Here is a 57,671-nt window from a genome sequence, read left to right as displayed (position 1 = left end):
ATGGGCGGATGAAAGCGGTGAACTGGGGCCGGTTTACGGCTATCAGTGGCGCAACTGGCCTACCCCTGACGGGCGGCATATTGACCAAATTGCCCAAATTATCCAGCAATTGAAAACCAACCCCGATTCGCGCCGCATTATCGTCAGCGCGTGGAATGTGGCGGATGTGGATAATATGGCGCTACCGCCGTGCCATGCCTTTTTCCAGTTTTATGTGGCGGAAGGCAAGCTGTCTTGTCAGTTGTACCAGCGCAGTGCGGATATTTTCCTTGGTGTGCCGTTCAATATTGCCTCCTACGCATTATTGACCATGATGGTGGCGCAGGTCACGGGGTTGCAACCCGGCGAATTTATTCACACGCTGGGGGATGCACACTTGTATTCCAACCATTTGGAGCAAGTGGAACTGCAATTGAGTCGCGAACCGTACCCATTACCGCAGATGAAATTGAACCCCGCAGTGACCGATTTGTTCGCTTTTACCTACGACGACTTTGAATTGGTCGGTTACGAACACCATCCGCTGATTAAAGCACCAATAGCGGTTTGACTAGCGCCGCCCACTCACGCAAACTATTGGCATAATAATAGTGTGGATACGCTCAAGTTCCACACCTAGCCCACCGTTAATGGCAACCCATTCCACTCTTATCGAAGGTAGTTCCATGACCCGCTCAATCAAGAAACTTCTGGTCGCCAACCGTGGCGAAATTGCGATCCGTATCCTGCGTGCAGCAGCCGAACTCAAGCTGTGTACGGTTTCCATCTACACCTACGAAGACCGTTTCTCACCGCACCGCTACAAGGCTGACGAAGCCTATCAGATCGGCAAAGACGACGAACCGCTCAAACCCTACCTCGATATTGAAGCCATTATTGAAACTGCCAAGCGTCACCATGTTGACGCGATTCACCCCGGTTACGGCTTCTTGTCTGAAAACGTGCAATTTGCCAAGCGTTGTCGCGAAGCAGGCATTATTTTTGTGGGGCCTACCCCTGAAGCGATGCAGCGTTTAGGGGACAAAGTTGCCGCGAAAGAAAACGCCATCACTGCCGGTTTGCCCGTCATTGAAGACAGCCGCGAACCACTGGATACCGTGGACATCGCACGTCGTGAAGCCGACCGCATTGGCTATCCATTAATGCTGAAAGCCGCAGCAGGCGGTGGTGGGCGGGGAATGCGCGTCTTGCGTGACCCGTCGCAATTGGAAGGTGCGTACCACGATGCGCGTAACGAAGCCCTGAAAGCGTTCGGCGACAATACCGTTTTCCTCGAAAAGTACATCGACTCACCCAAGCACATCGAAATCCAGATTTTGGGTGATACGCACGGTAATCTGGTGCATTTGTACGAGCGTGATTGCTCGGTGCAACGCCGCTTCCAGAAAGTGGTGGAAGTTGCGCCCAGCACCAGTTTGAAAGATGAAACCCGCGAAAATCTGTATAAATACGCGCTGGCAATTACCCGCCACGTGGATTATTCCTGCGCGGGCACCGTTGAATTCCTGGTCGACAAAGACGAGCGCATTTACTTCATCGAAGTGAACCCGCGTGTGCAGGTGGAACACACCATCACCGAAGAAATTACCGGCATCGACATTGTGCGTAGCCAGATTTTGATCGCAGGCGGAGCACGACTGGATGACCCCGAAATCGGTATTCCTTCACAAGAGTCAGTCGAATGCAACGGTTACGCAGTACAGTGCCGCATCACCACGGAAGATCCTGAAAACGGTTTCAAACCGGATTACGGTACGATTATTGCGTACCGCAGCAGTGGCGGTTTCGGCGTGCGTCTGGATGCGGGTGCGGCTTATCCCGGTGCAAAAGTATCGCCGTTCTTCGACTCCATGCTGGTCAAAGTGACGACCTGGGGACGCACGCTGGAAGGTGCCGCTAACCGTAACTTACGTGCTTTGCAGGAATTCCGTATCCGTGGGGTGAAAACCAACATCGGTTTCCTCGAAAACGTGTTGCAACATGAGGTGTTTACCACGGGCAAGTGTGCGGTCACGTTCATCGACAACCACCCGGAACTGTTCCACACCGCGTTGCGCTTTGACCGTGGCACAAAAACGCTGAAATTCATCGGCAATGTCACCGTCAACGGTAACCCAGACGTGAAATACGTCGACCCTAACAAGCATTTCCGCAAGCCGATCATTCCCGCTTTCGACAAGCTAGGCGCATACCCGAAGGGCAGCAAAAACTTGCTGGATGAGATGGGCGCAGAAAAATTCTGCCAATGGGTGAAAGACCAGCCTAATATTTTCTATACCGATACCACCTTACGTGATGCGCACCAGTCCTTGCTGGCAACCCGTGTGCGTACCGACGATATGATGAAAATCGCTGAAGGTTTTGCCAAGAATCACCCGCAATTGTTCTCGTTGGAATTGTGGGGTGGAGCGACGTTTGATGTGGCGATGCGCTTTTTGCACGAATGCCCTTGGGATCGTCTCAAGCAATTGCGTGAAGCGATTCCTAACATCTTGTTCCAAATGTTGTTCCGTGGCTCGAATGCGGTGGGTTATACCGCCTACCCCGACAATGTGGTGGAAGCTTTCATTGAAAAGTCATGGGAAAACGGTATCGACGTGTTCCGTATTTTTGATTCGTTGAACTGGATTGAAGGGATGCGCAAATCCATTCAGTGCGTGCGCGAACGTACTGGCGGGATTGCGGAAGGCACGATTTGCTATACCGGCGATGTGCTGAACAAAGACCCAGTAAATAAGTTCAACCTGCAATATTACCTGGATTTGGCGAAGCAGTTGGAAGATGCCGGTGCGCACATGCTGGCGGTCAAGGATATGGCCGGTGTGTTGAAGCCGTATGCGGCGACGACGTTGATTACCGCGTTGAAAGAAACGGTTGGTATTCCGATTCATTTGCACACGCATGACACCGCCTCGATTCAATCCGCTACCTTGCTGAAAGCGATTGAGGCGGGTGTGGATATTGTGGATGGTTGCATGAGTTCCATGTCGGGTCTGACTTCGCAGGTCAACCTGAATTCGTTGATTGCGGCGATGGAAGGTCAGCCGCGTGAACAGCCGTACAACCTCAAGTCGTTGAATGCTTACGCCAATTATTGGGAAGATGTACGCGAAATGTACTACCCGTTTGAGTCTGGTTTGAAAGCAGGCACGGCGGAAGTGTACAACCACGAAATTCCGGGTGGTCAATATTCCAACCTGCGTCCGCAAGCAATTGCGCTGGGCTTGGAACACAAGTTTGAGGAAGTGAAGGAAAACTACGCTGTTGTCAACCGCATGTTTGGTGACATTGTGAAAGTTACCCCGTCGTCCAAAGTCGTCGGCGATATGGCGATTTACATGACTTCCAACGGTTTGACCGAGCAGGATGTGATGGAACGTGGGCGCACCTTGGCGTTTCCTGATTCCGTGATCGACTTGTTCAAAGGCGGATTGGGGCAAGTGCCCGGCGGTTTCCCTAAGACGTTGAGCGACATTATCCTCAAAGGCGAGAAGCCGTACACGGGTCGCCCGAATGATCACTTGAAGCCGGTGGATTTGGATGCGGCATTTGAGGCATTTAAGCAAGAGTTTGACCCTGAGCAAACGTTCCTCGATTTCCTGTCGTTCACCATGTATCCGGCGGTATTCCGCGACTTTTACAAGCATCAGCAGGAATACGGCGAAATTAGCCATTTGCCGACTTCGCTATTCTTCTACGGTCTCAAGCTGAACGAGGAAGTGCTGGTTGATTTGGGGCGCGGTAAGGTACTGATTATCCGCTTGTTGTATCGTTCACCGACGGATGAGAACGGTATGTGTGGCGTGACGTTTGACTTCAACGGGCAAATCCGGGCGGTGCAAATCCGTGATTTGTCGGTGAAGCCGACTCGTGCTACCAATCGGAAAGCGGTTGACCCGAATGAAGTCGGTACGTCGTTGCAGGGTAAGCTCTCTGCCATCATGGTCAAGGCGGGCGATGAAGTGGAGCAGAATGCACCGCTGTTTGTCATTGAGGCGATGAAGATGGAAACGACGATTACTGCGCCAGAAGCGGGTAAGGTGAAGAAGGTTCACTTGCAGGCGGGTGAGTTAGTCGAGCAGGGTGATTTGGTCGTCGAATTCGAATAAATTTTAGGTTTTTTCGTTTCTTTACCCTCTCCATCTCTGGCAGAAGGAGGGGGATTTCTTGGTGAATTTGCTGATAATATATGCAAATAAATTATTATAATGTTATATTAGTTTCAAAATCATTGTTGGCAACAAACAATGGCTATATCGCTTAAACCCCAAGTAATAATCCATTCTTACGAGGAGTATGGAGAATGAAGTCTATATTTAACCATGATTCTCCTATTCGTTGGCTGGTTACACGAATCACCGTATTCTTTTTTATGCTCGTTGCATTGCAAAGTGTAGCGCTGGCCGCACCACCAAGCATCACACCCTATATTAAGTATGATCAATTCGGCTATTTGCCCAACATGCGCAAGGTGGCGACTGTTGTTGACCCACACGTTGGGTCCAATGCTTCAGAATCTTTTGTACCGGGTACTGGTGCGAACCAATACGAGGTGCGTAGTTGGTCTAACAATAGTGTTGTGTACAAAGGGACATTGACCAGTTGGCGTAACGGTACAATTCATGCGCAGTCAGGCGATAAGGGCTGGTATTTCGATTTTTCCAGCGTTACTTCACCGGGTTCTTACTACATTTTTGACACGCGCAATAAGGTGGGGTCAGGTCGCTTTGAAATAGGCAAGGGTGTCTACAACAACGTCCTGAAACATGCAGTACGCACATTTTTTTACCAACGTTTGAACATGGCTAAAGTTGCTCCCTATGCTGATGCCAAATGGACTGATGCAGCAGCCTATGAGCGTGCGGGTCAGGATCGTTCTGCTACTAGCCGCTGGTCTAAGGGTAATGTTGCTTCCGCCCGCAATTTATCGGGTGGTTGGATGGATGCTGGGGATACCAACAAATACACCACGTTTGCCCAAAATGCAGTGTTGCATTTACTGGATGCTTATCGGGCTAACCCCACTGCTTTTGGTGATAATTTTGGTATTCCAGAATCTGGCAATGGGCTAAGTGACTTGCTTGATGAAATAAAATGGGAGCTGGAATTTCTGAAGCGGATGCAAAATGCTACTGGTAATGGAGGATTATTTCTGAAGGTTGGGGTAGACAATCATAACGACGTATCACCACCTAGCATTGACACACGTCCACGTTACTATCTGCCGGAATGCACTTCCGCGACATTGGCTGGCAGTGCGATGTTCGCAGCAGCCAGCCGGGTATATGTGGGTATCGCCTCGCAAGTCAGTTATGCAAACGACCTCCTGTTACGCGCGGAGTCTGCTTGGGTACGCGCACGCACTACGACTTCCAATTTCAGTAAGTTTGAAATTGCCTGCGACGATGGCGATATAAAATCTGGTGATGCCGATGTGGGTCAGGCGGGTCAACTCCAAAGTGCCTTGATTGCTGCCATTTATCTCTACCAAGCGACTGGCAAAGCTGAATACCGAACCTTTATCGAAAGTCGTTATAGTAGCATGGAACCCATGAGCACTGGTTGGTGGGGGCCTTACACCCAGCCGTTGCAAGCTGCACTGCTGCGTTACGCTGGCATGAGTGGTGTAACGTCAAGCGTAGCCAGCGCTATCCGTACCCAAAAGAGTGGTCAAAACGGCGTCATGTCTCTTGCCGACTACCGCAGTGGTACGGACTTATACCGTGCCTACTTACCGGATGCCCAATACCATTGGGGACATAATATGGTCAGAGCCAATGTCGGTAACATCAACCATGATTTTGCCAATTTCAACCTCAATACTGCTGATGCGAACACGTACAAGGAGTTAGCTGCGCAACATCTGCATTGGCTGCATGGTAACAACCCACTGGGTTTAGCGATGCTAAGTAATATGCGACTCTATGGGGCAGAGAAATCAGCAAACGAGATTTATCACACTTGGTTTAGCGACAATACCATTTGGGATAATGCCCTGACTTCTCCGAATGGCCCAGCACCGGGCTATCTGGTGGGAGGACCTAACCGGTCTTACAGTGGTTCTGTGCTTAATATCAGCAATCAGCCATCCCAAAAAGCCTACCGGGACTGGAACACAGGTTATCCAGAAAATTCTTGGGAACTGAGTGAACCGGGTATTTATTACCAAGCAGCTTATGTGCAACTGCTGGCGAGACTGATGTCACTGACGGCAACAGATACGCAGTTGCCTACGGCTCCAAAAAATCTAATAAGCACTAGCACACCTAGTACCACAGGAGTCTCGTTGAGCTGGAATCCATCGACTGACAATGTAGGGGTGGTAGCTTATGATCTTTACAATGGAGAAACCTTGCTTGCTACAGGTCTGACGGGGACTAAAACAACATTGAACAAATTAACGTGCGGGACTAATTACACCTTCAGCGTAAGAGCCCGTGATGTTGCGGGGAATACCTCTGCGGCAAGTAATAAGCTCAGCATACGTACAGCAGCATGTCTGCCAGCCACCATCACACTGTACAATGATGTTATCGGTAGCAACTGGGCAGACTGGTCGTGGAGTGCAACGCGCAATTTCGCCAATACTACCCCGGTTAAAGTTGGCAGTCGTTCTATCCGTGCTGATCTTCTTGGTTGGGGGGCGTTATCATTGCGTCACGCCAGCGGTATTACCACAAACAGCAACACCAAATTAACGTTCTGGGTGTATGCGCCTGCTGCGACAACGTTACGTGTGAGCATCCAAACTCAAGACAACGGTACAGAAATGGGCAATGCCACCATTAAACTTCCTGCCAATAAATGGACTTCGGTGAGCTTGACTCGAGCACAACTGGGTAACCCAGCTTTGCTCAAACGAGTCAACTTACAACTTGGCGAGGCTAACGCGAGAACCGTCTATTTTGATCAGATCGTTATCAGCCAGTAACGTTTATCCAGCTTGATAGGCAGTGGATACTTGTCGATAGAGTTCGTCGGAAATTCTGAAGCCGTTACGGATAGCCTGATCCAATAATGATCGGGCTATCTCAGGTTGTTTAAAGCTAGGGTGATGGCCTTTCTAGTATCACTGACAATAACCTTCATGCTGCCAGCATCTTCTCAATCGCTGCCAAATCTTCGGCAAAATCATAATCTGCTACCGGAACGCCCAGCAGCTCTAACAATTTGATGGTTTCGTGCTGGTTTTTACCGAGTGCCTTGCTGAGTTGCCCCAAGCTTAAATCCCCGCTTTGGAAGCCTTTGATGGCAAACCACGGCAACAAACCTTGTTCCATGATGCCTTCAGCAAAGGGTAGCGCAAGACCTAGTGGCTGACCGTGTTTGGTGATCAACAGGTAGTCGTTATCCTGAAAAGCTTTGGTCAGCTTGCCGGGGTTGGTTTGGAGTTCTTTGATACCGATGACTTGCATGAAGTTATACTGTGTTTAGGGTGTATATTTTGCATGATGGTGTCATTCAAGGGCATTCACAAGAACCTTTGACGACATTCAGTTTGTTTAGGGCATGGTATACTCAACTCTCAGTACCATAGGATACCTATTTATGAACACTGTCGCGCACGAATTCAAATTTAAAACTCCACCGCATTTTGAGGATGCTGTTCATTTGACTCCGCGTGAAATGGAACAGCAAATCTTGCTGATGGCTGCATTGAAAATGTTCGAGCTGGGAAAAGTTTCCTCTGGCAAGGCAGCGGAATTGGCTGGTATGTCACGGGTAGATTTCCTGATGACTTGTGGTAGATACAAAGTCAGTATCTTCAACTACGATGCTGATGAAGTGTTACAGGAGTTGCAGTCGGATTTGGCAACGTTGGAGAAGATTGGCTTATGATCGTTATCAGCAACACAGGGCCATTGATTGCGTTGGCGAAGCTCAATCGACTCGATTTACTGCAAAAACTCGTACCGGATGGTGTATTCATCCCTCCAGTTATTCAGCGGGAATTATGGGCAAAGACGGGTTTTGAATCGGCTGCACTGGAAGCGGCACTGGAGAGCTTTATTCAGATACGTAAACCGGAAAATGTTCCCTTTGCCGTTGATCTGGTCACAATGTATCTGGATGAAGGTGAAAAGCAAGTTGTACGCCTCGCTGCCTCACTCAGCGAACCGCTATTTGTGTTGCTGGATGACAATGCCGGACGCAAAGCCGCAAAACGGTTGGGGTTACCTGTGACGGGTACGGCAGGTTTGTTGGTCAGTGCGAAGAAGCAGGGATTGATCCCGGCGGTTGTACCGATGTTGGAAGATTTGCGGGAGCAAGGATACTGGTTGTCAGATGAGCTGGTGATGCATGTTCGAGACATTGTTGGAGAACATTAACAGGAATCTCTGATGACTAATTCGTGCTATGCTTTGTCAATATTGTTTAGGATTTGCGCGTGACTAAAACTGTATTACCTACTTTTGATCAACTAATGAACCCACTTCTTAATGCACTACGCTCATTAGGTGGCTCTGGATCAATTGAGGAAATTTACGCCAAAACAGTTGAGATTGCAGGTCTTTCTGAGGATGTACTTTCTCAGCTTCATGATGCCGAAAAAGGTAGCCAGACAGAAGTCGGTTACAGATTGGCGTGGGCGAGAACTTACCTTAAAAAGTCTGATTTGCTAGAAAACTCCAGTCGTGGCGTTTGGTCACTTACGGAAAAAGCCAAAAGTCTTGACGTTATTGATTCTAATGAAATTGTTAAATTTGTTCGCAGTTTAGATAAATCTGAAAAACCTGATTTGTCTAAAAAACGTTTGCTGCATGAAACACCTCGCGAATTACCGGAGGGTGAGCAGTGGCGTGAAAAATTATCTATGACATTAATGCAAAAGTTAGACCCTGCTGCTTTTGAACGTCTAACGCAACGCATTTTACGTGAATCGGGGTTTATTCACGTTGAAGTCACAGGTCGAACAGGTGATGGTGGTATTGATGGCAAGGGAATAGCACGTATCAATGGATTTATGAGCTTCCATGTCTTGTTCCAATGCAAACGTTACAAGGGATCAGTATCTTCCAGTGAAATTCGTGATTTTCGTGGTGCAATGGTGGGGCGGGCTGATAAAGGGCTATTTATCACAACTGGATCATTTACCCCGGCTGCTGTAAAAGAAGCAACTCGTGATGGTGCTCCTCCCATTGATTTGGTCGATGGTGAGGAACTGGCTGACAAGCTCAAAGAATTAGGTTTAGGTGTTAAAACAGTGTTGGTCGAACAAGTCAGTATTGATGAGAGCTGGTTCGAGACAGTGTGATACTGTTCTCAATGCAGATAGTTGTGGGTCGGGCTTTTTACCCGACACCACATTAAACGGTTTGAAAATTACGCCTCATACCCCAGCACCGGAGCTAACCACCGCTCCGCTTCCGCCAACGTCATCCCCTTACGCTTGGCATAATCCTCTACCTGATCCCGCGCAATCCGCCCAATCCCGAAATACCGCGAATCCGGGTGGCTGAAATACCAGCCTGACACTGAAGCCGCCGGATACATCGCAAACGATTCGGTAATGATCATGCCCGTATTCGCCTCCACATCCAGCAACGTCCACAACGTGCCTTTTTCGGTGTGGTCAGGGCAAGCCGGGTAGCCGGGGGCAGGGCGAATCCCCTGATATTTCTCGGCAATCATCGCGTCATTATCCAGCGTTTCATCCGCAGCATAACCCCAGAATTCCTTGCGCACCCGCTCGTGCATCCGCTCTGCCAAGGCTTCCGCCAGACGATCACACAAAGCTTCCAGCATAATCGCGCTGTAATCGTCGTGCTTTTCGCGGAAGGCTTTCAAATGCGGCTCAATCCCAAAGCCCGTACTCACCGCAAACACACCCATCCAGTCCGCCTTGCCGGATTCCACAGGTGCAACGAAATCGCCCAGACAGAAATTAGGCTGTTGCCCGTTACGCTCCATCTGCATCCGCAAATTGTGCAACACGCTCAAGGTCTGGGTGCGGCTCTCGTCGGTATAAAGCACCACGTCATCGCCTTGCGCATTCGCAGGGAAGAACCCAACTACCGCTTTAGCTTGCACCCACTTTTCCGTCACCATCTGCTGCAACATCGCCTGCGCATCCGCATACAACTTGGTGCATTCCTCGCCAACGACTTCATCCGTCAGAATCGCCGGGAATTTACCTGCCAATTCCCAACTACGGAAAAACGGTGTCCAATCAATCCGCTCCACCAATTCCGCCAACGGATAATCGTTGAACACAAGCGGAGTAGGGGTGTTGGGTTTTGGCGGTGTGTAATTCGCCCAATCCACCTGAAACTTATTCGCCCGCGCCGCCGCAATGCTCACCAACTTGCGCTCAGTCTGGTTCGCCGCACGTTTCACGCGCACTTGCTCGTATTCCGCCCGAATGCTCGCCACGTAATCCGGTTTTTGCTCTTTGGACAGCAGTGCACTTGCCACACCCACCGCCCGCGACGCATCTGGCACATATACCACGATGTCGTTCTTAAACTGCGGCTCGATCTTCACCGCCGTATGAATTTTGGACGTAGTAGCCCCGCCAATCAGCAACGGCACATGGAAATCCTGCCGCTGCATTTCCTTGGCAACATGCACCATTTCATCCAGCGACGGCGTGATCAAACCAGACAGCCCGATAATGTCCACCTGCTCATCCCGCGCCACTTGCAGGATTTTTTCAGCGGAAACCATCACGCCAAGGTCGATGACTTCGTAGCTGTTGCACTGCAACACCACGCCGACGATGTTCTTGCCGATGTCATGCACGTCACCTTTCACCGTCGCCATGAGGATTTTGCCGTTGGCTTGCACCTCGCAACCGGCCTTTTCCAGTTCCATGAACGGGTCGAGGTATGCCACCGATTTTTTCATCACGCGGGCTGATTTGACCACTTGCGGCAGGAACATTTTGCCTGCCCCAAACAAATCACCGACCACGTTCATGCCGTCCATTAACGGGCCTTCGATCACCAGCAGCGGGCGACCGAATTTCACCCGTGCCTCTTCAGTGTCTTCGTTGACGAAGGCGTCAATGCCTTTCACCAGTGCGTGTTCGAGGCGTTTTTCGACCGGCCATGAACGCCATTCGAGGTCTTCCTTCTTAACTTCGGTCGAGCCATCGCCTTTATATTTTGCAGCAATATCCAGCAAGCGTTCGGTCGCACCTGCATCCTTGTTCTGGATCACGTCTTCGACCGCATCGCGCAATTCGGTAGGAATATCGTCGTAAATCGCCATTTGCCCCGCATTCACAATCCCCATATCCATGCCCGCTTTAATGGCATGGTAAAGGAACACGCTGTGGATGGCTTCGCGCACCGGATTATTGCCCCGGAACGAGAATGACACATTGGAAACCCCGCCAGAAATGTGCGCGTGCGGCAGGTTTTGGCGAATCCAGCGCGTGGCTTCGATAAAGTCCACCGCGTAATTATTGTGTTCGTCGATACCCGTCGCGACCGCGAAGATGTTCGGGTCAAAAATAATGTCTTCGGGTGGGAAGCCGACTTGTTCGGTAAGAATCTTGTAAGCGCGTGAACAGATTTCAATTTTCCGTGCTTGCGTATCCGCTTGCCCCTGTTCATCAAACGCCATCACGATTACTGCCGCCCCGTAGCGGCGTACCAGCTTGGCTTGGGCGATGAATTTCGCTTCACCTTCTTTCATCGAAATCGAGTTAACAATGCCCTTGCCTTGGATGCATTTCAAACCCGCTTCGATGACCTCCCACTTAGAAGAGTCGACCATGACCGGCACACGCGCAATGTCCGGCTCAGACGCGATCAAATTGAGGAAGCGCGTCATTTCCTTTTCGGCATCCAACAAGCCTTCGTCCATGTTCACGTCGATAATTTGTGCGCCACTTTCGACTTGTTCGAGGGCGACTTCGAGGGCTTCGGTGTAATTGCCTTCTTTGATCAACCGCTTAAATTTGAGTGAGCCGGTGACGTTGGTGCGTTCGCCCACGTTCACAAACAAGCTGTTTGCGCCGATATTGAACGGTTCAAGACCGGAAAGGCGGCATTCTTTGGCAAGCGTTGGCAGTTGGCGCGGCGCAATCCCTGCCACAGCATCGGCAATGGCTTTGATGTGTGCAGGCGAGGTGCCGCAGCAGCCGCCGACGATATTCAGGAAACCGCTTTGCGCCCATTCACGGATGTGCACAGCCATTTCTGCGCCATCCATGTCGTATTCGCCCATTTCATTCGGCAAACCCGCATTCGGGTGCGCGGAAACGTGGGAAGCGCACACGCGGGACATTTCTTCGACATATTGACGCAGCAAGTCAGGGCCGAGAGCGCAGTTCAAGCCAAACGAAATTGCATCAGCATGTGCCAGCGCATTGTAGAACGCTTCGGTGGTTTGCCCAGAAAGGGTACGCCCAGACGCATCGGTAATCGTGCCGGAAATCATGATGGGCAGTTCGATCCCGTCTTCCTCAAACACTTGCTTGACCGCAAACACGGCTGCCTTGGCATTGAGCGTGTCGAAAATGGTTTCGATCAGGATAATATCCGCGCCGCCCTCAATCAGACCACGGGTGGATTCCATGTAGGCTGTGACCAGCGCATCGAAGGTGACGTTGCGGAAACCGGGGTCGTTCACATCCGGGGAAATGCTACAGGTACGGCTAGTTGGCCCCAATACGCCTGCGACGAAGCGCGGTTTGTCGGGTGTGCTGTATTCGTCGGCGACTGAACGCGCCAGTTTTGCCGCTGCCACATTGATTTCATACGACAAGTCTTGCATGTCGTAATCGTGCATCGAAATCGTGGTGGCATTGAAGGTGCAGGTTTCGAGGATGTCCGCCCCGACCTCCATATATTGCGCGTGGATGCCCCGAATCACTTCCGGCTTGGTCAACACCAGCAAGTCGTTATTGCCTTTGACATCTTTGTGCCAAGTGGCAAAACGGGTGCCGCGATAATCGGCTTCTTCCAGTTTGTGGCGTTGGATCATCGTGCCCATCGCGCCGTCAAGGATGAGGATGCGCTCGGCAAGGGCTTGCTGGAGTTGGGTTGTACGGTTCATGGTGACATCATCAGCAGTTTAAATAAGGTGGGTATCGTACCAGAATCTTGCTGAGAGAACATAAACTGTCTCAAATAGAAATGTTGGTGAGACTGATTCTTCTGAAATGATGAGCCGAGTAACATTAAATCTGCTTGAATAGTGTCAATGCCAACGTTCTACTTGCTTTCAAATCTACCAAGGGCAAAGGATATTCGCGTAAATCATCGCCCCTCTCACGAGGCAGATGCACTTGTTTATTATCCCGATTTTGTAACTCTGGAACCCAGCGGCGAATGTATTTCCCTTCGGGGTCAAACTTCTGGCTTTGTAAAATCGGGTTAAAAATGCGGAAATAGGGCGCTGCATCAGCCCCGCAGCCCGCTGTCCACTGCCAACCAAACACATTGCTGGCCAGATCAGCATCTACCAAGGTATCGCGAAACCACTGTTCACCCGCTTGCCAGGGAACCAGTAAGTTCTTGGTCAATAAAGAGGCGACAATCATGCGCACGCGGTTATGCATCCAGCCGGTTTGCCATAACTCACGCATCCCCGCATCAATAATTGGAAAACCGGTTTTCCCATGCTGCCATCGTTCTAGTACTGCCGCGTGATCTTCCGCCCAGGGGAAAGCGTCGAAACGTGCATCCAGTGCGCGTTCCAGAGTATGCGGAAAGTGATACAGTAAATGGTATGAAAACTCCCGCCAGCCAATTTCTTGCATAAAATGCCGCCAGCCGCTTTCTGCCTCGGGGTGTGACTGCAAATAGTGTTTGGCGTGATACACGGTTTGACGTGGGCTGATTTCTCCAAAGTGCAAATGTGGCGAAAGTCGGGTTGTACCAGTTTGTGCAGGCAGATTGCGTGCTTCTTTGTAATTCGCCCCTTTTGGCAGAAATGCCAGCAATTTGCGCATCGCAGCCACTTCGCCGACCTGCCAATGTGCCATCATGCCAATATCCCAGCGGATAGTGGGCAATAACGCCAAAGCATTCAACGGCAAACTATCCGGCAAATAAGCAGGAGCAGGGATACGTTCTGGAGTGGGTAATGGCAGGTGTTGAATGCCGTATTTCAACATTGCTTTCCAGAACGGTGTAAATACTTTGTAAGGCGTGCCATCAGGTTTTAACACTTCCCATGGCTCATTGAGCAGGCTGGCATTAAAGCTGTGAACCTTACACGTTTGTTTGAGGGTTTCCTTGATGTGCTTATCGCGGGCAAGACTTGCGGGGTCATACACGCGGTTCCAATACACATGGGTTGCGCCGGTGGTTGCGAGCAATTGTTGTAAGACAGGTAAGGCAGCCCCTTGGCGCAAGATCAGGCGATTCCCCAGTGCCTGCAAATGTTCGTCGAATGCTTGCAAGCTATGATGTAACCACACGCGGCTGGCAGCCCCTAACTGACTGATAGAGGTTGGCAGTGGATCATCAATGAAGGCGAGGATAACGTGTTCACAGGTGCGACAAGCATGGTACAACGCTGGGTTATCTGCTAAGCGCAGGTCTTGACGTAACCAAACCAGTGCAGTTGTCATGCTGAAGCGAGCAGGATTGGTGTGTGAGTAGCTTCTTTCACGAGCACTTGATCAAGGGCTTGACAAATCTCGCTTAATTCATCGGGGAGCCAGTGGATATTGTTGCGTAACATCTGGTTATCAGCCGTTTCTTCATGTATGTCTGAGGTGTGCTGACCACTAAGAAAAACAGGAATTTGCGTCATGGTGCTCAGGGCTTGCAAGCTGGCAGATAAACCAGTCTTGGGAAGTAACAGCGCGTCAAAAGAGGCACGCTCAATGATTAACGGTAAATGATCCAATCTGGTTTCTACGCCTAGCAAACTGACTTGATAACCGTGTTGACTGGTAATGTTCGCCAGTAAAAGCACTTCCAATTGCACGGCATGAGTTTGGGTATTCACTAGCAAGATACGTTTGCCATTCGCACGGCTGTTATGGTGTAAATAACGCGAGCCGAGTTTCACGCATAGAAACTCATGCAGGAAAGCGTAGTCAGCGCGGGTAGAGGGAAGCATGGCTTGCTGTTGCCAAAGCCGTTGATACAGCGGCATAATCAGCTTTTTTGCAACCAATTCCAAGGAATATAGCGACACAGCTTCATTGAGTGTGTGTTCCAGCGAACGAACATCAAGCTTATGGATGCAGCGTTGAAATAAGGTGTGATAGTGCCCCCAAGGGTCATCAGTTTGCACGTCTTGTGCAGCCCGTAATAACATTGATGGATTCTCACTGCTATCGAGTACAGTGCGTACTCGTCCAACGGGGATACCTTGCTCCAACAAGACTAAAACTTGTTTGACACGATCGACATCTTGGTAGCTGTAAAGACGATGTCCTTTGGGAGTGCGTCGGGGTTTGATTAAACCATAACGGCGTTCCCATGCCCGTAATGTAACGGTGTTTACCCCCGTCTGTTCGGATACTGTGCCAATAGGGAAAAGTGCCGTTATGTCAGAGGTGTTGTGATCAGTCACGAAAGTCATAAGATTTGTAACAGCCTTGTACAATAATCTGCTAACTATAGGTGAGATTCTGGTAATAGAATAGTATTCCCATGAAAATTACGGTTTAGTAAAACCTTGATAGCGGGCGATGAACTGTTCAATACCATGGGTACGAAAGAACTCCTCATCCCAAGTATTGACAGTTGCAATGTGTTGATAGGCTGGTTTGAGAATATAGGTTTCTGCAGGGTAGATAACCCCTTTTATTGTTATGACTGGTGTAGGGAGCCGTGTGTAGTAGTCACCTTCGAATTTATCCAGTCGGGCAATATCATCAGGACTAATATTTAAATATAGCATACCAGTGATAGTTGCGGTGGGTTCGGCGACAGCAACCGGGTATTCTTCGTCTTTGACAGCAAGGCGTTGATACCCATGTAGGGTAGCGGGTATCGCGGTGTAGTGACCGTTTACAAGACGTGACCATACACGATCAAACATCAATGATCCGTAAGTAAAAACATTATGCATACGTGAATTTCAGTGCTAGAAAATAAAAAGCCGCCTTACTAGGGCGGCTTTCAGACTTTAATGGTCGGTCAGATTGCTTAACGCCCGAACAACTTGCTTGCCAGACCGATAGCGCCGGACACGCCACCAACGGAATCTAACAGGCTACCCATATCCAATGAACCGTTAGGGGAAGCTTTATCCACGACTTCTGGAACAGCCGCTTGCAGACCTTTCATTGCTTGATCTGGGGTAAGACCTAATTGCTGGGCAAATGCTGCAATTTTATCTTGACCAAACATTTGAGTCAGCTGGCTACCAGAAGGCTGTACATTTTGACCATTGCCTAACCATGAAGCCGCCAGTGATGCCAAACCAGAGTCACCGCCGCCTTGCATACCGGAAATCATGGAGGCTAAGCCACCCAAACCGCCTGCTTGTGCTTGATTGCCGCTATTGCCCATGAGTTTCATCATGGCTGACGCAATTTCAGTGATCTCTAATTGACCATCACGGTCAGTATCCAATTGGCTTTTGAATACTTGGGTAACAATTTGCATTATGTCCATGTGTGCCTGTACCTTTACTTAAATACTTTTCGGGATGCGAATTTTTTGACCTGGGAAGATTTTGTCTGCGTCTTTAATGACTTCACGGTTAACTTCGACGATACGGGTGTATTTTGAACCATTGCCGTATGCTTTCTCAGCGATTTCCCACAGGGTGTCGCCTTTTTCAATCACGTAGAATTCGTCATCACCACCGACTTGGCTGCCGTCCGCAATGGTCATGCCATCCGCTTTCACGGATTCAATGCCCATGGCATTGCCCGCCATCAATACGGCTTTTTCCAGTGCTTCAGCCGATTGCGCTTGACCAGTCAACGTAGCCACGCCGTCTTTGACTTCCACTTGCAAGCCGTCAACGCCAGGGTTGTCTTCATTGATGTGTTGAGTCAGAGCAGCAGGTGCTTCTTCTTCCTTGCCGAAGATTTTCTTGCCAATGTTACGGGCGAAATCAAACAATCCCATCTTATTTTCTCCTTGGTTTACGTATGAATTAATCTCCATCCGTAGTATAGACGTTATTCAGCCAAAATTAACAACTGGCCTGACGGTCAGTCGGCAAATCTTGTTGAAAGGTTCACGGATGGAAGGTTTTTAAGCGAGAAAAGCGCCAAATTTAACCAAACGTTGTTGCCAATAGGTTTTACTCAAGTTGTCGATACTCACTTTGCTGCCACCGGATGCGGCATGAATGAAATCCCCACGCCCAATATAAATACCCACATGGTTGACTTTGCTGCCACTGGTGCGGAAGAAAATTAAGTCGCCGGGGCGCATCTGTTCAAAGCTAACGGTGCGACTGGCGGTACTTTGTTCGGCGGCGGTGCGCGGTAGGGTAATGCCTTGGGCATTTTTGTAGACGTATTGAGTCAGGCCGCTGCAATCAAAGCCTTCGCGTGGGGTTTCACCCCCAAACGTGTAGCGCACGCCTAGGGCTTGATGCGCTTGTGCCAATAAGGCGCGTCTGGCGGGTGCGTCATAAGGTTCGGCTTGTTGCGAAAACGGTTGGTACTGTTGTGAAAATGCCGGTTGCGACATCGAGGGTTGATTATAACTGGTGAAATACGGTCGTGCTTGGTTTTGGTAAACCCCTGGAACGGTGTGATTCCAGTAAGGGTATTGCGCGGTTTGCGGGTATGAACCCATTGGTGCGCATCCGCCGAGTACAGTAGTGACTGCGCCCACTAGCAGTGCTGCTTTAATATTGCCCATTATGATCTGCCCTGTTTTTTGTTATGCATTTAGAATGTAAGGGCATTCTATAAGTTCAATCCTGAATACAAACAAAAAACCCAATCGCCTGAAGCGATTGGGTTGGGTTTTATTCGCCGTTAAGTGTTTTTACCAGTTGGTACCGAAACTGTTATCGGTTTCATTGCCTAGTTTGGGTAATTCGGCAATGTCGTGGATGGTGCTGAGTGGGCCATCGGGGAAGAGTTGATACAGGTATTTACGCCCGCCTTGGGGCAGAAATTCTTCTTGCAGCATATCCGCCAGCATTCGCGCATTCTGGCAGTCATCGCAATGTTCGTAGAAGTCGAGTATGAAATTGATCACTGCCATGTGTTCTGCGGTCAGTGTCATACCGCGTTCAGCGGCATTGTTGCGGATTAATTGGTAAACCTTATCGGTTTTAAGGGTAGGTAACGGTGCTCGCATGACCGCGTGGGCACGTGGGAACATCTCATCCAAAGAAACATCGCTAAACATCATAACTCAATCCTCCTGAGTGTTTTCTGTGGTGATGACAAACCCGACTATCTCTAGTGGTGTGGTTTGATACCTTGTTTGTATCCTGAAAGTAGTATTTCCGAGCGCATAAGTCAAGTTATGTCTTCGATTGATCCGCGTGGTATGCTAAGCGGCTGTTATTTCACTGCATAGTCGAGTGTTCATGAACGCTACTACCCCCACGTTGACGACGTTAACCTTAGCGGCTTATGGCTGGTCGCCTGCTAATTGGGCAAGTGTCTTTTACCCGGATGATTTACCAGCCGCTTGGCAGGCTTTATATTACGCTAATGAATTCAGTCGCTTACTGATTCCAGCGAGTGAGTGGGTAGCACCCGTAGAGCAAGCTAAAGCGTGGTCGGTGGAAGTCGGGCAAGATTTCGGTTTCTATGTGGAATTAACGCCAGAACTGTTGCAAGCGGCGCATTGGCAAGCAGTACGGGCTGCTATCGAACAGGAATTATCAGTCCAAGTGCTGGGAATTGTGGCAGATGCTGGGGTAATCCCTTGGCTACCGGAGGCGTGGTTGGAGCGTTTCGCCGTGCATGTGTTGCCAGAAGGCGAGTGGTTTGCTGCAATGCCGCAAGGTGCAGAGGCGCAAATTGGCTTGATACGTTCCAGCGAAACGCTCTCGCCAAAAGCGTTACGCGCTTTGTTCGAGCATTTGCAACAACATACCGCTCACCGTGATGTTGTGCTGTTTTTGGATGCGCCTTGGGCCGTATTGGAGCAACTGCGTTTGATGCAGCAATTGTACGGTGTATAAATCCGGCGCTAATACCTCGGCGCACGATAAGGGTCGTAACGGTACGGGTCAGGTAAACGGCGGGGTGTTTGGTATTGCTGGTATTGGTAATAATTGCCGCCCTGTTGCAAGGCTTGTTCAAACACTCCGGCTTTTTCCATGACATACCCCAAACCGCCCAGCAAGCTCAGCCCCAATAATGCGGCAAACACAATTTTCACCACACTGTAAGGGCGTTCGCCTTGGGTTTTGCCGTTACGCCCGTTAATGACAAAGCGAAAGGTTTCGCCGTTATAACGAAAGGCTGCTGACCAAACCGGCAGCAAAACGTGTTTAAACGTGGTGGCTGAATGTTGGGTTTGCAGGCTATGAACACGTTGTTGATCGCCGCCGATGTCGCTGATAATGGCATTGTAAATGCGGCTATCCATAATGCCACGGGCTTGCTCAAAGCCTTCGTCCAAATCCACCTGATAAATTTCACTCTGGAAACCGCTCAAGTAGCTTTCGTTGTAAGGCACGAGATTGGGTAAATCCCACGGTTCGAGACGGTCAAGAATCGCACGGGGCAGGGTGTGGGTAGCGCCTACTAATACATCGTCAAAAAATAAGCGCACCCGTCCGCTAACAGGTGTCCAGCGCACACGTGGTACATTTTGCACTTGTTGGCGTGGTTGCCCATTCACCATCACCGTCACCATGCGACGTTCGTAATAAACCACCCCGCGTTCACCCCGGTAATAGCTGTCGGTATGGCTGTCATACGTCCAGTATGGGATGTAAATGCCCAGCAATTTTTCATCGCGTTTGGCTTTGTTTTTCAGGGCAGAAGGCGCAAACCATAAGCCACCAATCCACTTATCAAACGCGCTACGGGCATCTTTTTCGGTGATCAAAAACGGCAACAACGATTTGGGTTGGAACAGCCGTGCCTGTTCTGTTCCCGTCACTACCGGTGTGCCACAAAATGGGCAGTCTCCGGCGTGGGTGTTTGGCTTCAGCTCAAATGTGGCGGCACAATTAGGGCATTTAATGACCTGAGTATTATCTATCGGGCGCAACTTGCCCTGTTGGATAGCCCGCAATGCCTGCTCGAAACTGTATTCACGAATCTCTTGCTGGTTAGGGCGGATCAGGTTTTGATGCCCACAATAGTTACACTGGAGCGCTTCTGTCCCCGGTTGGTAGAGCAAATCAGCGCCGCATTGTTCGCACGGAAAATGCTGTTGTTTGGTGTTGTTATTATCCGCCATTTAAGCCTGCACTGTTATTCGCTACTGTGAGGGGGCGCTGACGGTGGAATCGGCGGTGGGGTTACTTGCCCAGCAAACAAACCCCGCAGTGCTGCCGTTTCCCCCGCTGCTTGCCAGTTTGCCATGCCCGCTTGCCACACCAGCGTTGTGGCGGTGAGTTGCCCATTTTGCGCCATTTGTTGCAATTGTGGCATTCCAATCGGGCCACTGGATTCCTGCCCGCTGGCAACATGCCAGCCGGTATCCGGTAACGGTGGTGGTGTTGCTGCTGCCGGTTTGTTCAGCACTTCTGCCATTTTATTAGCAACCGCAAAACCCATGCCCATATCCAACGCACTGTTGGAACCGCCCTCACCAATGCCTTGCGCGGTTTGGTATTGCAGGTATTTGTCGAGGTTGCCGATCATGCCCATGCTGGTACGCTTGTCGAGCGCTTCTTCGACTTCAGTGGGCAGGGAGATATTTTCCACCAGAATATTGGTGAGCTTCAGGCCATAAGCAGCAAATTCCGGGACAATTTTCTGGGTGACGAATTGCCCCAATTGTTCGTAGTTGGCTGCCATATCCAGCACCGGAATATTCGCACTGGCAACGATACTGCTAAAGCGTGTCACAATCAGATTGCGCAACTGGTCGCTGATTTCATCGACGGTGAAGTTTCCATCCGTCCCCATGATTTCTTGCATGAATTTGCGCGAATCGTCAATGCGCATTCCATACGTACCGAAGGCGCGAATGCGCACCCCGCCGAATTCGCTGTCACGAATCATCACCGGGTTGCGCGTTCCCCATTTCAGATTGGTGAACTGCTTGGTGTTGAAAAAATAGACTTCAGCTTTGAACGGGCTGCTGAAACCGTGATCCCAATGTTGCAGGGTGGACAGTAGCGGCAGGTTTTGGGTTTCCAGCACGTACATGCCGGGGGTGAGTACGTCGGCTACCTGACCTTCGTTGACGAAAATCGCCACTTGCGACTCACGCACGGTGAGTTTCGCGCCGTATTTGATTTCGTTGCCGTGGCGCTCGAAACGGTAAACCATGGTGTCGCTGCTGCTGTCAGTCCATTCGATGACATCAACAAACTCACCCATCAATTTGTCCCATAATCCCATGATTTATACTCCTTGGCGGGGGCTGTCTGCCTTGGCTTTGGCGGAAGTCAGCGCATGGCGCAGTTCGCTTTCCATGACCTTGATTTCTTCCTCGGCTTTAGCACGCATGACCTTGCCTTCGTCGGCAATGCGCAGCGAGTCGTTGATGGTGTCGATCAGGCTTTGGTTGGCTTTTTTCACCGATGCAATGTCGAACACGCCGCGTTCCATTTGTTTGCGGGTTTCGGCATTGCCCATGCGCAGGGTTTCGGCATTTTTTTCCAGCAATTCATTGGTGAGATCCGATGCTTTTTTGACGACTTCGGCGGCATCGCTCATGCGGAAAATGGTAACAGCTTGCGCTAATTGGTTTTTCCACAACGGCACGGTGTTGATCAATGTGGAATTGATCTTATTGATCAAGGTTTTGTCGTTTTCTTGCACCAAACGGATGCTGGGCAAACTTTGCATCGCGACTTGGCGGGTCAGGCGTAAATCGTGTACGCGGCGTTCCAGATCGTCACGCGAACTGCGCAAGTCACGTAAGTTTTGCGCCAAAATCATGTCGGCGGTATTGGCTTCGACTTTGGCAACCAGTGCAGGGATTTCATTGGTTTCCAAGCGACGCAGTTTTTCTTCACCAGCGGCGATATAGGCTTCGAGGTTGTGGAAAAAGTCGAGGTTGGCTTCATAGAGCTTGTCGAGTGTGACTACATCCGTCAGCAACTGGGTTTTGTGACCTTCCATCTCGTCGGTAATGGTGTCGATTTGCTTGCGGACTTCTTCGTATTTGTTGAGGAATTCGACGACAGGTTTGGCTTTGCCGATGAGTTTTTCCCACCAACTGGGTTCGTCATTGGGGTTGAGGGAATCAATGTCGAAGCCTTTAATGGCAACGACCATATTGGTCAGGGATTTGCCTGCGGAGCCGATGTCTTTGTTTTTGACACCGTTGAGCATTTTTTCAGAAATGGCGGTCATTTGCTCTTGGGTTTTGGTGCCGAAGAACATAATGCTGCTGCGGTCGTTCATATCGATTTCCGCGATGATATTTTCGAGTTTACTTTTATTGGTATCATCGGCTTGGGCGTAAGCGACCAGTTCGGTGGTCATTTCTGGCAGGGGAGCGAGTTCAGTGCCGGGAACGATGGCAGGCGCGGTTTGGGTTACGGTGGCGGTGGTTGTTTGAGTTTCATTCATGGGGGTCTTCTCCTTGAGTTTATCGCTTAATTAGAGAACGCCTTCGCGTTTGAGTTGGGTTTCGAGGACTTCGATTTGCACGTCCAGATCAAAATGGTTGTCTTCCAATAATTTTGCTTGTTGTTCGGCAAAGGTCTGCTCTATCGAATCCAGCACACGACTGAAATTGGTTTCCAGAGCAACTGCCTTTTCTCCCTGATGCGTGCGTGCATAGCCTTCGGTCACACGTTGTGTGCCGTCTAAATAGACCTTGAGGAATTTGCGGGCGCGTGACAGGCGGGTTGGGTCATCTTCGATACTGGTGAGCACTTCGCGGGCTTTGCTGGTGATGCGTTGCAGGCGGGCATTGAATTCAGGGTTGGGAATTTGGCGGCGTGCTTGTTCGATGGCGTCGATTTTTATATTGGCGGCATCGAGTGCGTCCAAGACTTCTTCAATCGTGACGCCGATGGAAATATTGCCTGCTTTGTCTTTACGCGGGTCTAACCCGTAATACAACGCAAATCCAAGGAAAGTCACTGCGCTAATCAACCCCGCAGGCAAAATACCGCTCATGGCATAGTCGGAACTCCACCAGTCTAAAATACCCGTGGCAATACTGATAATAAGCGCGGCAACGGTTTTGAAAGGAGTCGATGGTGCGCGGGCAATTTTACGCCGCTCATATTCACCTTCCAGCCGGAAACCGTGGCGAGCCACACTCGCGCCCACCATGAACGCGGCGAATACCCCACCCGTTACCAACGTAGCCATGACGTCACCGCGCATCAGTGAACCGATAGCCGTAATCAGGGCAGGTAGCGGCAATAAATAAAGCAGAATGCCTTTGATGCCATAACGGACATTGTGAATGGTAGGCTCATAACGTTTGGCAGCCGATTTGACGGTCGTGGTCATGGTGTCTCCCATTAGAACAGCGGTGGAAATAAGTTGAAGATGGATAGCACACTAACGCCACCAACTGTGACCACTAAAAGAATAAAACCAACCGTCTTGCGTAAGGCATAAGCCATGACATGTCCTCCTTTTTATAATCTGTTGCTAAGTGTAGCGTGTCTGGCGAGTGATAACCTATTCTATTCCGGTATTGGACGCACAAAAAGATTTTATTTATGAACGAAAGCTGTATAATGGTGTTAATGTCTATGTCAGAACGGCAAAAAAAAAGCGAGCCATGAAAAGACTCGCTTTTTGCGAAGGTAACTCAAGAACACCGTAGCAAATTGCTGCGGTAATGAATGCAAGTAAACCCCCTGTTTACGAATGTACATTCACTGCTCAATCCTCACCATTCAACCAGCTCCCCAATAAAATGGCCGGTTGTAAGGGTAGGGGTTGAGATTGTAACTTCAGCGTGCCGTCATCCCGAATCTCTTATGCCATTGAGTGTCAGAACGGCGGAACAAGCTTATTTTTTATTTCAGATACTTCTGACGACGAAATCGTTACCACAAACCCCAAGTTCGCGATTCCTGCTGAAGTTGGGACTATACTAGTCTTGAATCCATGAATCTAACCTGAACCCTCGGCTTATTTTTTGTTCGATAGAAATAATGCTGGGTCGACAGCTTCACCATTCAAATACACAGACCAATGCAGATGTGGGCCGGTTGCTCTACCAGTGCTGCCTACCTTGCCGATAATATCCCCTTGCTGAACAATATCACCGGTTTCTACCTGAATTTCACTTAGGTGCGCATACATACTAATCACGCCTGCACCGTGATCAAGGTAGACAGTATTGCCACTGAAAAAGAAATCGTCGGTGTGTATAACTTTGCCAGCGGTGGTTGCCTTAACCGGTGTGCCAGTTGCTGCCGCTATATCCATGCCACTGTGCGGATTGCGTGGTTGATTATTGATGAAACGTTTCAGGCCGAAGCGTCCTGTATCGCGTCCCGGCACGGGCTTGATAAAGTCTAATTGTGCTTCACCTACGCTGAAACGCGTTTTGAGTTGTTGCTGTAGCATTTGTTCACGAAGGATGCGTTGAGTGGATTCATCATCCGGTTCTACTTTGTTTTTATCTTTGATGGTAATACGCTGAGTTTTGTATTGCTTGGGTTGGATGGGAAAGGCAATAGGCTCTTGCCCTTGTACGTTGACGTTTTGCGTGTCACCTTCCGTATCGAGAGGAATGCCGATGATAGCCAGCCATTGCGAATCCTGCGGGACAACCGTTACCCGATTACCAGCGTATTGTACAATGGGTGCTGGGTCAGAAAGTGGTGCAATAGGGATGTGTACAATTCCACCCGGTACGGGGTTTTCACGTGGCAAAGCCAGCACATTAGCAGAATAGAGCGCCATGCTTAACAGTAACCATTTTTTCATTTTTATTGACCTGATCAAGTTGGTACAAAATATACGATGAAGCATAGCATAGCCGCTGAACGAATGCGGGACATCCAATCATTCCATGTGATGGCCTTATTGGCAGAAGCGCGGCAGCGTGAAGCTGCGGGGCAAGACATCATCCATATGGAAGTGGGGGAGCCTGATTTCCCAACACCGCCACCGATTGTGGAAGCGGGAGTAAAAGCGTTGCAAGCAGGGAAAACGAAATACACGGCAGCCTGTGGATTGCCTGCTTTGCGGGAAGCTATTGCAGATTATTATGCCCGTCGTTTTGGGGTAAATATTTCACCGCAGCGCATTATGATTACACCGGGTGCTTCCGGCGCATTGCAATTGGTGCTAGGTGCACTGTTGAATCCGGGTGATGAGGTGTTGATGACTGATCCCGGCTACCCCTGCAATCGCCATTTTGTGCGTTTGTTTGAAGGTATTGCCACCGGGCTACCCGTGGGCGCGGAAACGGCCTATCAATTAACGCCTGAACACATTCAGCACTATTGGAGGAAAAGCACCCGTGCCGTGATGTTGGCAACACCTGCTAATCCCACCGGAACAGTATTGAGTGTGGCGCAATTAGCAGCGCTTTATGCGGAAGTGCAGCCACGTGGTGGACAATTCATTGTTGATGAAATTTATCAGGGGCTGACCTACGGCATACCTGATGTAACGGCCTTGGCGGTGGATGCGGATAATATTTGGGTGATTAACAGTTTCTCTAAATACTTTGGTATGACGGGTTGGCGTTTGGGTTGGGTGGTTGCGCCAGAATGGGCAGTTGCAACGCTGGATCGTTTGGCACAAAACATTTTTCTAGCAGCATCAACGCCCGCGCAATACGCGGCATTGGCTGCCTTCACGCCTGAAGCCTTGGCAGTGATGGAAACGCAACGGCAGGCGTTGCAACGGCGGCGGGATTTTTTATTGCCTGCGTTACGAACGTTAGGTTTTTCAGTGCGAGCAGAACCTCAAGGTGCATTTTATATCTATGCTGGATCAGAGCGCTTTGGTGATGATGCGCAACGTTTGTGTGCGGCTATGTTGGATAAAACGGGAGTGGTGTTCACACCGGGGATTGATTTTGGTAGCAATCAAGCAACGACCCATGTGCGTTTCGCCTATACGACCAGTGTAGCGCGGCTAGAGCAGGCGGTAGAGCGCCTTGCCCACAGCTTGCCAAGCTAATTAACTGCCAAAAGTATTGCAGCTTTTTAAATCACCGGATTTTAGCCCTCGCTGAAACCATTCCATGCGCTGTGTTGAGGAGCCATGCGTGAAGGAATCAGGATTGATGCGCCGCCCTGACATGCGTTGCAGGCGGTCATCACCGATAGAACCCGCCGCGTTAATGGCTTCTTCAATATCACCGGACTCCAGAATATTGAACTGTTGGTGGGCATGATGTGCCCATACACCCGCATAACAGTCTGCTTGTAGTTCTAAAGCGACTGACAAAGCATTGCCGTCGGTTTTACTCATGCTGTTTTGTAAGCGGGTTACTTCGTCTGTTGTACCCATGAGATTCTGGACGTGATGCCCGATTTCATGCCCCAGTACATAGGCTTGGGCAAAATCACCTGATGCACCTAAGTTTTGGAGTTCACGGAAAAAGCCGAGGTCGATGTAGACTTTTTGGTCGCCTGGGCAATAGAAAGGGCCTGTTGCTGCTGTAGAGTAACCACATACGGAGTCAGTGCTATCGGTGAATAACACCAGTTTTGGTTCCACATAGCGCCCACCTAATTGTCGGAAGACGGGATTCCACACGTCTTCAGTCGATGCTAAGACAACGGAAGCGAATCGCCCTGCATCGTCTTGTGGTACGCCGGTTGTAACTTCTTGACTGCTGCTGCCACCGCCAAACCCGCCTAAGATGGTATTAGCGCCCCCAACTAGCCCTAATAGTTGGATAGGGTTTGCACCCATGTACCAGCCAATCAGCACAATGGCGATTGTTCCGAGTAAGCCGATTTTCATGCCCCCTTTGCCGCGACTGCTGCCTTGTCCACGCCGGTCTTCCACATTGTTGCTTTGTCGTCCTGTTCTCCAGCGCATCTTGATTTCTCCATAAAAATATTTGCAGGAATTATTTCGTGTTGTGAAGAACTAAAGCTAATTAAGTGGAATCTGTCAACTTATAAATGACTACAGCGTTAATCTACTGGAGTCCCCGGTTATGGACAGGGGAACGAGGGGCACTCAAAGGAATATGATGAGAATGGCGGCATTGATAACTGCTCATAATGAGGAGTTGGAGAGAGATTCGCACAAAGATGAGAGTTTGGATAATACAACACGCCTGAATCATTTCCTGATGGATATGAGTCGGCGTGCCTTCATCATTGCACGTCTGGCAACTCAGGATGAAGAGGAGGCACTGGATATTGTACAAGATGCCTTATTCAAACTGGTGCAGAAGTATTCAGGACATCCGTACAACGAATGGGGTGCGTTATTTCATACCATTCTGCACAGCCGAATTAACGATTGGCATCGGCGTCAGAAAGTACGTAATCGCTGGCGAGTATTTTTTTTCAAAAACCCGGAAGAAGAGGATGTCGATGTAGAAGATCAGGTTGTACAGACTCAGTTTTTGGAGCCAGAAAGTCAGTTATTGCAGAACGAAATGAGTGTGCTAATGCAGACTGCAATAGGGCAATTACCGCTGCGTCAGCAGCAAGCGCTGTTATTAAGGGGATGGGAAGGTTACGACATTGCTGAAACAGCAAAAATTATGAAGTGCTCTGAAGGGAGCGTAAAAACACATTACTCAAGGGCCGTCCACAGTTTGCGGAAAAAACTGGGAGATTATCAATGACAAAGATGAGACACGAAATTACTGAGCAGTTATTAGTAAGTGCCGTGAGACAGGGGATGGATCAGGCTGTTATAGGACTGGATTGGCAGACTCAGGCAAAGTTGACCCAGTTACGTTTACAAGCGTTGGAATTGGAACCAAAGCGCCATTGGTCGGCGTGTTTTAATTCTTCATCGCTTTCACGGGGATTTGCTGTTGCAACGGCTGTCACATTAGCAGTGACTCTATGGGTGCTGCCGGATGTTGTCAAATTGCATCCAGATGAACCGGTTGCCTCTGGCGATAATTTTACGGATGCAAAAGCAGTTGATGAGGATGTGAACGTCATGGAGATTCTAACCGCCAGTGAGGATATGGAGTTGCTAGAGAATCTGGATATGTATGAGTGGTTGGAGGCCGAATACGGTTAACCACGTAACTTAAGTTAGTTAAGGAGAACACAATGCGAAGGAAAGGAATCCTATTGATGTGTGGCACATTGCTGGTGGTGTTGAGTGGTATAGGTTCGGTCTCTGCCGCAGAAACGGCAGATGAGATTGCGACAATGCTCACGTGGTGGGATGAGGTGGGGAGTGATTGGGAGAAAGCTGGGGAATTTATCGAGTTTGCCGGTGTTGATCAGGAGTACCTGCTAGCAGATAACACTGTGGAGAAAAACGATGAACAACAGCAGCAATAAACGTCATTTTATTGGTTTTTTAATGGCGCTCCTAATGGCGATAATGTCGTTTATGGGGGGGAACTCAATGGCAGGTACGGTAACGTGGGAGATGCTGAGTGATAATGAAAAGTCGATATTAAAGTCTTTTCAAAGCGAGTGGGAGTCTTTATCGGATAAGACCCAAGATAATTTACGTCGTTGGGCTGCAAAATCAGCGGCAGAGCGTACTCGAATCAAGCAACGTTTTGGTGAGTGGAAGCAGCTTTCCACTGATCAACAGAAGAAAATTGCTAAACAGCTCAAACGTTACAAATTAATGTCACCAGCACAGAAGGCCAAGATTAAGCAATGGCATGAGTGGGTAAAAAAGTTGCCAGAGGCAGAGCGTAAGCAATTACGTGAACAATGGCGCAATATGAATGATGCTGAGCGTAAGGCTTATATGAAAGACTTGCAGCAGAAATATGGGGCATACTAGTTTTTTGAAAAATAGATTGATTTCTTGATGACGTTCTGAATTATTTTTTCTGTGTTCAGGCGCTGTTCAGGATAACTTTTAATCACTTTTATTTATTAGAAAATAATTTTCTTTGAAATTAAATGGTTATGTGTTTCGTTAAGTTTGCGTTAATGTCTTCTCGTTGATGTCGATTTGTGCTAATGTGTAAAAATAATAATATTGAAAGCATGTTATGCCTGCTGGGGTTAATGTGATTTGTGTCAGCTCAGTAATACAAATCCGATTGTTTTATGCTGAAAATACCAAACAAGGCAACAATGCCTTTACACAAAGGAGTCTCAGGAATGTCACGACCACAGACCCATATAGATAGTAAAAAAGTGGTAGCTTTCGTGTCATCGGAAGCCGTCGATGTTATAGAACTGGACGATGACCTTGAGGATGACAATATCAATGATGATGTCTTAGATGAAGATGCATCCCTTAATCTGACCGAACAAGTTCCTGTGTCAGTCTCCACAGGTGAAATTGATGCTACTCAGTTGTATTTGCGTGAAATTGAATTTTCTCCGCTGTTAACCTCTGAAGAAGAAGTTTTTTATGGTCGTCTCGCCCGTGATGGTGATGAATTTGGTCGCAAAAAAATGATTACCTGTAATTTGCGCTTGGTAGTGAAAATTGCCCGCCGTTACATGGGACGTGGTTTGCCTTTGCCTGACTTAATTGAAGAAGGCAATTTGGGGTTGATTCATGCAGTTGAAAAGTTTGACCCAGAGCGTGGTTTCCGTTTTTCAACATATGCCACTTGGTGGATTCGTCAAAATATTGAACGTGCCTTGATGAATCAAACACGCACCATTCGCTTGCCTATTCATGTGAATAAAGAGCTGAATGCTTATCTACGCAAAGTGCGGGAAATGACCCAAAAGTTGGGGTATGAACCCTCTTTGCCGGAGGTGGCGGAAGCGTTAGACAAACCGATTGAAGTCTTACGCAAATTGTTGGATTTCAACGAACGCATTACGTCGTTGGATGTGACCGTCGGCAAAGACAGTGATAGTCCTTTGGTCGATTTCGTCAGCGCGGAAACCAGTGATGAGCCGGACAGTCGCTTAGAAGATGAAGATATTACTCAGTCAGTTGATAGTTGGTTAGGTCAGTTGGAGTTCAAGCAAAAAGAAGTAATTGTACGCCGTTTTGGTTTACACGGTCACGAACGCGCTACGCTCGAACAAGTGGGTGAAGCCTTGGGTTTAACCCGCGAACGGGTTCGTCAAATTCAGATGGATGCGCTGAAACGGTTACGCCGTATTTTGGAAAACAAAGGTTTGTCAGGTGAAAATCTGTTAGGTATTGGCTAATTTAAGAAAAACGCTGCCGCTACACGTCTTGCCTCGGACAACAATACATTATAAGTGCGGCAAGCAGCAGCAGTCGTCATCACTTCAAAACCCACACCGTGTTGTACCAACACTTTCCAGGTATCAGGTTGTGGAAATTGTTGATTTTTCCCTGTGCCAATCAAGATCACTTCTGCTCCAATCGCAAACAAGGGTGCTAAATGTGTTGGTTGTAGTTCCAGAATGGATTGCGGTTGCCAGTCTGTGATCAGTGTTTGCGAACCGACTAAAAAGCTGCTGGTTAGAGTGTTTTGATTGACGGCTATCCATGCATCATCGTAACCGGTAATGCGGTAATGAGCGCTATTCAATTCCTCGCTGAACTTCATTTAGCTTACCTTGGCCTTTATCTGTAATTGACAGCCTGCATAGTGAATTGTAATGTGGCTGGTTTAACAATGGCCCCAGTGATGGGTTGTTTTCTTCCAGGACACAGAACCGTGCAGGACGATTTTCAAAGAATAAACCGGCTTCCCACCTATGTTTTCAAAATCACCGATGCGCTTAAGCGGGAAGCACGCGCCAAAGGCGAAGATATTATCGACTTCGGGATGGGTAATCCCGATCAGCCGACGCCTAAACACATTGTAGACAAACTGGTAGAAGCAGCGCAACGTGGTGACACGCATCGCTATTCGATGTCTCGGGGCATTCCGCGTTTGCGTAAAGCCATTAGCAATTGGTACAAACGTAAGTTTGACGTGGACATTGACCCGGAAACCGAAGCGATTGTGACCATCGGCTCTAAAGAAGGCTTGGCACATTTGGCTCTGGCAACGTTAAGCCGAGGTGATACCGTACTCGTGCCAAATCCCGCCTATCCGATCCACCCGTATGGCAGCATTATTGCAGATGCCGATATTCGCCATGTGCCGCTGGTGGAAGGTAAGGATTTCTTTGTCGAGCTGGAAGCCGCGATAAAAAACTCGTGGCCTAAGCCCAAAATGTTGATCATCAATTTCCCCGGCAATCCAACCGGGCAGTGCGTAGAGCTCGACTTTTTCGAGCGCGTGATCAAAGTCGCCAAAGAGCATGACGTTTGGGTTATCCACGACATTGCTTACGGTGAGATTTGCTTTGATGGCTATCAAGCGCCATCGATCCTGCAAGTGCCGGGGGCGAAAGACATTGCGGTGGAATTCTATTCTCTGTCTAAAACCTACAATATGCCGGGCTGGCGTGTTGGCTTTATGTGCGGTAATCCTGTGTTGGTCAAAGCGCTGGAGCGTATTAAGTCGTATCTAGATTACGGTATGTTTGCACCCATCCAGATTGCTGCGATTGCTGCACTGGATGGCCCGCAAGATTGCGTCAAAGAAATTAGCGCAATGTACGAAAGTCGCCGCAATGTGTTGTGCGATGGTTTAAATGCAGCAGGTTGGGCAGTTGAACGCCCCAAAGCCAGCATGTTCGTGTGGGCAAAAATTCCCGAACAGTATGCTGCGATGGGTTCGTTGGAATTCGCTAAAAAGTTGTTGAAAGATGCACAAGTGGCAGTGTCACCGGGGATTGGTTTCGGTGAGTACGGCGACGATCATGTGCGTTTCAGTCTGATTGAAAACGAACACCGTACTCGTCAGGCGATCCGTAATATCAAACAAATGTTTCGTAAAGATCAAGGTTTAAAGGAGTGAGCATGGATCCCGTCAAGGTTGGCCTGCTGGGGCTGGGGACTGTCGGTGGTGGTACTGCCATTGTGTTGAAGCGTAATGCAGAAGAAATTGCCCGCCGTGCAGGTCGCGGTATTGTGATTGACTATGCTGCAAACCTCGACCTCAGCCGTGCAGAAGAATTAGGCTTGGGAAACGTGCGTTTAACGCAGGACGCTTTCGATGTGGTTAACGACCCCGACATCCAAATTGTGGTCGAATTGATCGGTGGCTATACCGTGGCGCGTGATTTGGTGTTGCAGGCGATTAATAATGGCAAACACGTCGTTACTGCAAACAAAGCATTGATTGCCTTGCACGGCAATGAGATTTTTGCTGCTGCCCAAGCCAAAGGCGTGATGGTCGCGTTTGAAGCGGCCGTTGCAGGCGGTATTCCGGTCATCAAGGCGGTGCGCGAAGGTTTGGCTGCAAACCGTATTGAATGGTTGGCGGGTATCATCAACGGTACGAGCAACTTTATTCTGACCGAAATGCGTGACAAAGGCCGCAGTTTTGGCGATGTATTGTCTGAAGCCCAAGCGTTGGGCTATGCCGAGGCGGATCCGACGTTTGATGTAGAAGGTATTGATGCAGGCCATAAGCTGACCATTTTGTCTTCCATTGCATTCGGTATTCCGCTGCAATTTAAGCAAACTTATACGGAAGGCATTTCCAAAATCACGGCTGAAGACGTGAGTTACGCGGCTGAATTGGGCTACCGTATTAAACTATTGGGAATTGCCCGTCGTACTGATGCGGGGATCGAGCAGCGCGTACACCCAACCCTCATTCCGCAACGGCGTTTGATTGCGAATGTGGATGGCGTCATGAATGCGGTATTGGTGAAAGGTGATGCGGTCGGTGCTACCTTGTATTACGGGGCGGGTGCGGGTGCGGAGCCGACGGCTTCCGCCGTAATTGCTGATTTGGTGGATATTACCCGTGCATTAACGGCTGACCCGGAAAATCGTGTACCGCATTTGGCATTCCAGCCTTCACAGCTTGAGGATACTGCTATTCTGCCGATTGATGAGGTGGAAACCGCATTTTACTTGAGAATGTGCGCACTAGACCGCCCCGGTGTATTAGCAGATGTGACCCGCATTATGGGCGAGCGCCAGATCAGTATTGAAGCTTTTATTCAGAAAGAACCTACCAGTGGTGTGGATAAAGTGGACATCATCATGCTGACCCAACGAGTACGCGAAGGCAATATGAATGAGGCGATTGCGGCGATTGAAGCACTGGAGACTATTTGCAGTAGCGTAACGCGTATCCGTGTAGAGACTTTGGGCTAAACAATCATGAAATACATTTCGACTCGCGGGCAATCGCCTGCGCAATCTTTTACTGAAATCCTATTGGGCGGGCTTGCACCAGATGGTGGTTTGTATTTGCCGGAAACTTACCCGCAATTCAGTACAGATGATTTGACGCAAATGCGCAACATGAACTACCGCGAACTGGCGTTTGCGGTGCTGTCGCGCTTTGCGACCGACATTCCTGCGGCTGATTTGCAAGTGATTATCGACAAGACTTACACCGCTGAAGTGTATTGCAATGTGCGTGACGGTGATAATGCCGCAGACATTACCCCGTTGCATACGCTTGAGCCGGACTTGCATTTGCTGTGTTTGTCGAATGGCCCAACGATTGCATTTAAAGACATGGCCATGCAATTGCTCGGCAATTTGTTTGAATACGTGCTGGATAAGGCGGGTCAGGGCATCAATATTTTGGGTGCAACTTCTGGAGATACCGGATCCTCTGCTGAATATGCCATGCGTGGCAAGCACGGTGTGAATGTGTTCATGCTGTCACCACATGGCAAGATGAGCCGTTTCCAAACCGCACAAATGTTTAGTTTGCAAGATGCCAATATTTTCAATATTGCGGTGAAAGGGGTATTCGATGACTGTCAGGACATTGTGAAAGCGGTGTCGAATGATCATGTGTTTAAAGCAGCACATAAGATTGGTGCTGTTAATTCAATCAACTGGGGGCGGGTAGCGGCACAGATTGTGTACTACTTCAAAGGTTATTTTGCGGCAACTGACTCCAATGATCAGCAGGTAAGTTTTGCGGTGCCTTCTGGTAATTTTGGCAACGTGTGTGCCGGACATATTGCACGCATGATGGGATTGCCGATCAAACATCTAGTCGTAGCAACCAACGAAAACGATGTGTTGGATGAGTTTTTCCGCACCGGTGTGTACCGTCCGCGTGGTTCGGCAAATACTTACCATACCAGTAGCCCGTCGATGGATATTTCCAAAGCGTCTAATTTTGAGCGTTTCGTGTTTGACTTAGTGGGGCGTGATGGCGATAAAGTACGTGCTTTGTGGAGCGAAGTTGATAAGGGGGGCGCATTTAATCTCGCTTCGTCTGAGTTTAGTGAACCAGCGGCTTTTACACGTGTACCTAGTTTTGGTTTCCAGTCGGGTGTGAGTTCGCATACGCATCGAATGCAAACCATTCGTCAAACGTTTGAAACCTACGGTGTGATGATTGACACGCACACGGCAGATGGTTTGAAAGTGGCCTTGGAGTTGCGTGAACCCGGTGTGCCGATGTTAGTGCTAGAAACCGCGTTACCTGCGAAGTTTGAAGATGCTATTCGTGAGGCTTTAGGGCGTGATCCGGTACGCCCTGCGGGGATGGAGAATTTGGAAAGTTTGCCGCAGCGTTTCGAGGTGATGGCAGCAGACGCTGAGGCCATCAAGCAGTTTATTGTGACTAAAACAGCATAAGCTGCATCACAGATGGCGAATTTTAGTACCCATATTACCGTGGCAGCAGCGGGGGCGGGTTTATTGTCCGTCCTTTGCCTGCAAGTAGGGTTAGTGGAGCCGCGTGAAGCGTTGATGTTAGCGTTGCTGGGAACAATCGGCGGTATTTTGCCCGATATTGATTTGCAGCACGCTTACCCCAGTCGCATTATGTTTTCTCTGTTTGCGATTATTGCCGCGTTTATGGTGGTATTTTCCAATCAGAATAATCTGTCGATTGTGGAGTTATGGGGTGTGGGATTAATCACGTTTGGGTTAATCCGCTTTCCTATCTGGACGGTGTTTCATGAATACACCACACACCGTGGCTCGATTCATTCGCTCGTTGCTGCGGTATTGTTCATGTTTTTGACGGCTGCCTTTGCCTTCCATGTGATGGGTGAAAGCCCGTTTATTGCATGGCTATTTGGTCTGTTTGTATTTTTGGGGTTTGTGCTGCATCTGGTGTTGGATGAGTTGTACAGTGTGGATTTTATGAACCACCGCATTAAACGTTCCTTTGGTACAGCATTAAAAATACTCGATTGGAAAAAACGCGAGAAGTCGACGGCCTTGGTAGTGGCTACCATTATTGCATGGGCCGTTGTACCGGATTCCCATGCATTTTGGGATACTTTGCTGAGTGCGGATACCTACCGCATTATTGGAGCGCGTTTATTGCCGTAGTCGTGTTGGTGTAGTAATGATCCCTAAACGAAGTAAAAGGATAATCCTGCAACAGTTTGTTGAGTTTTCCCGGAATACTGCTGCGGCGTGCAAATTGGTGTACTGCCATTTTTAGGGGAATATTCACCTGTTTTGACACTTCACGGTGTTCATGCGTATCCAATTCATAAGGGTGCATGTAGAAAATGCTGGTGTCATGATCCAAATCACGTGCTAACCAGCGCGATAACCAGTAGGGGTAGATACGAAAATAGCCGCCTCCCATCACGGGTAAACTCTTGCCCAATACGCGACTGACGCTCATGGGGTAACAGTCTAAGCCGCGCTCAGCGATACGTTGCAAAATACCGTCATCGCTGAAGCCGTAGCAGCTTCTGACGGTCGCCAGCATAATGGATGAGTCGTAAATGATCCCCTGTTCCCGTAATATACCGCAATACCAGTCGAGAATATCATCACGTACCGAGAACGTGGGGGCGCGAAAGCCGATGACTTTGATACCACTAATGTCTTCGAGTGACCCCACGGAACGCTGCATTTCGGCGCGAAATTGGGCTTCGGTCAGGTTATAAATCATTCGGTGGGTATGTGAATGACTGGCGAGTTCGTGACCTGCTTGGGTAATGCTCTTAATCAGTTGCGGAAATTTTTCGGCAACCATGCCTTGTATGAAAAAAGTCCCCTTAATGTTGTGTGCGTCCAAAATATCCAGCAAACGGCTGGTATTGCGTACTACACGATTGGAAACTGCCCGATCAAAATCGTAAACCGATTGCTGCCAATCTTCGATGTCAGCCGTAAAAATCATACTGTGGCTCCCGTGAGTTGGAGGGGACGGCAAGATAGGTAGATTTCACCGAGAATATCGAGCACCCGTGATTCTGAGAAGTGTTGAATCGCATGTTGACGTGCGGTTTTACCCATTTGTTGGCGTTGTTCAGGGTGTTGAATGAACCAAAGCATGTGGTCGGCAAGCATTTGTGGGGAATCAATGGGGGTTTTGAAGCCGGTTTCCTGATCAATGATAGCTTCGCGGCTGCCTTTAACATCAGTGCAAATAACGGGTTTGCCGGAGGCCATGGGCTCGATCAGAGCACGTGGAATACCTTCAGCAAATGAGGTCAGTACGCCCACATCAATGCTTTGATAAAACGCTGGCATGTCATTGCGGTATGCTTGAATTTCAATCACGTCAGTCAGCCCTTTTTGCTGGATAGCCGCTTGTACTTCGGCTTGTAGATGTCCTTGACCAATGAGTTTAATTTTGAAGTCACGGGTCTGCTTTGCCAAGTGTTCGGCAGCATCCAATAGCAAGGCATGATTTTTGATCGGCTCAAAGCGTGCCACCATACCAAACGTCGTGATGCCGGAAGGGGATGTGTGGCTTGGCTCGAATTTTTCTACGTCTATGCCATTCCCCAAAAACACCATTTGTGTTTCATCGAGTAGGTGATGTTCCTGTGCTAATTGCATATCTTCACGTAACTGGAACAGTGAATAACGCACGGTTTTTTTCAGCAGTTTTTCAATCAGAATATAAGCTTTACGTGCGAGTGGGCTGGTGTTTTCTGCAATGCTGTAGCCATGGCTTTGGTAAATCCAGACAATTTTGTGATTAAAAAAAGCCAGAAAGCGTCCGACTAACCCTGGTATGCCAAAATGCAGATGCACAGCATCGTAATCCCCTTGACGAATAGCACGGTGCAGATTCCAGGCAGAACGTGCCAGTTGCAATGGGTTGAGGCTACGGTGCAGGGTTTCTACCACGACATTCATGCCTTGTTCTTGCATTAATGTAACTTCAGGGCCATCACTGCACAGTATATCGACCTGCATGTTACCGGCATGACGTTGATTCAGTGCATGGGCACGGTGAAAAACCAGCGCATAGGCTGAACTGCTGACGGTGCAAACTTCCAGAATTTTCATATGGTTAGCTTTCATCTGTGGTGTTCAATAAAATTTGTGGAGCAGGACACGAGATAACCCATCCATAACGACTTCTGGGGTATGGCGGATGAGCCAAGAAGCAGCTTCTTGTACCTTGGAAACGGTTGGAGAGGGCTTGGCGATTGGTAATTGGTAGTAGTAAATTTTGTGGCTACGATTGGCAAGTTTTAGCTTGAATTGATGCGGGTTGCTGCCTGCGGATGAGCGTCCTAGGTTGTAAGTTTTACGCCCGCTTGTTCCACAATATTCAATCATCTGCCACAGCATGGCGAGAAATACATTGTGCTTCTTGTACAGGGTATGGATGCCTGACCATGCACCATAGACTTCATCCTCACTCACAAAATTAAGGGATGACACCACTGGAATACCGTCGATATAGCCCATAAAAATTTCAACTTGACTGGGGCATTGTGTCATCAAATCCATAAAAAATGATTTGGGATGCGGCAAACTGCCAAGATCATGCAAACTCATGCGATACAACTGGTAAAACTCATCCAAAAGTTGCGAATTTAGCCCAATGACCGAGGTAAATCCCATTTTTAAAGGGCGACGGATATTTTTACGGGTATTACTGGAGAGGTTCTGCCAGATAGTTTCCACTGAAGGTTGAATGTCGACATTCAACTCGACTTTATCGGCAGTGTCATTCAGACAGGGAATACGTTGGGGGGTACGTATTTCTAAGCAATCAACCTTCGTGGTGGTTAACGCCTGTGCTAATGTTTCGATTACAGTGCCATAATCATCAGCGGCAATATTGGGAATTAGCCCCGTTTTATCAAAACCTGCACCGATGATGAGGGTTTGTTTACCTCGCCAATGAGTACGCAAAAATGCGGGGATCGTAAACGCTTGGCCTGTTGTTGCTACGCGTACTTGCACCGGTTTTAGGCGGAACTCATGCGCAATAATGGCGCGAAAGGCTGAGGTAGAGAAAATCTCACCTGTTACTGTAACCGGCATTGGTTGCGTGGATGGCTGATCGGGGGTAATCGTTATACTCATATTCCCAAAGGCTTTGTTTTTTTATAATTGCCTATTTGTATGATGTTAGGAAAAGTGATGCCAGTGCTGGCAGATTAACGGGGAACTTTGTAGGTTAGGCGGCAAGTGATCGGGGAGTATGTCCGCTTATCCAGAAAATGCCCGCGAATGCAGGCTAAACTTTGCGGTCTGTACAAGGCTGTTGGAGAATAGCCCGCATAATCAACAATTATATCCACCAGAGAACTATGCTAACCGTCAATAATAATACACGTGTCGTCAGTTCCCCCCATGTCGTTAGTGCGCCTGTGCCGTATTTGGCTGTGCCTGCCACGGGTGTGTCTACTCATACACTGACACTGGAGGATGTGTGGCGGCGTTTGTTACGACAAAAATGGACGCTATTACTGACTGCATTGTCGATTCTGCTGTTAACTGCGTATTTCACCTGGACAGCGACGCCTTCTTATCGTGCCAGTGCTACCATCCAGATCGAAAAAGAGGGGGTGCAGGTTGTTAATTTTGGCACGGTGACCAGTGCTTCCCCGGATATGGGGGAACAAGATCCTTTTTTTCGTACTCAATACGAGCAGTTGAAAAGTCGCAAGTTAGCGGAGCGGGTCATTGCTGATTTGGATTTGAGAACGCGCTTATTTGAACGCCCTGAAAAATTCAATGTGTTGACATCTATTAAAGTGATTATCAAGGGGTTTATTGGTGCGTGGCTGCCTGCTAAGCAAAACACAGACGACGGTAAAGCCCCCGATTATGCGCAACAATTTTCAGAAAAACTGTATATAGAGCCGATTGAGAAAACACATTTGGTTAAGGTATTTTATGAAAGCTCAGACCCGGTGTTGTCGGCGGATATTGTAAATGCATTGATTAATGCGTTCATCAAAGAAAATATCAGTTCCCAAAGTGAAACCGATACCTATGCCAAAGAGTTTCTGGAACAGGAGCTAGAAAAAGCACGTCAGCGTTTGACTTTGCAGGAAGCTAAACTCATTGAATACGCTAAGCAAAACGGCATTTTAGAAGTCAACAATAGCCAGTCCAGCCAAGAACGTAAACTTGACGAACTCTATTCCGCTTTAGGGGCTGCCGAGCGTGCCCGTATTCAGGCGGAAAGCCAGATGATACAAGGGGGCAGGCACGGTAATGTTCGTGAAGTACTGAATAACCCTGTGGTGGAGGGCATTAAGCAAAATCTTAATACTTTAGAAGCCGAGTATCAGGAAAAGCTCAAACTGTTTAAACCGGCTTTCCCAGATATGCAGCGTTTGCAGCAACAAATTCAGGAAGTCCGCAGCCAGTTACAAAAGGAAGTGGGGGGGCTAAAACAATCCTTGCAAGCGGAATACGCAGCAGCAAAAAAGCTGGAGGATGACCTGCGTAGCCAATTAGATGCTTATAAAGGTGAATTGGTTGATTTACGTGACCGTAGTATTGAATACAACGCGTTGAAGCGTGAAGTTGAAACTAGCCGTGACCTCTATGATGGTTTGTTGCAGCGTATGAAAGAAGTGAATGTCGCTTCCAATGTTACCAGTAGCAATATTCGGGTAGTGGATGCTGCCGCGCCTGACGATAATGTGTTTCGCCCGAAGAAGGCGCTTAACCTCATTCTGGGTGGGTTAGTGGGGTTGATGCTGGGAATTGGGGCAGCATTATTGCGTGAAACCCTGAATCAAGGGGTAGCTTCGGTAGGTGAGTTGCAAGCACTGAGTGGTTTGCCGGTACTGGGTACTATTCCGCACGTGCGGCATTTGTCAGAAAGCAATTTGGCGTTGGCAACTGTGCGTGATGCAGGGTCGTTGCTGGCCGAATCGTATCGGGTGATGACGGCGAATTTGCGTTTTGTGTTACCGGGCGGTAATTCCCCACGTGTAACATTGATTACCAGCGTCAATCCAGCAGAGGGTAAATCAACGTCGGCGGTCAATATTGCGCTAAGCCAAGCACAACAGGGATTAAAAGTCTTATTGATTGATGCCGATTTACGGCGTCCTTCGGTGCATGTTAAGTTGGGCTTGCCTAACGCTAGAGGTTTGAGCAATTACCTCAACGGCGAGGTCGATATTGCCAGTGTGACGCATCCATCCCGTGAAATGAAAGGGTTATATCTAATTCTGGCGGGAACCTTGATGGCTGACCCTGTGCGAATGGTATCCAGCCCCGCGATGGCACAGTTGCTGAATCTTGCGACTAAGCATTTCGATAGCGTGATTATTGACGGCCCACCAACGGCGGGTTTTGCTGATGCGATTTACCTATCTTCAATGGCTGAGGCCACGGTGATTGTGGCGGATGAAGACCGTATTAACCGCAAACGCTTGTTGACGGTGATTGAACAATTGCAACGGGTGAAACAGAATATCGTGGGTTTTTTGATGGTGAAGTCGCAGGAAGAAGTGACAGATTACCGCTACTATGACCGTTACCACACCCGTATTCCGAGCCAACCTACTGCTAAACCTGCCAAGGGTAAGCGAAAAGGTTTGAATCTTGCTCCCGTTATTTAACCAGATGGGTATTAGAATCTGTCGATGAGATCCAACACATCCAGAAAGCGGGTGAAACCGTGGTTCCCTCCCTGAAAGATGAGTTGATGTGCTTCGCGGTAATAGCTGGTTGCATCGCGCCAGTCCAACGTTTTGTCACCATTTTCTAACAGTACTAACAGATTGTGAGGATTGGCAGGGCTAAGCTGATCCATTGCGATCAAATCGTCCTCATGCGCTTGGGTAAAGGTGTAAGTACCTTCGTCATGCCAATGTTGTTGCACGCTGCCTAATAAGGGGCGCAATAACAAACCGGGGTGTATGGCTGGATTGACCAAGGCAGCCTTAACCGCGTATTGACTGGCGAGGTAAGTGGCGTAAAAACCGCCGAGGGAGCTGCCGATAAGCTTGGGTGGTGTCGGGGCTTGTTCGATCAAGTCTGACAGCAAGGCTATCGCGGATAACGGGCGGTCTGGCAGGTCAGGGCAAACCCATTCGTGCGCTCGCCCGCGTGCTGCTAACCAGTGTTGCAATTGCTGGGCTTTTAGCGAAGCGGAAGAGGAATTGAAGCCGTGGATGTAGATAATCATGGGGTATTCTCTAGGTCTTGATTCACGAAAAACGCCCCAGTAATGGGGCGATTCCTCGTCATGTGAAGTGTTGGTTTGATCTTACGGCAAGTAAGTCTTGCCCATCAAAAACCGATCACATTCCCGCGCAGCTTCGCGACCTTCATTGATTGCCCACACCACCAGACTTTGCCCACGGCGCATATCGCCCGCTGCAAACACACCCGGCAGGTTGGTGGTGTATTTGCCATAATCGGCTTTGACATTGCCGCGTGGGTCAGTGTCCAGCGTCAGCGCATCCACCAGTGTTTTTTCTGGCCCCGTAAAGCCCATTGCCAGCAACACCAATTGTGCGGGCAATACTTCTTCGGTGCCTTCAACTTCGATCAAATTCATGCGCCCGCCAGCACCCTGTTCCCAGCGTACCCCAACCGTATGAATTTCTTTCACATGACCGTTTTCATCACCGATCAGTTTCTTGGTGGAAATGAGGTAATCACGCGGATCGCGACCAAATACCGCCGCTGCTTCTTCCTGACCGTAATCAACTTTATGCACACGCGGCCATTCCGGCCAAGGGTTGTCAGCAGCACGTGCATCCGGCGCACGCGGCATGATTTCCAGTTGTGTGACCGACTTGCAGCCATGCCGTACCGAGGTACCCACGCAGTCAGTGCCGGTATCACCGCCACCGATAACGATCACATCCAAGCCTTTTGCCGAAATGTAGTGACCATCCGCTAAGCCCGAATCCAGCAAGCTTTTGGTATTCGCGCTGAGGAAATCCATCGCGAAATGCACACCCTTAAGGTTACGCCCTTCCACCGGCAGATCACGCGGCTGGGTAGCACCCGCACACAACACCACTGCATCAAAGTCACTGCGCAACTGTTCGGCGGAAACGTCTTTACCCACTTCCATACCGGTAACGAAGTTCACACCTTCAGCAGCCATCAGATCAACACGGCGTTGCACAATGTCCTGCTTATCCAATTTCATATTGGGAATGCCGTACATCAGCAAGCCGCCAATGCGATCTGCGCGTTCATAAACGGTGACGGTGTGACCGGCTTTGTTCAACTGATCAGCACACGCCAACCCCGCAGGACCAGAACCGACGACGGCAATGGTCTTGCCGGTGCGTTCTGTTGGCGGTTCAGCCTTAACCCAACCTTCCTCGAATGCTTTGTCGATGATCGACACTTCGTTCAATTTGATGGTCACAGGTGGTTCATTGATACCCAGTGTGCAAGAGCCTTCGCACGGTGCCGGGCAAACCCGCCCGGTGAATTCCGGAAAGTTATTGGTCATGCGCAAGCGCTCAAAGGCTTCTTTCCACAAGCCACGGAAGATCATGTCATTCCATTCAGGAATCAGATTGTGAACCGGACAACCGCTCGCACCACCCGGCAGCATTTGCCCAGTTTGGCAGAAGGGGATGCCGCATTCCATGCAACGCGCACCCTGTTCACGGCTTTCGGCTTCACGCTCGAAATGCAGGTGGAATTCACGCCAGTCTTTAATCCGTTCCAACGGGGCACGGTCGGCTGGCAGCTCGCGCTGGTATTCCATGAAACCAGTAGGTTTACCCATGATTGTTACCTTTAATCCTTAATTGCCACTGACACGCGAAGCGTCGCTATTATTGGCGGTGAAAGCGGCCATCAATGCTTCTTCCCCAGACAGCCCTTGCAGCTCAAACGAGCGAATCGCTTCCAACATGCGTTGATAGTCGTTCGGCATGACGCGCACGAAGTCGGCTGAGTATTTATCCCAGTCCGCCAAAATCAGGCTACCGCGCACGCTACCAGTATACAGCACATGCTTTTCGATCATCGCTTTGACTTCGGCTTTTTCGTCAGCATTACTCAGTGGGCTATAAGCGACCATTTCAGTGTTGCCGCTGACTGCGAGAATGCCGCCGGGGTCATACACGTAAGCCACGCCGCCGGACATGCCCGCGCCAAAGTTGCGCCCGACCTTGCCCAACACTACCACGCGCCCGCCGGTCATGTATTCGCAACCGTGGTCGCCCGTGCCTTCAACGACGACACGCACCCCGGAGTTGCGCACACAGAAACGCTCGCCCGCGACCCCGCGTACATAGGCTTCACCGTCACTTGCGCCGAAGAATGCCACGTTGCCGATCAGAATATTGTCTTCTGCGGCAAATTGCGCATCTTTACGTGGGTAAACGATGAGCTTGCCACCCGACAACCCTTTGCCGATGTAGTCGTTGGAATCGCCTTCGAGTTCCAGCGTCATGCCTTTAGGCAGGAATGCACCGAAACTTTGCCCGGCTGAGCCGTTGAATTTCAGGCGGATGGTGTCTTCGGGCAAGCCTGCTGCACCGTATTTGCGCGTCACTTCTGAGCCGGTGATCGTGCCTGCCACGCGGTCAATGTTTTTGATGGCAAACGTTGCGGTGACAGGTGTGCCGTGATCAATCGCAGGTTGGCAAGCTTTGAGAATTTCACGTTCATCCAAGGATTGCGCAATGCCATGATCTTGTTCACGCAAACACCGGATACCGTCACATTCTTCCAGTTCTGGTGTGTGCAGCAAGGTACTCAAATCAACCATGCTGGCTTTCCAGTGACCTTCTGCAGTGCCTTGGCGCAGTTTGTCGACGCGCCCGACCATTTCATCAATGGTGCGGAAGCCGAGTTTCGCCATGTATTCGCGCAATTCTTCGGCGATGAACATCAGCAAATTGACCACGTATTGCGGGTCGCCAGCATACTTTTTGCGCAGTTCAGGGTTTTGGGTCGCAATCCCAACGGGGCAAGTGTCCTGATGGCAAACGCGCATCATCACGCAACCCAGTGCCACCAGTGGCAGCGTTGCGAAGCCGTACTCTTCCGCGCCCAGTAATGCCGCAATCGCTACATCACGCCCAGTCATCAGCTTGCCATCGGTTTCCAGACGTACCCGACTCCGCAGGTTATTGAGCAACAGTGTTTGATGCGTTTCGGCCAGCCCCAATTCCCACGGCAAACCGGCGTGTTGGACACTGGTTTTCGGGGAAGCACCCGTGCCACCGTCATAACCGGAAATCAGGATGACATCCGCTTTGCCTTTGGCAACACCGGCTGCAATCGTGCCTACCCCGACTTCGGATACCAACTTGACGTTGATGCGTGCGCGTTTGTTGGCGTTTTTCAGGTCATGAATGAGCTGTGCCAAATCTTCAATCGAGTAAATATCGTGATGCGGTGGTGGCGAAATTAAGCCCACTCCCGGTGTAGTGCCACGCACCCGTGCTACCCAAGGGTACACTTTCTTGCCCGGCAACTGGCCACCTTCACCCGGTTTTGCGCCTTGTGCCAGCTTGATCTGGATTTCCTGCGCATTATTCAGGTAATGGCTGGTGACACCGAAGCGCCCCGAAGCCACTTGCTTGATGGCACTGTTGCGCGAATCGCCATTCGGATCGGGCGTGAAACGCGCGGAATCTTCACCACCTTCACCGGAGTTGGAACGTCCGCCCAAACGGTTCATGGCAATCGCTAAGGCTTCGTGCGCTTCTTGGCTGATGGAGCCGAACGACATCGCGCCGGATTTAAAGCGTTTTACAATAGCGCTGGCGGGTTCAACTTCGCTCAGGGGAATAGGTTGTGCTGCAAAGTTGAATTCGAGCAAGTTGCGCAAGTTGAATTTGACTTCTGCATCTTCGTGCAACAACTTACTGTATTGCTTGTACAAACCGTAATCACCCAAGCGTACCGCTTTTTGCAAGGTGTAAATAGTCGCAGGGTTATATTGATGTTCTTCTTCCTCATGCCGCCATTGGAACACGTTACCAGCACGTAACGAGCGTTGTTCCGCGTCGTGGTGATCGTAAGCGGTTTGATGGCGAATCAAGGCTTCTTTCGCGATAGTGGCTAAATCAATACCCCCGATACGCGATGCTGTCGCAGTGAAATATTTGTCGATGACCGCTTTGCTAATTCCCAAAGCTTCAAAGATTTGCGCCCCACGGTAAGACTGAATCGTGGAAATACCGATCTTGGACATGACCTTGATCACGCCTTTGGTGGCTGCCTTGATGTACTTTTGCACAGCGTAATCGTGCTGAATACCGGGTAATAAACCTTCGCGAATCAAATCACCAATCGACTCAAAGGCCACGTAAGGGTTGATTGCTTGCACGCCATAACCTAACAGTGTGCAGAAATGATGCACTTCACGCGGTTCACCGGATTCGAGAATCAGGCTGACGCGGGTGCGGCAACCGTTACGAATCAAGTGATGATGCAAGCCTGCTACCGCCAAGAGTGACGGAATCGGCGCATTATCCGCATCCGCCAAGCGGTCGGATAGCACGATTAAATTTGCGCCGTCATTAATGGCGTTATCGGCTGCTGCGAACAGGTGTTCCAAGGCCGCTTCCAGTGCATGTTTGCCATCGGCAGCGCGGAACATAATCGGCAGGGTGACGCATTTGAAACCTTCACGGTTAATGTGCGTCAGTTTCGCCAGTTCGTCGTTGTCCAAAATCGGGGTTTTTAGCAGAATTTGCTGGCAACTTGCTGCTGTAGGCGCAGTAATATCGCCCTCTGACCCCAACGTGGTGTAAGACGAGGTAACGATTTCTTCGCGAATCGAGTCAATTGGCGGGTTGGTCACTTGCGCAAACAACTGCTTAAAATAGTTAAACAGCGGTTGTGCTTGGTTGGACAGCACCGCAATCGGTGAGTCGATGCCCATAGCACCCAGCGGGTCGATGCCGTCACGTGCCATGGGCACAATGACTTTGCGCACGTCTTCGTAGGTGTAGCCGAACATTTTCTGGCGTTGTACCAGCGTTTCGTGTTCTGGCAGGGCGCTTTGTGGGGCAGCCGGTAAGTCTTGCAGTTCGACCAGATTGCTTGTCAGCCAATCTTGATACGGCTTAGCGGTAGCCATTTGCTGCTTGATTTCTTCGTCAGCAATAATACGCCCTTGAGCGGTATCGACTAGCAACATGCGCCCCGGCTGCAGGCGTTGCTTCGAAACCACGGTGCTTTGGTCAAGGTCATCCAATACCCCGACTTCGGAGGCGAGGATAATCATGTCGTCATTGGTGACGTAGTAACGTGAGGGGCGCAAACCGTTGCGGTCGAGTGTTGCGCCAACCAGTGTGCCATCGGTGAAACCCATTGCCGCAGGGCCATCCCAAGGTTCCATTAGGCAACTGTGGTATTCGTAAAAGGCTTTCTTTTCCGCACTCATGCTTTCGTGGTTCGACCAAGGTTCGGGAACCATCATCATCATCGCATGGGGTAGGGAATAGCCTGATAAGTACATGAATTCCAGCGTGTTATCAAACATCGCGGAGTCACTGCCGTTGGGGTTTACTACCGGGAACAGCTTGTCGACTTCGGTATTGAAGACGTCGGTTTTGATTACGCCCTGACGCGCATTCATCCAGTTAACATTACCGCGCATGGTGTTGATTTCACCATTGTGGATCAGGTAACGGTTGGGGTGAGCGCGTTCCCAGCTTGGGAAAGTGTTGGTGGAAAAGCGTGAATGCACCATGGCAATCGCCGTTTCCATGCGCGGATTGGTTAAATCGCGGTAGAACTGCCCAACTTGTTCGGTGGTCAACATGCCTTTGTAAACAATGGTGCGCGACGACAGGCTAGGGAAATAAACGTGTCCTGAGACTTCTGGGGTATCAACGCTGTTTTGCGTGCGTTTGCGAATCACGTAGAGCTTGCGTTCAAAGTCGATGCCTTCCGCAATGTCGGCAGATTTGGCAACAAATACCATGCGAATAAAAGGCATGGCTTTGAGCGCGGTTTTGCCAATCGGGGTCGGATTGGTGGGGACATCACGCCAGCCGAGCAGGGTTTGACCTTCTTCTTCGACGATGCGGGCGAAGATAGCGGCAACCTCAGCACGTGCGTCGGCATCTTGTGGCAAGAACACCATTCCCACCGCATAATGACCAGGTGCGGGCAGTTTAATATTGAGTGATTTGCACTCAGCGGCAAGGAATTCATGGGGAAGTTGGAGCAGGATACCCGCGCCATCGCCGGTGTTTTCTTCGCAGCCACACGCACCACGGTGTTCCATGTGGGTTAATACTTTTAATGCCTGTTGGACGATTTGATGTGACTTCACACCTTTCAGGTGAGCCACAAAGCCCATGCCACATGCATCGTGTTCAAAGCCAGGGTCGTAAAGACCTTGCGATGGGGGTAGTTCAGTGTATCTCATCGTATTCTCAGGCGATAAAAGGGTGAGTATTATGTACCAAAATGCCAGTTTAGGGCTAGACACCTTGGTGCGTTTTTGTCGACATGCCCAGAAAGCATTATCCTAATTAACGTATACTACGCTACCAGCATAACGGAGCAAGATCGCACACAGCTTATGAGTACAGCAGGTCGTATCCCAAAAGAGTTCATTGACCAACTGTTGGCACGCGTCGACATTATCGACGTGATCGGTGGGCGTGTGCCATTGAAAAAGGCAGGGCGTGAATATACCGCCTGTTGTCCGTTTCATAATGAGAAAACGCCTTCTTTCACAGTGAGTCCGACCAAACAGTTCTACCATTGTTTTGGTTGCGGGGTACACGGTTCGGCCATTACTTTTTTAATGGAATACGAACATCTCGAATACCCAGAGGCAATTGAGGCATTAGCCCGCACCATTGGTGTGCCTGTTCCCCGTGAGGGTGCAGAGGATGCCCCAAAACGCCCGCGTAAAGATAAAAATCTGTATGCCTTGCTGGAAGAGGCAGCGGCATGGTTTCAAGCACAATTGCCGCAAAACCCTGATGCGCTTATGTATTTGCAGCGGCGGGGTCTGAGCAAGGAAGTAACAAAACGCTTTGGTTTAGGATTTGCGCCGCCGCACAGTTCGTTGGGACGTGAATTGGTACGTTACGGGGACGATAAATTGGTCGCCAGCGGTATGGCGATTCGCCATGAAACCGGGCGGGTGTATGACCGTTTTCGGGAGCGCATTATGTTCCCGATTCGGGATCGGCGTGGGCGCGTGATCGGTTTTGGCGGGCGGGTGATTGGTGATGGCTCTCCTAAGTATCTAAACTCCCCTGAAACTGAGGTTTTCCACAAAGGCGCTGAGCTTTACGGCCTGTTTGAAGCGCGTAACGATACTCGCAAGCTGGAGCGTTTGTTGGTCGTCGAAGGTTACATGGATGTGATTGCCCTCGCGCAATACGGCATTACCTATGCGGTGGCGACGTTGGGGACGGCAACCACGCCGGAACACATTCGTCAATTATTGCGTCTGGTGCCAGAGATCGTGTTCTGCTTTGATGGCGACAGGGCGGGACGGGATGCGGCATGGCGAGCCTTGGAAAATGCTTTACCAGAGTTGCGCGATGATAAGGAAATTCGTTTTTTATTTTTGCCGCAAGGTGAGGATCCCGATACGCAGATTCGCCAAATGGGTAAAGACGCATTTGAAGCGAGCTTCGATAGCGCACTCACCCTCAGTGCTTATTTACTGACAGTGCTAAAAGAACGTTTCAACCTAAGTACCAAGGAAGGCAAAGCGCGTCTCTTAAATGACGGGGTGAAATTACTTGCTACCATGCCGGTTATTTTGCTGCGCGAGCAAATTCTCGGAGAATTGTCTACACTTACCGACACGCCCTTGGAGCTTGTGCGCCGCCACCTGAAAAAAAGTTCAACGGGTGATGCGCCACTCGCCTATAATCAAGCGCGTTTGGGCGACCAAGATGTACGGCGCACCCCCTTACGGCACGCCATTGCGTTACTGTTGCATTATCCGCCGTTGGTGGAGTTGGCAGGTAGTTCCGAACAAATTCTTGGCTATGACCTGCCCGGCACAGCATTGTTGGCAGCTATCATTGAAAATATCGAGGAGAACCCCCATATAAACTTGGCGGGTTTATTGGAGCGTTTCCGCCAGACTGAACATGAGGCTATTATCCAACGCCTCACCAACTGGCGATCTGATACGGATGATGAAACCGTTATACGGCGTGAATTTGCCGATTGTCTGCAACAAATCAGACGGCAATCGCGTCAAAAGCAACTTGAAGCTTTGTTGCATCGGGGGCAAACCCAGGCATTGAGCGAACAAGAGCGTAGTGATTTAGCTTATTTACTGCTTCAGGATTACAAAAGTCCGGGGGCATGAACGAGCACATGTAGTTGCATTTTAGAAAAATGTGATATAGTTACCGACCTTTTTTTCCAGAGAGTTTTAGGGCATGAGTCAAGAAGAGCAGCAGCAGTCCAGCTTGAAAGAGTTAATTGCCAAAGGTAAGGAGCAGGGCTACCTCACCTATGCTGAGGTCAACGACCACCTTCCCGATACTATCGTTGACCCAGAGCAGATTGAAGATATTGTTGCGATGATCAACGATATGGGTATCACGGTGTATGAACATGCCCCAGATGCCGATTCCCTGTTGCTGAACGATGAAGCGGTGCAAGCTGACGATGAAGCCGCAGAAGAAGCTGCCGCAGCGTTGGCAAACGTGGATGGTGATTTCGGGCGAACCACTGACCCGGTGCGCATGTATATGCGCGAAATGGGGACAGTGGAGCTGTTGACCCGTGAAGGTGAAATCCAGATTGCGATTCGTATCGAAGAAGGTTTGAACGAAATCTTGCGGGCGTTGGCACAGTATCCGGCATCTACCGAGCTTTTACTGGAAAAAGCATCGTTGATTGATTCCGAAGAAATTCGTCTCACCGACATTATCAATGGTTTCGTAAATCCCGATGAGGATTTGAGCGCATTTCCTGTTGCCGTCGTTGATGATACCGATATTGCCGAAGTTGCAGAAGATGATTCGGCAGTTGCTGATGAAGATGAAGACGACGTTACTGATCCCGTTGATACGGGGCCCGACCCTGAAGAGGCACGTATTAAATTCGCTGAACTGCGTGAATTATATGAAGCATCTAAAGCCGCTAGTTTGGCAAATAATCCAGCATCTTATACGGCAGCGCGTGATGCTGTAGCGACTAAATTCATGGAGTTTCGCTTAGCTCAGCCGATTATTGAGCAGTTGACGGTGCAATTGAACGAAATTGTTGACCGTATTCGCCAAAATGAACGCCATATTATGAAGTTGTGTGTCCAAAAGGGGGGCATGGGGCGTCAAGATTTTATAGATAGCTTTCCACAAAACGAAACGGATTTGGAGTGGTTAAATCGTTACTGTGTAGACAAGCGTGGCGACCATACTCGTTTACAAACATTCTTGCCGAAAATTCATGAAGCGCAGCGTGAATTGTTGGACATTGAACGTGAATGCAATCTTTCCATTACGCAAATCAAAGACATTAATCGCAGCATGTCGGTAGGGGAAGCGAAAGCACGTCGTGCTAAGAAAGAAATGGTTGAAGCCAACTTACGTTTGGTGATCTCCATTGCCAAAAAGTACACCAATCGTGGCTTGCAGTTCCTTGATTTGATTCAGGAAGGCAATATTGGCTTGATGAAAGCGGTTGATAAGTTTGAATACCGTCGTGGTTACAAATTCTCGACTTATGCTACTTGGTGGATACGTCAGGCGATTACCCGTTCGATTGCGGATCAGGCGCGTACTATTCGTATTCCGGTACACATGATCGAAACCATCAACAAGCTCAACCGTATTTCGCGCAAGTTGTTGCAGGAAAAAGGCCGTGAGGCGACCCCGGAAGAGTTGGCTGAAGCGATGGACATGCCGGAAGACAAAATCCGTAAAGTCCTGAAAATCGCCAAAGAACCAATTTCGATGGAAACCCCGATCGGTGACGATGAAGATTCACATCTGGGTGATTTCATTGAGGATGGCAATATCCTGTCGCCTATTGAGTCGGCTACAACGTCGAGCTTGTCGGAAGTGACCCGCGAAGTGCTTTCCAGCCTGACTTCGCGTGAAGCAAAAGTACTGCGGATGCGTTTCGGTATCGACATGAACACCGACCATACGCTAGAAGAAGTGGGCAAGCAGTTCGACGTAACCCGCGAACGTATCCGTCAGATTGAAGCAAAAGCCTTGCGCAAGTTGCGTCATCCGAGCCGTTCGGATATGCTTCGCAGCTTCCTTGAATACGAACCAGGCGTCTTGCCGACAAACTGATCGTAGCGTTTTTCAGGGCCTATAGCTCAGTTGGTTAGAGCAGGGGACTCATAATCCCTTGGTCGTAGGTTCGAGTCCTACTGGGCCCACCAATTATCTCAAGTGAGAACAAAGGGTTAGGTTTAATGCCTGACCTTTCTCAAATCAAGCCTGACATTCCGTGCTACCAATATGCTACCTGTTTTCCTGCTGTGCTACCGTGAGGCTTTTCAGCTTCGCCCAGTAGTATGCCTTCATCTGTTCAATTTTTTCTACCGTCATCTGGTCAGTTTCACCACCCATTTTCACCAGCCACTGCAATTGTCTTATCTCGTTAGCCAGATTGTTCAATTCGGTCATCGCAATGTTGGCCTGTTTGCGTTGGGTTTCCTGTCGGTGTTTACGCCATTCCAGCGCTGGAGTACGGTCAAAATTACCTTCACGCGCTTGGCTTGCTAGCCAATGTAGCAAACCGATATTGGATTTGTCGTGTTCCATGGGATCATGAACTGTTGGTGGTGGAATTGCGCCAAACCTTCCTGCTGTCGTTGGATGACCTGACGCATATCGCCAAAGAATACATCAATGAAGAAGCCAGCCGCTCCGGGATACACCGTTGCTTAGTCCGCCATGGCATTGCCAACCTAAATGCCCTGAAACAGGATTTGTACGCGGAAGAGACACCTGAAAAGAAGAGGTTCAAGGATTACGAACCCGGCTACATCCATATTGACATCAAATACTTGCCCAGAATGCCCGATGAAAAGGAACACCAATACCTGCTGGTTGCCATTGACCGGGCAAGCCGGGTGGTGTGTTTAGGGGTTTACCCTGACAAAAGTGCCGCCAGTGCCGCCGATTTTCTGCGGAAAGTGGAACAGCGGTTTCCGATCATCCTGAAATATGTGTTGACCGATAACGGTAAAAGAATTCACTGACTGCTTCACCGTCAATGGCAAGCGTGAGCCAACAGGCAACCACCTTTTTGACCAAATGTGCGCCGACATCAAGGTCGAACATCGCCTGACCAAACCCCGCACACCCCAAACCCATGGCATGGTGGAGCGGTTCAATGGGCGGATCAGTGAACTGCTGAAAACCACCCGTTTCGCCTCGTCCAGTGAACTTCTCGAAGCGGTTAAGCATTACGAACGGCTTTATAACCACTGCATCCCCCAGAAGGCGTTAGGTTACAAAACACCCATCGTAGCACTCAAAGACTGGTAGGCTGCAAAACCAGAACTGTTTAAGAAAAAAGTTTATGATCTTTCGGGACTTGACACTTTTTTATATTGCCCGTTCACCTGATATGCAAAACGCCACAAAGGATGTCTAAAATGGACGAAAAAAAACACCCCATACAAACGGAAGCAACCCTCGACACCGACTTGATGGCGCGTATCCGTGACATCTGGGAAGCCTCGCGCCAACAAGCCATCCGTTCCGTCAACTCGGCTCATGTGTGCGCCAACTGGCTAATCGGCAAGCAAATTGTCGAAGCCGAACAAGGCGGCGAACAGCGGGCAACCTATGGCAAAGCCCTGTTGAAATCCCTCTCCCAACAACTGACGGACGAATACGGCAGTGGGTTTTCGGTCAGTGCCTTGCAATACATGCGGGCATTTTTTCTCGCTTACCCCACCCTTATGGAGATTCAACACGCAGCGCGTGTTATTTCTGTGGGAGTCACAACACCCGCTCAGGAATCGGATTGGCAACCGGGAAAACTCCACACCGGGCTGTCATGGACGCACTACCGCATCTTACTGAAAATTGAGCGACAAGAAGCCCGTCAGTTTTACGAAATTGAAACCATCCGTAACGGTTGGTCAGCACGGCAACTGGAACGTCAAATCAGCTCCCTACTGTTCGACCGCCTCCTAAAAAGCCGCGACAAGGAAGGGGTCATGCAATTGGCGAATCAGGGCTTGCTTGCCACCCGTCCACTCGATGTGATCAAAGACCCGTATGTGCTGGAATTTCTCGACTTACCCGAAGCCCCCCAATGGCAGGAAAGCCAACTGGAACAAGCCCTGTTGTCACAATTGCAGGATTTCTTGCTGGAACTCGGCAGCGGTTTTGCCTTCGTCGGGCGGCAAGTACGCCTAACGCTGGATGGCGACCATTTCTACCTGGATATGGTGTTTTACCACGTCAAACTGAAATGCTACGTCGTCATTGACCTCAAACTGGGTAAGTTAAATCATGCCGACCTAGGGCAGATGCAGCTCTATGTGAATTATTACGACCATGACATTGCCAATGCCGATGACAATCCCACGATTGGCTTGATTCTGTGCAGTGAGAAAAACGATGCCGTGGTGCGCTATGTATTGGGCGATCACAACCAGCAAATCTTCGCCAGCCGCTATCAACTGCACTTGCCGACCGAAGAACAATTGCAGCAAGAATTGCAGCGTGAGCTGGATAAATTGACGTTACCCAAGCCTGACGCATGAACATCCTCGAACGCACCCGCATCGAAAAAACCGCCTTGGAACACGGCTGGGAAAACATACTGAGCAGTGATGAACAGGCCGTTCTAGCCGGTTCTGCCAGACATCACGCCCAAGTAAGCATTACACGCCCAAGCAGTGATGAATGGCGCGTCACCTTCAACAAACCGCTGTTGACTAAAGAAGTGGCACGTGATTATCCGCTGACAGATGCCACCACCTTCAGTGTCAGCGCGTCTGACCAATTAGCAGGGCTGCTACGCCGAGCGGCTGAACTTGCCTCTGCCCTACCCAATCAAGCCGCCGAGACCTTCCATGCTCGCCTTCAGCGTGAGATGGAAAAAGTTAAGGACACTGGCACTGAAGTCGAGCGTTTGGTCAAGCAGCGGGTGGGGCAGGATACCTTCCGCGAAGCCCTGCTGGATTATTGGGGTGGAGCTTGCGCCGTGACAGGTATTGCCATCCCAGAAATGCTCAGAGCCAGTCACGCCAAGCCTTGGTCTGAATGTGAATCCGATGAAGAACGGCTGGATGTGTTCAATGGTTTCCTGCTGTCAGCCAATCTGGATGCCCTGTTTGATTGTGGGCTAATCAGTTTCGACACTGACGGAAAGCTGCTGGTCAGTAGCCAGATTTCAGCACAGCAGCGTAGCTTGATTGGTTTGGCGGATACATTGGTGCTGCGTTGGGTTGCAACGGAACACCTGTCTTACTTGGCATGGCATCGACAGTTTTTGTTCAAAGCTCCTCATGTGCCTTACACAACACAGGTTTCGTGTACATGACCACCTACGCCATCCTCGACTTTGAAACCACCGGCATGTCCCCCGACTGCGGTGCGTGCCCCACCGAAATCGCCATTGTACTGGTGCGTGACGGCCTGATCGTTGACCGCTACCAAAGCCTGATGAATGGCAATACCCGGATTCCGCCCTTCATCCAGTCCCTGACCGGCATCACCAATGCGATGGTACGCAAAGCCCCACCGATGGGTCAGGTCATGAATGAGGCCATCGAGTTTGCCGCTGATTACCCGCTGGTAGCCCACAATGCCTCCTTTGACCGCAAGTTTTGGGATGATGCACTGGAGCAGCTGGGTAAGGAACGGCAACAGGATTTTCTGTGTTCCATGCTGATGGCGCGGCGAGTGTTTCCCCAAGCGCCCAACCACAAGCTGGGTACGTTGGTGAGTTTCCTGAAATTACCGATGTCGGGGCAATTCCACCGCGCTTTGGCAGATGCAGAAGCGACAGCCCACCTGTTCATCAAGATGCAGCAGGTGATACAGGATAGGCTCAAGCTCCGTGAAGTACATTGCAGGCATTTGCTGGCAGTACAGCGGCAAAAGATTGGGACGTTTTAGGTTGCTGTCCTTGACGTTGCGACCAACCGCAAAGCCGTTGTATGGAAAAAAATCGCAGGGTTCAACTTGAACCGCAAGGACAAGGCTTGGATATGTTCACGGGTCAAGTTACGTGTGCCATTCAGGATCATGGAAACTAAACTCTTACTGCCGATTTCCTCTTTCAGGTCTTCGGCTTTAAGCTGATATTGGTCTATTAGCGTCCTCAGCACTGCCACCCCATCATCCAGTTGCGCCACCCGTTGGTTAAATTCGGCAAACTCCGGCGCAACATTTTCCCATTCCTCAATCGCATTAGCGAGAATACCGATCAAGGTGCGGTGTTCGTCATAATCCTCCAGCAACTCTTCCATCAATGCCAGTGCATTGTCGTAGTCCTCCTCATCCCGAATCTCAGTAAGGAAGCTAGCTTGTGCGAAAAGCTCTTTCGCTTTGATTTTTACAGCAGCAAAGTCCATCAATCTGCCTCCCGTGCGTATTTCTTGCAGAGCTTGTCATAGTCGGCGTGGGTAACAATATGCTTCACATACATACGGTTATCGCGGAACTCAATGAAGGCCAGTAAGCGCAGGTTATTGCCGCCAATGTCGATAACCCACCATTTGTCCTTGTAACGGAAATTATCCAGACTAGGGAACACGGCTTTCAACTCTAGGGGATTGGCAAAACTGCCATTCCGCAGGGTCTTGTAAGCCGCATCAATCGCATCAGCATCATTGGGAAATTTCAGGCTTGCCTCATTGAAAGGTTTTCTGGATATGACGTGCAACACAACGCTCCTGATTCACTATAGGTGAACTTTAACAACAAACCCATCAATTCACAATATGTGAACAACAGCTACCCTACGACCACATTCCCAAACGGCGGATCAGCCATCCCATCCTTCCTCAACTGCACCGCCACCACCTGCTTCGGCCTGATGTGCTTCAGCGTCTCCACACTGATGCGCAACTTGCTGGTTGCCCGCTGCCAATGGCTGCCATGCAGCCCCAGAATCAGCGTAGCCCCGCAGGGTAATCGCATTAAAAATATCTTGTTTTACAAAGCCCTAAGTTTTAGGCTTTGTAGCCCCCGGTTTGCCTGTGACGATTTTCAGCAGGTAGTCCTCATCCCAACCCGCATTGAGACGCTTGTTTTTCACGCCGATCTTGACGGTTTTTTCATTTTTGACCAAATTGATGGCAATGTGCCGGACAACCGCCATGTTGGCATCACTGTTGCCGGAACGTATCCGCTGGTCATCTTCGCGAAAGGCATAGTCCAACACCCAGTGCAGGTTGTTCTCGATGCCCCAGTGCGCCCGCACGATTTGCCCCAAACGTTCGGGGTTGGAGGCATCCATGCTGCTGATGAAGTAACGGGTTTCCTCGGTGGTTTTGTCCTTGCATTCGCGGGTGGCGGTGACGGCAATGATACTGGTGAGCTTGGGCCAATGGGGATGGTCTTCCTTTAGCCACTGGATGTCCGAGGTCGCCCGTACAATGCGGGTTTCAATCCGCCCATGCCCACCGTCGTAGCTGGTATGCCCAACAGGCGGGCAGGTGTTGGCGGATTCAAAGAACCGCTTCACATCCCGGTGGAGAGTGCCTTGGTTGCCCTTCAGGCTGAGCAGGTAATCAGCCTTCTGATCCACAATCTGTCGGGCAATTGCCGTTTGGCATCCCATCGCATCCAGCGTCACAACCGCCCCGGCAATATCAAGCCGCATCAACAGCTTGGGGATGGCGGTGATTTCGTTGGACTTGTCATCAACCCGCTGCTGCCCCAGCACCAACTGGTTTTGGGTTGCCCAAGCACTGACCATGTAAATGGCCGCCTTATCAGAGGCGCTATCAAGGCTGCGGCGCAGGCACTTACCATCAATGGCAATGACCTCACCATCACTGAGGGTGGACAGGTCGGCTACCCAACGGCTAAAACACTCACTTAATGCGATTGCCCTGGATTCCCAACAGGGTTTGCAACATTGCCAAGGATGCACCTGCCAGCAGGAGACGACGCAACAAGGTATCCTGTTCCTCTTTCACTGCAAGCTGGTCGTGTTCGGTTGCCACAATATGTTGCAGCATCCGGCTACTGATCCCCGCACGGATGCAGTAGCTCAATTGCTGACGGGCAGCGATGCCCAACGATTCAGCCAGCCGTTGTTTAACCCGTTTACGCAGGGTAGCGGGCAGTTTATCCAGCAAACCCTGTTGTGTGGTAGTCAGCGCATATGTTGCCCATTGTTTGAGGTCGATGACATCGGAACCTTCCATGGTGGGTAACAAATCTGAGGTGTTATACGCATCAACTTTAACCCGCGAAAGCGGTCTCCCTCTCTGGTAGGCTATTAGTTTTGCACACCGAATAGATCGACTTCGACAAGGAGACCGCGCATTGATACTGACAAAAGTAGCCACCGCATTGCAAGCCATCTTGTATGAAAAAGCGGACGC

53 protein-coding genes and 1 tRNA gene (1 of these 54 running past the window's edge) are annotated in these 57,671 nt (G+C 49.7%); 26 read left to right on the top strand and 28 right to left on the bottom strand.

Annotated features, from left to right (window positions below):
• The 3 genes from BLV87_RS14330 to BLV87_RS14320 all read left to right on the top strand — a co-directional run.
• Positions 1-550, top strand: partial view of a thymidylate synthase gene (locus tag BLV87_RS14330; protein WP_093069772.1) — the 3' portion only. The gene continues 245 nt to the left of window position 1, outside the view; 550 of the gene's 795 nt are visible here — the last part of the coding sequence; the start codon falls outside the window, past its left edge; it ends in the stop codon at positions 548-550.
• Between the two features lie 115 nt (positions 551-665).
• Positions 666-4,109, top strand: a complete 3,444-nt coding sequence (locus BLV87_RS14325) for a pyruvate carboxylase (RefSeq protein ID WP_093069770.1) — start codon at positions 666-668, stop codon at positions 4,107-4,109.
• A 194-nt stretch (positions 4,110-4,303) separates the two neighbouring features.
• Positions 4,304-6,931: a glycoside hydrolase family 9 protein gene (locus BLV87_RS14320; protein WP_093069768.1), complete on the top strand. Its 2,628-nt coding sequence runs from the start codon at positions 4,304-4,306 to the stop codon at positions 6,929-6,931.
• 154 nt (positions 6,932-7,085) lie between these two features.
• Here the strand turns inward: BLV87_RS14320 and BLV87_RS14315 are convergent, their stop codons facing one another.
• Positions 7,086-7,415 (bottom strand): UPF0175 family protein, encoded by a 330-nt coding sequence (locus BLV87_RS14315; protein ID WP_093069767.1) that lies wholly within the window; start codon positions 7,413-7,415, stop codon positions 7,086-7,088.
• 133 nt (positions 7,416-7,548) lie between these two features.
• On the opposite strand from BLV87_RS14315, the gene BLV87_RS14310 reads away from it, so the two are divergent.
• The 3 genes from BLV87_RS14310 to BLV87_RS14300 are packed head-to-tail and all read left to right on the top strand — an operon-like array spanning position 7,549 to position 9,256.
• A complete protein-coding gene (locus BLV87_RS14310) occupies positions 7,549-7,839 on the top strand; it encodes a UPF0175 family protein (protein ID WP_093069765.1) in 291 nt (96 codons plus the stop codon).
• The gene (locus BLV87_RS14305) at positions 7,836-8,330 is read left to right on the top strand and encodes a PIN domain-containing protein (RefSeq protein WP_093069763.1); all 495 of its coding nucleotides are present in this window, start codon (positions 7,836-7,838) and stop codon (positions 8,328-8,330) included. The genes BLV87_RS14310 and BLV87_RS14305 overlap by 4 nt, the downstream gene beginning before the upstream one ends.
• 59 nt (positions 8,331-8,389) lie before the next feature.
• Entirely contained in the window at positions 8,390-9,256 is an 867-nt protein-coding gene (locus BLV87_RS14300) for a restriction endonuclease (protein ID WP_093069762.1), read from the top strand.
• Between the two features lie 68 nt (positions 9,257-9,324).
• Here the strand turns inward: BLV87_RS14300 and metH are convergent, their stop codons facing one another.
• The 8 genes from metH to BLV87_RS14260 form a co-directional block, all read right to left on the bottom strand.
• Positions 9,325-13,008 (bottom strand): methionine synthase, encoded by a 3,684-nt coding sequence (gene metH, locus BLV87_RS14295; RefSeq protein WP_093069760.1) that lies wholly within the window; start codon positions 13,006-13,008, stop codon positions 9,325-9,327.
• Positions 13,009-13,132: 124 nt separating this feature from the next.
• The gene (locus BLV87_RS14290) at positions 13,133-14,530 is read right to left on the bottom strand and encodes a cryptochrome/photolyase family protein (protein WP_093069758.1); all 1,398 of its coding nucleotides are present in this window, start codon (positions 14,528-14,530) and stop codon (positions 13,133-13,135) included.
• On the bottom strand, positions 14,527-15,495 hold the full coding sequence (locus BLV87_RS14285) for a MerR family transcriptional regulator (RefSeq protein ID WP_093069757.1): 969 nt from the start codon (positions 15,493-15,495) through the stop codon (positions 14,527-14,529). Before BLV87_RS14285 ends, BLV87_RS14290 begins: the two co-directional genes overlap by 4 nt.
• Before the next feature lie 78 nt (positions 15,496-15,573).
• A complete protein-coding gene (locus tag BLV87_RS14280; protein ID WP_093069755.1) occupies positions 15,574-15,987 on the bottom strand; it encodes a gamma-glutamylcyclotransferase family protein in 414 nt (137 codons plus the stop codon).
• Between the two features lie 77 nt (positions 15,988-16,064).
• Complete coding sequence (locus BLV87_RS14275; RefSeq protein WP_093069753.1) at positions 16,065-16,535, bottom strand: YidB family protein; 471 nt, start codon at positions 16,533-16,535, stop codon at positions 16,065-16,067.
• A gap of 18 nt (positions 16,536-16,553) precedes the next feature.
• On the bottom strand, positions 16,554-16,997 hold the full coding sequence (lysM, locus tag BLV87_RS14270; protein WP_093069752.1) for a peptidoglycan-binding protein LysM: 444 nt from the start codon (positions 16,995-16,997) through the stop codon (positions 16,554-16,556).
• Between the two features lie 129 nt (positions 16,998-17,126).
• Positions 17,127-17,744: a C40 family peptidase gene (locus BLV87_RS14265; RefSeq protein WP_093069750.1), complete on the bottom strand. Its 618-nt coding sequence runs from the start codon at positions 17,742-17,744 to the stop codon at positions 17,127-17,129.
• A 129-nt stretch (positions 17,745-17,873) separates the two neighbouring features.
• Positions 17,874-18,245, bottom strand: a complete 372-nt coding sequence (locus tag BLV87_RS14260) for a TusE/DsrC/DsvC family sulfur relay protein (RefSeq protein ID WP_093069749.1) — start codon at positions 18,243-18,245, stop codon at positions 17,874-17,876.
• Between the two features lie 181 nt (positions 18,246-18,426).
• Here BLV87_RS14260 and BLV87_RS14255 point away from each other — a divergent pair, with 181 nt between their 5' ends.
• Positions 18,427-19,029: a hypothetical protein gene (locus tag BLV87_RS14255; RefSeq protein WP_093069747.1), complete on the top strand. Its 603-nt coding sequence runs from the start codon at positions 18,427-18,429 to the stop codon at positions 19,027-19,029.
• 8 nt (positions 19,030-19,037) lie between these two features.
• On the opposite strand, the gene BLV87_RS14250 is transcribed toward BLV87_RS14255, so the two are convergent.
• The 5 genes from BLV87_RS14250 to BLV87_RS14230 all read right to left on the bottom strand — a co-directional run bounded on the left by BLV87_RS14250 (position 19,038) and on the right by BLV87_RS14230 (position 24,886).
• Positions 19,038-20,261 (bottom strand): TFIIB-type zinc ribbon-containing protein, encoded by a 1,224-nt coding sequence (locus BLV87_RS14250; RefSeq protein WP_093069745.1) that lies wholly within the window; start codon positions 20,259-20,261, stop codon positions 19,038-19,040.
• 14 nt (positions 20,262-20,275) lie between these two features.
• Positions 20,276-21,373, bottom strand: a complete 1,098-nt coding sequence (locus BLV87_RS14245) for an SPFH domain-containing protein (protein ID WP_093069743.1) — start codon at positions 21,371-21,373, stop codon at positions 20,276-20,278.
• A gap of 3 nt (positions 21,374-21,376) precedes the next feature.
• Positions 21,377-22,552 carry a toxic anion resistance protein gene (locus tag BLV87_RS14240; RefSeq protein ID WP_093069742.1) on the bottom strand — a complete coding sequence of 392 codons (1,176 nt, stop codon included), beginning with the start codon at positions 22,550-22,552 and terminating at the stop codon, positions 21,377-21,379.
• 30 nt (positions 22,553-22,582) lie between these two features.
• Positions 22,583-23,449 (bottom strand): 5-bromo-4-chloroindolyl phosphate hydrolysis family protein, encoded by an 867-nt coding sequence (locus BLV87_RS14235; RefSeq protein WP_093069740.1) that lies wholly within the window; start codon positions 23,447-23,449, stop codon positions 22,583-22,585.
• A 633-nt stretch (positions 23,450-24,082) separates the two neighbouring features.
• A complete protein-coding gene (locus BLV87_RS14230; protein ID WP_093069738.1) occupies positions 24,083-24,886 on the bottom strand; it encodes a M23 family metallopeptidase in 804 nt (267 codons plus the stop codon).
• A gap of 36 nt (positions 24,887-24,922) precedes the next feature.
• Between BLV87_RS14230 and BLV87_RS14225 the strand changes: the two genes are divergently transcribed.
• Positions 24,923-26,092 carry a pyridoxal phosphate-dependent aminotransferase gene (locus tag BLV87_RS14225; protein WP_093069737.1) on the top strand — a complete coding sequence of 390 codons (1,170 nt, stop codon included), beginning with the start codon at positions 24,923-24,925 and terminating at the stop codon, positions 26,090-26,092.
• Here the strand turns inward: BLV87_RS14225 and ypfJ are convergent, their stop codons facing one another.
• On the bottom strand, positions 26,093-26,962 hold the full coding sequence (gene ypfJ / locus BLV87_RS14220) for a KPN_02809 family neutral zinc metallopeptidase (protein ID WP_093069735.1): 870 nt from the start codon (positions 26,960-26,962) through the stop codon (positions 26,093-26,095).
• A 163-nt stretch (positions 26,963-27,125) separates the two neighbouring features.
• Here ypfJ and BLV87_RS14215 point away from each other — a divergent pair, with 163 nt between their 5' ends.
• The 5 genes from BLV87_RS14215 (at position 27,126) to rpoS (ending at position 30,207) form a co-directional block, all read left to right on the top strand.
• Positions 27,126-27,725 carry an RNA polymerase sigma factor gene (locus BLV87_RS14215; RefSeq protein ID WP_245707044.1) on the top strand — a complete coding sequence of 200 codons (600 nt, stop codon included), beginning with the start codon at positions 27,126-27,128 and terminating at the stop codon, positions 27,723-27,725.
• The gene (locus BLV87_RS14210) at positions 27,722-28,135 is read left to right on the top strand and encodes a hypothetical protein (protein ID WP_093069734.1); all 414 of its coding nucleotides are present in this window, start codon (positions 27,722-27,724) and stop codon (positions 28,133-28,135) included. The genes BLV87_RS14215 and BLV87_RS14210 overlap by 4 nt, the downstream gene beginning before the upstream one ends.
• A gap of 32 nt (positions 28,136-28,167) precedes the next feature.
• Entirely contained in the window at positions 28,168-28,404 is a 237-nt protein-coding gene (locus BLV87_RS14205; protein ID WP_093069732.1) for a hypothetical protein, read from the top strand.
• Positions 28,385-28,864, top strand: coding sequence for a DUF3106 domain-containing protein (locus BLV87_RS14200; RefSeq protein WP_093069731.1), 480 nt, complete (start codon positions 28,385-28,387; stop codon positions 28,862-28,864). Before BLV87_RS14205 ends, BLV87_RS14200 begins: the two co-directional genes overlap by 20 nt.
• Positions 28,865-29,190: 326 nt before the next feature.
• A complete protein-coding gene (gene rpoS / locus BLV87_RS14195) occupies positions 29,191-30,207 on the top strand; it encodes an RNA polymerase sigma factor RpoS (protein WP_093069729.1) in 1,017 nt (338 codons plus the stop codon).
• On the opposite strand, the gene BLV87_RS14190 is transcribed toward rpoS, so the two are convergent.
• On the bottom strand, positions 30,204-30,575 hold the full coding sequence (locus tag BLV87_RS14190) for an Mth938-like domain-containing protein (protein WP_093069728.1): 372 nt from the start codon (positions 30,573-30,575) through the stop codon (positions 30,204-30,206). The two genes, rpoS and BLV87_RS14190, sit on opposite strands and share 4 nt — an antisense overlap.
• 111 nt (positions 30,576-30,686) lie before the next feature.
• Here BLV87_RS14190 and alaC point away from each other — a divergent pair, with 111 nt between their 5' ends.
• The 4 genes from alaC to BLV87_RS14170 are packed head-to-tail and all read left to right on the top strand — an operon-like array spanning position 30,687 to position 35,350.
• Positions 30,687-31,880: an alanine transaminase gene (gene alaC, locus BLV87_RS14185; protein ID WP_093069794.1), complete on the top strand. Its 1,194-nt coding sequence runs from the start codon at positions 30,687-30,689 to the stop codon at positions 31,878-31,880.
• Positions 31,881-31,882: 2 nt separating this feature from the next.
• Positions 31,883-33,193 (top strand): homoserine dehydrogenase, encoded by a 1,311-nt coding sequence (locus BLV87_RS14180; protein WP_093069726.1) that lies wholly within the window; start codon positions 31,883-31,885, stop codon positions 33,191-33,193.
• A gap of 6 nt (positions 33,194-33,199) precedes the next feature.
• Entirely contained in the window at positions 33,200-34,645 is a 1,446-nt protein-coding gene (gene thrC, locus BLV87_RS14175; protein ID WP_093069725.1) for a threonine synthase, read from the top strand.
• Between the two features lie 12 nt (positions 34,646-34,657).
• Entirely contained in the window at positions 34,658-35,350 is a 693-nt protein-coding gene (locus BLV87_RS14170; protein WP_093069723.1) for a metal-dependent hydrolase, read from the top strand.
• On the opposite strand, the gene BLV87_RS14165 is transcribed toward BLV87_RS14170, so the two are convergent.
• The 3 genes from BLV87_RS14165 to BLV87_RS14155 are packed head-to-tail and all read right to left on the bottom strand — an operon-like array spanning position 35,325 to position 38,311.
• Complete coding sequence (locus tag BLV87_RS14165) at positions 35,325-36,158, bottom strand: polysaccharide deacetylase family protein (RefSeq protein ID WP_093069722.1); 834 nt, start codon at positions 36,156-36,158, stop codon at positions 35,325-35,327. The two genes, BLV87_RS14170 and BLV87_RS14165, sit on opposite strands and share 26 nt — an antisense overlap.
• On the bottom strand, positions 36,155-37,294 hold the full coding sequence (locus BLV87_RS14160) for a glycosyltransferase family 4 protein (protein ID WP_093069720.1): 1,140 nt from the start codon (positions 37,292-37,294) through the stop codon (positions 36,155-36,157). Before BLV87_RS14160 ends, BLV87_RS14165 begins: the two co-directional genes overlap by 4 nt.
• A 9-nt stretch (positions 37,295-37,303) precedes the next feature.
• On the bottom strand, positions 37,304-38,311 hold the full coding sequence (locus BLV87_RS14155; RefSeq protein ID WP_093069719.1) for a GNAT family N-acetyltransferase: 1,008 nt from the start codon (positions 38,309-38,311) through the stop codon (positions 37,304-37,306).
• Positions 38,312-38,538: 227 nt separating this feature from the next.
• Between BLV87_RS14155 and BLV87_RS14150 the strand changes: the two genes are divergently transcribed.
• A complete protein-coding gene (locus tag BLV87_RS14150; RefSeq protein ID WP_093069717.1) occupies positions 38,539-40,815 on the top strand; it encodes a GumC family protein in 2,277 nt (758 codons plus the stop codon).
• Between the two features lie 11 nt (positions 40,816-40,826).
• Here BLV87_RS14150 and BLV87_RS14145 read toward each other — a convergent pair whose 3' ends face one another.
• The 3 genes from BLV87_RS14145 to gltB form a co-directional block, all read right to left on the bottom strand.
• Entirely contained in the window at positions 40,827-41,384 is a 558-nt protein-coding gene (locus BLV87_RS14145) for a YqiA/YcfP family alpha/beta fold hydrolase (RefSeq protein WP_093069716.1), read from the bottom strand.
• An 81-nt stretch (positions 41,385-41,465) separates the two neighbouring features.
• Entirely contained in the window at positions 41,466-42,956 is a 1,491-nt protein-coding gene (locus BLV87_RS14140; protein WP_093069714.1) for a glutamate synthase subunit beta, read from the bottom strand.
• Positions 42,957-42,974: 18 nt separating this feature from the next.
• Positions 42,975-47,570 carry a glutamate synthase large subunit gene (gltB, locus tag BLV87_RS14135; RefSeq protein WP_093069712.1) on the bottom strand — a complete coding sequence of 1,532 codons (4,596 nt, stop codon included), beginning with the start codon at positions 47,568-47,570 and terminating at the stop codon, positions 42,975-42,977.
• Positions 47,571-47,726: 156 nt separating this feature from the next.
• On the opposite strand from gltB, the gene dnaG reads away from it, so the two are divergent.
• The 3 genes from dnaG (at position 47,727) to BLV87_RS14120 (ending at position 51,524) form a co-directional block, all read left to right on the top strand.
• Entirely contained in the window at positions 47,727-49,490 is a 1,764-nt protein-coding gene (gene dnaG / locus BLV87_RS14130) for a DNA primase (protein ID WP_093069710.1), read from the top strand.
• A gap of 73 nt (positions 49,491-49,563) precedes the next feature.
• Positions 49,564-51,432, top strand: a complete 1,869-nt coding sequence (gene rpoD, locus BLV87_RS14125; protein ID WP_093069709.1) for an RNA polymerase sigma factor RpoD — start codon at positions 49,564-49,566, stop codon at positions 51,430-51,432.
• 15 nt (positions 51,433-51,447) lie between these two features.
• Positions 51,448-51,524, top strand: a tRNA-Ile gene (locus BLV87_RS14120).
• Positions 51,525-51,606: 82 nt separating this feature from the next.
• Here the strand turns inward: BLV87_RS14120 and BLV87_RS14115 are convergent.
• Complete coding sequence (locus tag BLV87_RS14115; RefSeq protein ID WP_093069707.1) at positions 51,607-51,909, bottom strand: hypothetical protein; 303 nt, start codon at positions 51,907-51,909, stop codon at positions 51,607-51,609.
• 17 nt (positions 51,910-51,926) lie between these two features.
• Between BLV87_RS14115 and BLV87_RS14110 the strand changes: the two genes are divergently transcribed.
• The 5 genes from BLV87_RS14110 (at position 51,927) to BLV87_RS14090 (ending at position 55,230) form a co-directional block, all read left to right on the top strand.
• Positions 51,927-52,349 carry a DDE-type integrase/transposase/recombinase gene (locus BLV87_RS14110; RefSeq protein ID WP_093069706.1) on the top strand — a complete coding sequence of 141 codons (423 nt, stop codon included), beginning with the start codon at positions 51,927-51,929 and terminating at the stop codon, positions 52,347-52,349.
• A 55-nt stretch (positions 52,350-52,404) separates the two neighbouring features.
• A complete protein-coding gene (locus tag BLV87_RS14105) occupies positions 52,405-52,638 on the top strand; it encodes an integrase core domain-containing protein (RefSeq protein WP_093069704.1) in 234 nt (77 codons plus the stop codon).
• 110 nt (positions 52,639-52,748) lie between these two features.
• Complete coding sequence (locus BLV87_RS14100; protein ID WP_093069702.1) at positions 52,749-53,870, top strand: PDDEXK nuclease domain-containing protein; 1,122 nt, start codon at positions 52,749-52,751, stop codon at positions 53,868-53,870.
• Positions 53,867-54,652, top strand: coding sequence for an HNH endonuclease (locus BLV87_RS14095; RefSeq protein ID WP_093069700.1), 786 nt, complete (start codon positions 53,867-53,869; stop codon positions 54,650-54,652). The genes BLV87_RS14100 and BLV87_RS14095 overlap by 4 nt, the downstream gene beginning before the upstream one ends.
• The gene (locus BLV87_RS14090) at positions 54,649-55,230 is read left to right on the top strand and encodes a 3'-5' exonuclease (protein ID WP_093069699.1); all 582 of its coding nucleotides are present in this window, start codon (positions 54,649-54,651) and stop codon (positions 55,228-55,230) included. The genes BLV87_RS14095 and BLV87_RS14090 overlap by 4 nt, the downstream gene beginning before the upstream one ends.
• Here BLV87_RS14090 and BLV87_RS14085 read toward each other — a convergent pair.
• From BLV87_RS14085 to BLV87_RS14065, 5 genes are all read right to left on the bottom strand, one after another.
• Positions 55,227-55,688, bottom strand: coding sequence for a helix-turn-helix domain-containing protein (locus BLV87_RS14085; RefSeq protein WP_093069697.1), 462 nt, complete (start codon positions 55,686-55,688; stop codon positions 55,227-55,229). The two genes, BLV87_RS14090 and BLV87_RS14085, sit on opposite strands and share 4 nt — an antisense overlap.
• Positions 55,688-56,002, bottom strand: a complete 315-nt coding sequence (locus tag BLV87_RS14080) for a type II toxin-antitoxin system HigB family toxin (protein WP_245707043.1) — start codon at positions 56,000-56,002, stop codon at positions 55,688-55,690. Before BLV87_RS14080 ends, BLV87_RS14085 begins: the two co-directional genes overlap by 1 nt.
• 68 nt (positions 56,003-56,070) lie before the next feature.
• Positions 56,071-56,256: a hypothetical protein gene (locus BLV87_RS14075; RefSeq protein ID WP_093069695.1), complete on the bottom strand. Its 186-nt coding sequence runs from the start codon at positions 56,254-56,256 to the stop codon at positions 56,071-56,073.
• 25 nt (positions 56,257-56,281) lie between these two features.
• Positions 56,282-57,214, bottom strand: a complete 933-nt coding sequence (locus BLV87_RS14070) for an ISAs1 family transposase (protein WP_245707042.1) — start codon at positions 57,212-57,214, stop codon at positions 56,282-56,284.
• Complete coding sequence (locus tag BLV87_RS14065; RefSeq protein WP_093069693.1) at positions 57,156-57,491, bottom strand: hypothetical protein; 336 nt, start codon at positions 57,489-57,491, stop codon at positions 57,156-57,158. The genes BLV87_RS14070 and BLV87_RS14065 overlap by 59 nt, the downstream gene beginning before the upstream one ends.
• Positions 57,492-57,671: the final 180 nt, after the last annotated feature.

This window comes from Thiothrix caldifontis, from assembly GCF_900107695.1.
GTDB classification, from domain to species: Bacteria; Pseudomonadota; Gammaproteobacteria; order Thiotrichales; family Thiotrichaceae; genus Thiothrix; species Thiothrix caldifontis.
This window is presented reverse-complemented; position numbering and strand designations above follow the sequence as displayed.

What these genes read in the sequence shown, in the direction of transcription:
- BLV87_RS14215 (WP_245707044.1), top strand. Translation starts at nt 27,126, where the DNA reads ATGGCGGCATTGATAACTGCTCATAATGAGGAGTTGGAGAGAGATTCG.
- BLV87_RS14100 (WP_093069702.1), top strand. Translation starts at nt 52,749, where the DNA reads ATGGACGAAAAAAAACACCCCATACAAACGGAAGCAACCCTCGACACC.
- BLV87_RS14160 (WP_093069720.1), bottom strand. Translation starts at nt 37,294, where the DNA reads ATGAAAGCTAACCATATGAAAATTCTGGAAGTTTGCACCGTCAGCAGT.
- BLV87_RS14320 (WP_093069768.1), top strand. Translation starts at nt 4,304, where the DNA reads ATGAAGTCTATATTTAACCATGATTCTCCTATTCGTTGGCTGGTTACA.
- BLV87_RS14310 (WP_093069765.1), top strand. Translation starts at nt 7,549, where the DNA reads ATGAACACTGTCGCGCACGAATTCAAATTTAAAACTCCACCGCATTTT.
- BLV87_RS14155 (WP_093069719.1), bottom strand. Translation starts at nt 38,311, where the DNA reads ATGAGTATAACGATTACCCCCGATCAGCCATCCACGCAACCAATGCCG.
- BLV87_RS14165 (WP_093069722.1), bottom strand. Translation starts at nt 36,158, where the DNA reads ATGATTTTTACGGCTGACATCGAAGATTGGCAGCAATCGGTTTACGAT.
- BLV87_RS14180 (WP_093069726.1), top strand. Translation starts at nt 31,883, where the DNA reads ATGGATCCCGTCAAGGTTGGCCTGCTGGGGCTGGGGACTGTCGGTGGT.
- BLV87_RS14225 (WP_093069737.1), top strand. Translation starts at nt 24,923, where the DNA reads ATGAAGCATAGCATAGCCGCTGAACGAATGCGGGACATCCAATCATTC.
- ypfJ (WP_093069735.1), bottom strand. Translation starts at nt 26,962, where the DNA reads ATGCGCTGGAGAACAGGACGACAAAGCAACAATGTGGAAGACCGGCGT.
- BLV87_RS14285 (WP_093069757.1), bottom strand. Translation starts at nt 15,495, where the DNA reads ATGACTTTCGTGACTGATCACAACACCTCTGACATAACGGCACTTTTC.
- BLV87_RS14265 (WP_093069750.1), bottom strand. Translation starts at nt 17,744, where the DNA reads ATGGGCAATATTAAAGCAGCACTGCTAGTGGGCGCAGTCACTACTGTA.
- BLV87_RS14200 (WP_093069731.1), top strand. Translation starts at nt 28,385, where the DNA reads ATGAACAACAGCAGCAATAAACGTCATTTTATTGGTTTTTTAATGGCG.
- dnaG (WP_093069710.1), top strand. Translation starts at nt 47,727, where the DNA reads ATGAGTACAGCAGGTCGTATCCCAAAAGAGTTCATTGACCAACTGTTG.
- BLV87_RS14260 (WP_093069749.1), bottom strand. Translation starts at nt 18,245, where the DNA reads ATGATGTTTAGCGATGTTTCTTTGGATGAGATGTTCCCACGTGCCCAC.
- rpoS (WP_093069729.1), top strand. Translation starts at nt 29,191, where the DNA reads ATGTCACGACCACAGACCCATATAGATAGTAAAAAAGTGGTAGCTTTC.
- lysM (WP_093069752.1), bottom strand. Translation starts at nt 16,997, where the DNA reads ATGGGATTGTTTGATTTCGCCCGTAACATTGGCAAGAAAATCTTCGGC.
- BLV87_RS14105 (WP_093069704.1), top strand. Translation starts at nt 52,405, where the DNA reads ATGTGCGCCGACATCAAGGTCGAACATCGCCTGACCAAACCCCGCACA.
- BLV87_RS14240 (WP_093069742.1), bottom strand. Translation starts at nt 22,552, where the DNA reads ATGAATGAAACTCAAACAACCACCGCCACCGTAACCCAAACCGCGCCT.
- BLV87_RS14280 (WP_093069755.1), bottom strand. Translation starts at nt 15,987, where the DNA reads ATGCATAATGTTTTTACTTACGGATCATTGATGTTTGATCGTGTATGG.
- BLV87_RS14230 (WP_093069738.1), bottom strand. Translation starts at nt 24,886, where the DNA reads ATGAAAAAATGGTTACTGTTAAGCATGGCGCTCTATTCTGCTAATGTG.
- BLV87_RS14305 (WP_093069763.1), top strand. Translation starts at nt 7,836, where the DNA reads ATGATCGTTATCAGCAACACAGGGCCATTGATTGCGTTGGCGAAGCTC.
- rpoD (WP_093069709.1), top strand. Translation starts at nt 49,564, where the DNA reads ATGAGTCAAGAAGAGCAGCAGCAGTCCAGCTTGAAAGAGTTAATTGCC.
- BLV87_RS14290 (WP_093069758.1), bottom strand. Translation starts at nt 14,530, where the DNA reads ATGACAACTGCACTGGTTTGGTTACGTCAAGACCTGCGCTTAGCAGAT.
- BLV87_RS14115 (WP_093069707.1), bottom strand. Translation starts at nt 51,909, where the DNA reads ATGGAACACGACAAATCCAATATCGGTTTGCTACATTGGCTAGCAAGC.
- BLV87_RS14095 (WP_093069700.1), top strand. Translation starts at nt 53,867, where the DNA reads ATGAACATCCTCGAACGCACCCGCATCGAAAAAACCGCCTTGGAACAC.
- BLV87_RS14210 (WP_093069734.1), top strand. Translation starts at nt 27,722, where the DNA reads ATGACAAAGATGAGACACGAAATTACTGAGCAGTTATTAGTAAGTGCC.
- BLV87_RS14235 (WP_093069740.1), bottom strand. Translation starts at nt 23,449, where the DNA reads ATGACCACGACCGTCAAATCGGCTGCCAAACGTTATGAGCCTACCATT.
- BLV87_RS14190 (WP_093069728.1), bottom strand. Translation starts at nt 30,575, where the DNA reads ATGAAGTTCAGCGAGGAATTGAATAGCGCTCATTACCGCATTACCGGT.
- thrC (WP_093069725.1), top strand. Translation starts at nt 33,200, where the DNA reads ATGAAATACATTTCGACTCGCGGGCAATCGCCTGCGCAATCTTTTACT.
- BLV87_RS14250 (WP_093069745.1), bottom strand. Translation starts at nt 20,261, where the DNA reads ATGGCGGATAATAACAACACCAAACAACAGCATTTTCCGTGCGAACAA.
- BLV87_RS14275 (WP_093069753.1), bottom strand. Translation starts at nt 16,535, where the DNA reads ATGGACATAATGCAAATTGTTACCCAAGTATTCAAAAGCCAATTGGAT.
- BLV87_RS14245 (WP_093069743.1), bottom strand. Translation starts at nt 21,373, where the DNA reads ATGGGATTATGGGACAAATTGATGGGTGAGTTTGTTGATGTCATCGAA.
- BLV87_RS14090 (WP_093069699.1), top strand. Translation starts at nt 54,649, where the DNA reads ATGACCACCTACGCCATCCTCGACTTTGAAACCACCGGCATGTCCCCC.
- BLV87_RS14255 (WP_093069747.1), top strand. Translation starts at nt 18,427, where the DNA reads ATGAACGCTACTACCCCCACGTTGACGACGTTAACCTTAGCGGCTTAT.
- BLV87_RS14085 (WP_093069697.1), bottom strand. Translation starts at nt 55,688, where the DNA reads ATGGACTTTGCTGCTGTAAAAATCAAAGCGAAAGAGCTTTTCGCACAA.
- BLV87_RS14325 (WP_093069770.1), top strand. Translation starts at nt 666, where the DNA reads ATGACCCGCTCAATCAAGAAACTTCTGGTCGCCAACCGTGGCGAAATT.
- BLV87_RS14170 (WP_093069723.1), top strand. Translation starts at nt 34,658, where the DNA reads ATGGCGAATTTTAGTACCCATATTACCGTGGCAGCAGCGGGGGCGGGT.
- BLV87_RS14205 (WP_093069732.1), top strand. Translation starts at nt 28,168, where the DNA reads ATGCGAAGGAAAGGAATCCTATTGATGTGTGGCACATTGCTGGTGGTG.
- BLV87_RS14150 (WP_093069717.1), top strand. Translation starts at nt 38,539, where the DNA reads ATGCTAACCGTCAATAATAATACACGTGTCGTCAGTTCCCCCCATGTC.
- BLV87_RS14065 (WP_093069693.1), bottom strand. Translation starts at nt 57,491, where the DNA reads ATGGAAGGTTCCGATGTCATCGACCTCAAACAATGGGCAACATATGCG.
- gltB (WP_093069712.1), bottom strand. Translation starts at nt 47,570, where the DNA reads ATGAGATACACTGAACTACCCCCATCGCAAGGTCTTTACGACCCTGGC.
- metH (WP_093069760.1), bottom strand. Translation starts at nt 13,008, where the DNA reads ATGAACCGTACAACCCAACTCCAGCAAGCCCTTGCCGAGCGCATCCTC.
- BLV87_RS14075 (WP_093069695.1), bottom strand. Translation starts at nt 56,256, where the DNA reads ATGCGATTACCCTGCGGGGCTACGCTGATTCTGGGGCTGCATGGCAGC.
- BLV87_RS14145 (WP_093069716.1), bottom strand. Translation starts at nt 41,384, where the DNA reads ATGATTATCTACATCCACGGCTTCAATTCCTCTTCCGCTTCGCTAAAA.
- BLV87_RS14315 (WP_093069767.1), bottom strand. Translation starts at nt 7,415, where the DNA reads ATGCAAGTCATCGGTATCAAAGAACTCCAAACCAACCCCGGCAAGCTG.
- BLV87_RS14140 (WP_093069714.1), bottom strand. Translation starts at nt 42,956, where the DNA reads ATGGGTAAACCTACTGGTTTCATGGAATACCAGCGCGAGCTGCCAGCC.